The following is a 57,671-nucleotide window of genomic DNA, read 5'->3' as shown; positions in this document are numbered from 1 at the left end:
CGAGGGCGCCACCGATTTCGTCATGAAGCCGTGGCATAACGAACGGCTGGTCACCCTGCTGCACGACACGCTGGACCGCCTGCGGCGCGAAGCCGGACCAACCGAGCCGAAAACCGAAGACGGCGAACCGGTCCTGATCGCGGTCTCCGGCCCGACACGCGCCGCCATCGCACTCGCCGACCGCATCGCGCCCACCCGCGCGCACATGCTGCTGTCCGGCCCGCCGGGCAGCGGCAAGACCCTGCTGGCCCGCCGCATCCATGCGCGCTCGGGCGACACCGCGCCACCGGTGATACTCGACGCGGAGGGCCTGTCCGCCCTGCCCCCCGGACGCGGTACCTGGATCCTGCGCGGGATCGAATCCCTGCCGCCCCCGCTCCAGCGCGCCCTGGCCGACCGGCTGGACGGCACTGCCCCGCCCCGCATCCTGGCCCTGTCCTCCCTGGGGGCGGAGGACCTTGCCGCCCGCCTGCCGCCACGCCTATGGCTGCCCCTCGACGCGGTGCGCGTCACGCTGCCTCCCCTGGCCAGCCGGCTGGATGACATTCCCGCACTTGCCGCGCATTTTCTGCATTATTTCGCCATCCGCCACGGCCTGGCCGAACCCACGCTGGACACGGCATCCCTCGATGCCCTCCGCCTGCGCCCCTGGCCGCAGAACGTCCGCGAACTGCGCGCGGCGATGGAGCGGATGGTGGTCCTGGGCGACGCAACCGCCCCCCAGCCCGGCGACAGCGCGCACGCGCAGAACGCCCCCACGCTGGCCCAGTCCGAACAGGCGCTGATTGAGGCCGCGCTGCGCCGCCACGGGTTCAACGTCTCGCATGCGGCGCGCGACCTCGGGCTCACCCGTCCCGCCCTGTACCGCCGCATGGCACGCTACGGCCTGTAACCTGCAATGCGCGCCATCCGCAGCTTCGCAGTCTGCATCGTCCTGGTCGCGGGCGCCTGCCTGCTGGCGCCGCGCGCGCTGGCGGCGGGCCTCTATGCCACCACGACCCTGCTGGCCCTGGCCGCACTGGCGGCAACGCTGGTCCACATCGCCCTGCTGGCCGGCCTGGCCCGGCGGCCGGTGCGGGTGGAAAGCTCCATCGTCCGCCCGTCGGACCGCGAGCGGCTGCGCAACCGCGCCCTGCTGGATCATGCCCCGATCCCCCTGCTCTACCGCACGGGCGACGGTGCCTTCCACGCCGCCAACCGCGCCGCCCGGCGCCTGTTCGCCACCGAGGACCGCCTGCCCGCCGAAACGGCCGCCCTGCTGGGCACCCCGTCGCCGGAACGCCGCGTCGTACGCATTCCCACCATGCAGGACGCACCACCGCGCACCTTTGCCCTCGCCGTCGCGCAGGGCAGCGGTTCGGGCGGTGTCACGCATTTCCTGGCCCTGACCGACATCGAGGCGGAACTGAACGCCGCCGACGCCCGCACCCTGCGCGACCTGCTCCAGATCCTCGGCCACGAAATCATGAATTCGCTCACCCCGATCATTTCCCTGGCCGAAACGGCCCACGAACTGGCCGAACCCCCGCTGGACCCGGCGGCGGCGGAGATGATCCGCGAGGCCCTGGGCACCATCCTGCGCCGCACGCGCGGGCTCGACCGCTTCGTGCAGGGCTATCGCGATCTCGCACGCCTGCCGCCGCCCGACCCACGCCCGACCAACCTGCACGACCTGCTGCGCGGACTGGCCGCGTTGTTCGGTGCCCGCTGGGGCCACCGCGTCCATCTGGAAACCACCATGCCGCCCCGCCGCGTCATCGTACGTCTCGACGTGGCGCAGATGGAGCAGGCATTGCTGAACCTTCTCAACAACGCAGCGGAAGCGGCGCTGGCCGCCACCGATCCCGCCGGCCCCACCGTCTGGCTGCAGGGCCACGCCACATCGACCGGCATGGTCATCGCCGTCCGCGACAATGGCGCCGGCATCGAAGACGCCTATCGCGACGCGGTCTTCCGCCCGTTCTTCTCGCTGAAACCCAACGGCAGCGGCATCGGCCTCAGCCTCGCCCGCCAGATCGCCCTGGCCCACGGCGGCTCCCTCACCCTGGAACCCCGCAGGCCCGACACGCCATGGCGCACCGCGTTCGTGCTCAGCCTGTAGAACCTGGCTGCGGCATCGCGGCTCGCCAGTCGTTACGATTCCGCAAAAACAAGGATTGACAGCCGAACCGGGCCGTCCGTTTCCGGACATCGCGACCGAAACCGGACACGACACCGAATTACCTTGAGAAACATAATTTTCTTCAACAAGATAAAAACGATCGAACATACCCTACACTGTTTTCCAGTGAGGAAGACAGATGATGGACAGACCCGCTCCCCCGCCCGCCATAGCACCCTCGTCCGGCCCCAGGATGCCCGGTGCCGTCATGGATCGCACCAGACCCATGCGTGACGTCGTCTCCATGCTCAACGCGATCTGACGCATCCCCGTTCAGGAAAGTGTCGAACATGCTCTCGGATTTCTGGCGCCTGGTCACACGCCATCGCCTCTACACGATCCTGAACGTGGCGGGCCTCGCGCTGGGCATCGCAACATTCCTGACCCTGTCTCTGGTCGCCCGCTACGAACTCGGCTGGGAGCGGTGGTACCCCGGTGCGGCGTCGATCTACCAGCTTCAGGCCGACCTGAAGCTCAACGGGAACGTGATGCACGCGGAATCCCTCACCCCCCTGCTGTTGCCGGGCGTTACGGCGCGCATGCCCGGTCTTGTCGCCACCCGGCTGGAAAGCGCAAAGGCCCTGGTCTCCGTGGGAAAGTCGGCTGCCGCGCGGGAAGAAATCATCAGTTTCGCCGATCCGTCCTTTTTTGATGTGTTCCGCCTGAAGTTCCGGGAAGGACAAGGAAGAGAGGCGCTTCGCGGCCCGTCGGACATCGCTCTGTCCGATGAAATGGCACGCAGATATTTTGGCGATGCATCGCCCATGGGAAAGACCCTGACTATCCGCCGCGAAGGACATGCCCGCGATTATGTCGTGACCGGCGTGCTGGCGCCGCATCCCGTCAACACGAAAATCCAGACCGGTCTCGTGGCCCCCCTGCCTGACGTCGCGGCGGAGCGCCCATGTGCGGAACAATGGGGTTATTTCTGCTCGGAAACATATGTAACTCTGCCGCACCCCGGGGATCTCGCCTCTTTCACGGCGCTGGCGCATGCTGTTTTCGCAACATCGCCGCATGCACAGCGAAACGACGGGGCGATGGGCAAGTCGATGACATTTACGCCCATTCCCCTGACGGCAACGCATTTCGGGCATGACGGCATCGCGAATGACGGATCGAGCCGTGGCGCCATGACCGCGCTTGCGATCATCGGCATTCTGGCGCTCATCGCGGCCGGCCTGAATTATATCAATCTCGCCACGGCGCAGGCGCTTGGGCGCGCGCGCGAGATCGCCATCCGCAAGGTCCTCGGGGCATCACGATACCGGCTGATCGCACGCTTTTTCGGCGAGGCACTGGCGCTGGCCTTTATCGCCGGCCTGCTCGGGCTTGCCCTGACCGAACTCGTCGTTCCGTTCGTTGTCGCGCTGTCCGGCTGGCCGATCGACGTGGATTACCGCGAGAGCCTACCGATCCTGCTGGGCGCTGTCCTGTTTCTCGGCATGGCGGCAGGCAGCTACCCGGCTTTCCTGCTCTCGTCCTTCACACCGGCGCCTGTGCTGGCGGCTTCGCGCCTCCCTGCCCAGGGTCGCTTCGGTTCGCGGCTGCGCATGGTCCTCTTCGGCATCCAGTTCGCCTTCGCGACGACGATCGGAATCTGCACGCTGGTGGTCAATGCGCAGGCCCTCCATCTGCGGAACATTCCCCGGGGGATGGAGGTCCGCGACCTGCTCCTGCTCTCGACGGACCGGCACGATGAGATCGATGATCGTACGCCGGAAATCCTGGATCGCCTCCGCGCAATGCCGGGTATGCGGGCGGCGAGTGCATCCGCCGGCTGGCTCGACGGTGCGCATGATGTTCAGAGCATCTTCCCCACAGCAAAGCCCGACGCTGCCTTCATGAGCATAACGGCTCGGATAGACGCCGATTTTTTCCAGACCTACGGCATCCCCCTCCTGGCCGGGCGTCTGCCGGACCCCAGGCGCGGTGACGATGTCGAGCGTGCCGATCGTCACCAGCCTGCCCGCAACGTCGTGCTCAATCTGGTTGCCGCCCGCAAGCTCGGCTTTTCGGATCCCGCCTCCGCGATTGGAAAGACATTCAATGCCGACGGTATCAAAACCATCATCGGCGTTGTCGTCGACGTCACGGATATGAACGGACATTTCGCGCCGTCACCGACCGCGTATGCCCTGCAAGGGGGCCATTTCAGCGGCATTGTCATCGCCATGCGCACCGCGCCCGGTGCGCTCCCGGCCGTTCTCTCGCAACTGCGTTCCGGGTGGCCGCAACTCGTGCCGGGCCTGCCGTTCGCGCCCTCGACCATGACGTCCATGATCGAAAATGCGACACGGGAGGACGTCGCGCGCGGCAAGCTCTTCACGCTCGGCGCGGGAGTCACGATCGCCATCGCCTGCCTCGGCCTGTATGGGCTGGCGGCATTCAATGCCGAGCGGCGCATGCATGAGATCGGTATCCGAAAGACCCTCGGCGCAACGGCGGGCCAGGTCCTGCGCCTGATGCTGTTCGTGTTCCTGCGCCCGGTCCTCTATGCCAGCCTCGTTGCCTGGCCGTTGGCCTGGCTGTTCATGCGCAACTGGCTCTCCGGCTTCGAAAACCGGATCGCCCTTACGCCCCTGTATTTCATCCTGACCACGTTGCTGGCTGGGATCCTGTGCGCGCTGACAGTCCTCGGCCGCTCCCTCGCTCTTGCCCGCGCCGAGCCGGCCCGCGCCCTGCGTGCGGAGTAACAACCAGGCCCATCGCCGCTGAAGCAGGGGGAACCTCTTCATAGACGGGCCTCCGAAGGCTATGGAACAACGCATGACATGCGAAATGCGTCCCTCCAGTACGATCCGCCACGGGCACCAAGGTCCATTCATGAAGCGTCACCCGGTCCTCTACTGTCTCTCCGCCACGCTGGCAGTCGCAATCGCCTTCCCACCGGGCCATGCGCATGCCGCCGGAGAAGCAACCGGGGGCCTGGCCGCCATGGTGGACCCGCGCATCGGCACCGGCGGGCCGGGACATACCTTTCCGGGGGCGACGATGCCATTCGGCATGATCCAGCCTTCCCCCGACACCGCGACGCCGGAATTTCACCATGCCTATGACTGGGCTGGCGGTTATCAGTACAATGACCCCACCATCATGGGATTTTCGCACACGCACTTCTCCGGCGCGGGGCACTCCGACCTCGGCGACGTGCTGCTCATGCCAATCTCCGGCGATGTCAGGATGGAACCGGGCGACCCGGCAAAACCGCAGAGCGGCTATCGCTCTCGTTTCAGCCACACGACCGAGGTCGAGCACCCCGGATATTACGCGGTAACGCTGGATGATTACGCAGTCCGCGCCGAACTCACGGCCGGCCCGCGCGTGGGCTGGCACCGCTACACCTTCCCCGCCGACAAGCCCGCCCATGTGCTGCTGGATCTCCGGCCCAGCATCTACGATTATCCCGGCAAGGTCCTGTGGACGCGGCTGCGGGTGCGCGAGGACGGCACGGTAACGGGCTGCCGCACCACACGCGGCTGGGCACCGGGGCGCACTCTCTGCTTTGCGATGCGCTTCTCCCGCCCGACGACCACCCGCATGCTCTACAACCGGGAAACCAAAGTCGCCTATCGCGGCTTTCGCGGACCGGGCAACGCACCGACGGACCAGAATGTGCAAAATGGCCGCGAAGTGGAAGCGGTCTTCGATTTCAGCAAGCTGAACGGCCCGCTGGAAGTGAAGGTCACGATCTCCCCCGTCAGCGAGACGAACGCCATCGCCAATCTCGATGCCGAAGGCCAGGGCTGGGATTTCGACGCCCGCCACGCCGATGCCACCGCCGCATGGAACCGCGCCCTGTCGGTCATCGACGCCTCCGGTACACCGGACCAGCGGACGCAGTTCTACACCGCGCTATATCACGCCATGCTCGCCCCGACCCTGAGCATGGATGCCAATGGGGAATATCGTGGCCCGGATCAGGAGATTCACAAGGCAGAGGGCTTCGGCTTCTACTCCACCTGGTCCACCTGGGATGTCTATCGCGCCCAACAGCCGCTGATGGCCTTGCTGCGCCCGGACATGAGCACGCAGTTCGTGCGTTCGCTGATCGCGGCCCAGCAGGCCAGCCCGGTGGGGGTCCTGCCGGTCTGGTCATACCAGGGGCTGGAGACATGGTGCATGACCGGCTACCATGCCGTGCCGATCATCGCCGACGCCTATCTCGCGGGCGTGCGCGGCTTCGACGCGGAGGCCGCGCTGAACGCGATGGTCGCCTCCGCCCGATCCCCCGTCTATGGCGACCTGACGGATTACATCAGGCTTGGCTACGTCCCGATCGACAAGGAAGCCGAAGCCGGCTCCAAGACGCTGGAATACGCCTATGACGACTGGTCCCTCGCCCGGATGGCGCGCGCGATGGGCAAGACGCATATTGCCGAAGAATTCGAAAAACGCGCCGGCAACTGGCGCAACGAATGGGACCCGAAGACCGGCTTCCTCCGCGCACGCCTGAGCACCGGTGCATTCCACATGCCCTTCGACCCCACGGCCGCGGCCTATGGCAGTGATTATACCGAGGGCAATGCATGGCAGTATCTGTGGTTCGTGCCGCAGGACGTTCCCGGCCTGATCGCGACCATCGGAGGCAACGCGACATTCATCTCCAGACTGGACGAGTTGTTCGATACGAAGGTCGATCCCGCGCAGTTCAAGAATGTCGAGGATATCAGTGGCCTGATCGGCTGGTACGCCCACGGCAACGAGCCCAGCCACCATATCGCCTATCTCTACGACTATGCCGGCGCACCATGGAAGACGCAGCAGCGTCTGCGCCAGATCATGGAGAGCCAGTACAACGCCCACCCCGACGGCCTGGCAGGCAATGACGATCTGGGCCAGACATCGGCGTGGTACCTGTTCACCGCCCTCGGCTTCTATCCCGTCGCCCCGGGCAGCAACGAATACACGATCGGCCGGCCGTTCGTATCAAAAGCGGTCATCCACCTGCCCAACGGCCGGACCTTCACCATGGTGGCCGATCATCTGGACGCGGAGCATCCCTACGTTGCGTCCGTCACCCTCAACGGCAGGCCGCAGGACCTCCTGCATCTGCACCATCGCGATATCCTCAACGGCGGCGAACTGCATTTCGTCATGCAGGCCGAACCGAACCGGCACTAACGCCGTACAGATCGGCAATCGCCTGTGCCGACAACATCTCGGCGGCCGGCCCATCCGCGACGATCCGGCCCTCACGCATCAGGATCGCGCGGCTGAAAATCCGCGCGGCCCGCAGCGGATCATGCGTCGTGGCCAGAATACCATAGCCCTCGGCCGCCAGCCGGCGCAGCAGATCGGACAGGCGCAGTTGCTGCCCGAAATCCAGGCCCGTCTCCGGCTCGTCCAGCACCAGCAGGCGCGCACCCTGAACCAGCGCCCGCGCAATCAGAACCGCCTGCCGCTCGCCCCCGGAGAGCGCGGCATAGGACCGCTCCGCCAGATGGCCAACGGCAAGCCGCGCCAGAGCCCGCTCGGCAGCCTCACGATCCGCCGCCGGCACCACCGGCGCCAGCATCGCCCCGCCGGCCAGCCGGCCCAACGCCACCACGTCGCGCACCCGATAGGGAAAGACAACCCCATGTCCCTGCGGCACATAGGCCAGATGGGCTGCCAGGGCTCGCCGCGTCATGCCCGCTATCGGCCGCCCGTCGAGCAGCACCCGCCCCGACAGGGGCTGCAACAGCCGCAGGACCAGCCGCAGCAAGGTGGTCTTTCCTGCCCCGTTCGGTCCCAGCAGAGCGACCATTTCGCCCCCCCTGATCGCGAACGAGATCCCCTCCAGCACCCCTCGCCCACCCCGCGCAAATGACAGGCAATCGACCACCAGTTCGGTCATTCCACCCACCCACGCCGGATCAGCCGCAGCACACAGAGAAAAACACAGACCCCAAGCAGATCCGCGATCAACCCGACAGGAATCTCCTCCACCGACACACACCGCGCCAGATCATCGCAAATCAGCAGAAATATACCGCCCAAACAGGCACTAAGCGGCAGTACCCGGGCGTTGCACGGCCCCGCCAGCAACCGCGCGACATGCGGCATGATCAACCCGATCCAGCCGATCATCCCCACCACGGAAACCGTCACCGCCGACAACACGGTCGCAACCGCGATCACCCCATAACGCAGCACACCGACCGGCACACCAAGGGTCCGCGCCTCATCATCGCCCATGGCCAATGCATCCAGCATGCGCCCGCAAAGCGTAAGCCCGACGATACCGATCGCAACCGGAATCGCCATCATGCCCACATCGGTTTCCGTCACCTGCGTCAGGCTCCCCAGGAGCCAAAAAACGATATCGGGCAATTGTTTATCGGGATCAGCCACATATTTCAGCAGCGACAGAAGCGCCGTAAACAGGGCCGTACTGACCAGTCCACCAAACACCAGCATCAGCATCGACACCGCATCAAACAGCCGCGCCACCCCCACCGCCGCCACAACGGCAACAGCGCCCCCCCCGAACGAGAGAAGATGCATGCCCAGAGACGAAGCCCCGGCCACGATCCCCAGCGCGGCACCAAACCCGGCACCCGCCAGCACCCCCAGCAATCCGGGCGACACCAGCGGATTACGGAACACGGCCTGAAAACCCGCCCCCGAAACCGACAGGGCGGCCCCCACAACCACCGCACCGGCAACCCGCGGCAAGCGCGTCGCCAGCAGGATGGAATGCAGCAAGGCCCTCCGCGCCTCCGGCATCGCGCCATCACGCCCCAGCAGCACGGCCATCAGTTCACCCAACGGCACCCGATACCGGCCCAGCCCCAATGACACCACGACCAGCGTCAGCAATCCCCCCAACGCCACCATCCACAGCGCACGCTCGCGCCATGCATTCATGGTGCGCTATCAGGCCCTTTGGCCGCCAGGATGCGCGCGGCATCGGAGGCAGGCAGGTCATATCCAAAAAAATCGTGGTAAAACCGGATCGTTTCCGACGCCATGTCGAGCTTCGCAAAGCGATCCGGATACAAAATCTGCGCTGTCCACAAAAGCTGGAGCGGAAATTCGACCCCATACCGGTCCCACGGGAACACACCTGCCGGATTACGATAGACCCGCCCCCCGCGCACGGCACGCAGCCCCGTCCACTGGGCGGCGGAAAGATCGAACCCGCCGGCATCGCCCCCCAGGATAATGATATCGGGATCCCAGGCCGCAATCTGTTCGACGGAAACCGGATGCATGTTGCCCGAAATATCGGCCGCGTTCCGCCCGCCCGCCCGCGTGATCCACTCGTCGATAATCGTGTGTGTGCCGTCGATCTTCAACGGAACCAGCGACTGGATATGCAACACACGCGGCCGGCGGGATTGCGGTATGTCGGCCACGGCCGCCGCCGCCCGGTCCCGCGTCGCATCAAGCATCTTCACATAGCGTCCGGCAACCTCATGCGCGCGAGGATCGCCCAGCACCTCCGCCGTCAGCGCCACCGCCTGTCGCAACGACGCCTCGTCGGTAAATCCCGCCTGCACCACCGGCAGCCCGATCCGCCGCATCGGCTCCAAAGCCGGTGAACCGCTGGAGACGAACGCGACATCCACCCCGGCATGGCGCAGCGTCTCCACGTTCGGCACTACCCCGACCACGCCGGCTGCACGATGCAACTCCGGCGCCACGCGATACATCCACGGCCGCGTCGTAGGCAGATCGTTGGTCACAGCGATCCGCGCGGCGGCACCCAACATGATGGTCACGGCATTGTGCGCGAACCACAGATCTGCGATCCGGGCCGGACGATCCGGGACGGTCACGCTCTGCCCCGCCATGTCCACTACCGTCCGTCCCTGCCCGAGCGCGGGCCAGACAAGGCACGAAGCCGCAGCAAGAAGCCACAGGGTAGCGCGTGGATCGTATCGTCTCATTCCCGGCCCTCTATCCGACAGCGAACTATATCCCGTCAGATAGATCCGTCACCCCCACGTTCACCGGCGGTCATCTGGTGCCTGAACTTTAAACAATCTTTTCATGAACGCGGACGGTCGTCCTGTATCACCCTTGCCCTGCTGGAGGACGAGCCACGATGACCTCAATCCGCACGGCCCTGATTGCCGCCTTACTCTCCGCCACGGCAATCCCACCATCGGCGATAGCCCAGACCGTGGCCCCCGGTCACCGCGACATCCTGCTGCAGACCGATCATTCTTGGAACAGCGTGCCTTATACGCATTATCCCACGACGCAGCCGGAACTGACGATAATCCGCCTGACGGTTCCCGCCCGCTCTACCCTACAGTGGCACAAGCACCCGTTCCCGAACGCGGTATATGTTCTGCAAGGCGCACTGACCATCTCCGACCGCGAAAGCGGAAATCGGTCGACGACATCCGTCATGGACAAGCCGGCGCGATACGCAGGCGGTCCTGCTGATCACCATGCCGGCACTCCAGACGCTCCCCCTCGGTGCCCGTAAAGGGCCAATTACCAGAATATTGAGCACCTGACCCGGCGCGATGGGTAGTGAGCACAAAAGAAAGCGTAGGAAACACGCGCCGGATTGCCACCTGCACATATGTCCAGACGCAAACTCAGGGTCGCTGGATCAGTTCGATCTTATACCCGTCGGGGTCTTCAACAAAAGCAATGATGGTAGTGCCGAATTTCACGGGCCCGGCCTCACGGGTGACTTTACCGCCACCAGCCCGCACAGCCTCAACCATCGTCGCAACATCGGGCACGCCAACCGCAAAATGACCGAATCCGGTGCCGACTTCGTATCCGTCGTCCTTACCCCAGTTATAGGTCAGTTCAATTTCCGCCTGGCCGGCATCGTTATCGGCATAACCGATGAATACCAGGGTATATTTGCCCTCAGGCACGTCACGTCGGCGCAGTTCATGCATACCTAGCAGCTTATAGAAAGCAAGGCTGGCATCGAGATTGTGGACACGCACCATCGTGTGCAGATAGGTAGCCATCGTCATTCTCCTGTTCGGGCGGCCGGCATGCCCGCCGCTCCGTCACCGATCCCCATCAGAAACAGGCCGGCTTCATCGGCGGCGGCGATGCAGGCCGCTGGATCGGTTATCAGAGTCGCACCCGCCTGAAAGGCGATGCCGCGCAGCCCCACCTCTGCCGCACGCCGGACGGTATCCGATCCAATCGTCGGCAGATCGGCGCGGCGATCCTGCCCGGGTTTGAGCATCTTGACCAGAACACCGCCCGGCCGACCCGATTGCCGGCATTCCCCGGCCCGCAACAGCATCCGATCGGTACCTTCAATCGCCTCGACAGCCAGCACCAAACCATCCTGCACCACGCAGCCCTGTCCGATGTCCAGCCGCCCAATCGCCTCGACTACATCCTGCCCGCGACGGATGTCGGCCAAAGCCCCTGAATCGGGCTTGATTCGCCCCAACACGCCGGAGCATCCAACCGAACCCGAGAGGAACTCATGGGCTCCATGAATAACAAAGCCTTCTTCGGCCAGCACGCGCACGATCGCCGCAAGCAATCCATCATCGCCCGAGAACAGTGCCCGTCCGATTCGCGCCATGATCCGTGCACCCGCCGCATCAGGGCGCAGATCGGAAAAAGACGGCCGAAGCACCGGCCCGATCAGGACCAGATCCCGGCACCCTTCCGCTCGCAGACAAGACAGGATCTCACCGGCGGCCGCTAGCCTGATATAACGATGCGGCCAGGGATCGATCACGCGCGGTTCAGCAAAATCCTGAAACCCGACGATGAAGACGCGATGCCCCAGCCTTTCCACGGCCCGTGCTACCTGCCCTGGCAGCGGGCCACCACCAGCCAGAATGCCTACGCAGTCTCCGGCCAATCGAGGGCCGTCACCGGCGACCATGCCGATGCCCTATCTGCGCCCTAAACCCCGTCCGACTCGATCGATGCCGCGCCACCGCCGGCAACCCGCACCAATCCGCGATGGCTGGGGGCTTCGATGAAGGCCAGGATCTCCGCCACCTTCGGCTCATCGCCATATTCCGCCCGCACTGCAGCCAGACGCCGGCTGAAAGCCGTCGATTCATCTTCCATCGTGCGGGGATAAAGCGCACGGAACGCACGGCGCAGGCGATGCATCTCTTCGGCCTGCACGCCGTTGCGTTTCAGCCAGATCCAATGCAGCCCAACCAGCCGGGCCCTGTTTCCCAGTACACTGCCATAGGGAATGACATCGGCCTCGACACCGCACACGCCACCAACTAGTGCCGCATGACCGATACGCACGAACTGATGCAGCGCCGCCGCCCCCATAATGCGCGCATGGTCGCCTATCGTGACATGCCCCCCCATGACGACATTGTTCACGATGATCACGCTGTTCCCCAGCGTGCAGTCATGCGCAACGTGAGAGTTGGCCATGATCAGGCAATCATTACCCACGCGCGTCACACCGCTGCCGGTCGCCGTACCACGATGGATAGTCACATGCTCGCGGATCACGGTCCGTGCTCCGATGACACAGCGCGTCGGTTCCCCCCGGTATTTCAGGTCCTGAGGCGCCATCCCGATCGTGGTGAATGGATAACAGACAACCCCTGGGCCAATCCGCGTATGGCCATCGACGATCACATTGGCGATCAGATGCACGCCATCCTCTATCACAGCGTCGGGACCAATCGAACACCATGGACCAATCCGGACCCCCTGCCCGATCCGGGCCCCGTCCGCGACGATCGAGGAGGGATGAATCTCGGCGGCCCGGCTTACGGAGTCCATTTGTGCCAAATCGGTCAATATGCTCTCCCACGGCGAGGCTCAGCCCGGAACCGTCTACATGCCAGCGCCCCGGATCGGCCAGCGTTCATCTTTGGCGCGGCGATATCTCGTCAAGCGCCGTGTACCAGCGAACCGGATATCGCATTCCACGCTGGGAGGGAACTATTGCCCGGCAACGGAACGTTTCAATCTGGCCTAGGGGCGGCTTCAGCCCATAATCATCGCGCTGAATGTCGCCTCTGCCACCGATACGCCGTCCACACGCGCAACGCCCTTGAATTTCCAGACATTGGCACGACTACGTTCCTTTTCGACATGGATCCGCAACTGATCGCCAGGTTCCACCGGGCGGCGGAACTTGGCTCCGTCGATGGTCATGAAATAGACCAGCTTGCCTTCAAAGGCCGCCCCTAGAGTCAATACGACAAGGGTTGCCGCAGTCTGCGCCATCGCCTCGATTATCAGCACACCGGGCATCACGGGCCGGGACGGGAAATGCCCCTGGAAATGCGGTTCACTGGCGGTGACATTCTTGATGCCCACAGCGGAAGAACCCAGCACAATATCGACCATCCGGTCGATCAGCAGGAATGGATAGCGATGAGGAATCGCCTCCATGATCCGCATCACGTCAATCGACTCAATACTGGTCGGGCTATCGCCCACCGCGGGAACCTCTACTTCTTTATTCACGTCGTCCGACCATTTTTGCTCAGGATGGCAGGTCCACCCGCCTTTTCATACGAGCACCTACCTATCCCGGTTGAATTCCGGGGGCCTGCTGTCTTAGGCCTCTCCTCCTCCCTCGCGCGGTGCCTTTTTCGCCAAGCGCCGCAACACTGCTACATTCCGAAAGAACTCCCGGAATGGCATCGCGGGGCTGCCGATAACGTCAGCCCCTGCTTCCACGTCCGACATCACTCCACATTGCGCACCGATCCGGGCTTTGGTGCCAATACGAATGTGGCCGATCAAACCGGCCTGGGCAGCAACGGTAACGAAATCGCCGAGTTCCGTAGATCCTGATATCCCAGCTTGGGAAACCACGATACAGCAGCGCCCCAAGCGGGCATTATGACCAATCTGCACTAGATTGTCGAGGCGCGAGCCCGCTCCGATAACGGTGTCCTGGGACGATCCGCGGTCTATCGTGGAGTTCGCCCCAACTTCGACACCATCCTCCAGGATCACACGCCCCAATTGTGGAACGGTCTCGAAACCGTCAGGACCCACCGCAAAGCCGAATCCTTCCTGACCAATCCGTACTCCTGCCAGCAATGTCACCCGATCACCCAGAAACGCGTGTGATACACAGGTATGGGCGCCGACTCTGCAGCGTGCGCCAATCCGCACCCCCTCACCGATCACCGCGTGCGAATCGATGCGGGTGCCCGCCCCAATGGATGCTCGCGCTCCGATTACCACGAAAGGACCAATCTGCGCCGACGGATCGACGGCGGCCTCCGTTCCAACCAACGCAGTTGGATGAATGCCCGGTACCACCGCTGGCACCGGATGAAATAGGCTGGCCACCCGTGCCCATGCCAGATAAGGCGCCTGGCAGACCAGCCCGACCGTACCCTTGGGCAACCGGTCGACAAAAGCTTGGCCCAGAAGCACCACACCGGCACGGGTCTGCTCCAGCAACGGCGCATAGCGGCGATTATCCAGGAAGCTGACGTCCTGCGGACCGGCTGATTGCAGCGGCGCTATGCCTACATACACCCTGTCGGAATCGATGCCCTCGTGCCCCACAATCCGGGCACCGGCACATTCCGCGAGCTTCTGAAGCGAAAACGGACCGCTCCGCTCGAAGAAGCGCTCGTCACCCGGCAGGGCGGCGTCGACCTGCCCTTCCATTCCCAGTCGCGCCTTCTCAGTGATGAGTCGCCGCGGGCGCAGCCGCAGCAGGAGCAGCAGCTTCAGGCGACGCTACCGGGGCGGGTGCCTCTTGCTGCTGACGTTCGACATCGGCGGTAGTAGGCATCGTGCCGGACTTCGCCAACACTTCGGGATCGACATTCGCCGCCGGGATGAATACCGTCGGCAACACTTTATTCAGTTGATCGGCAACCTGCTGGGTGATGTCCAGCCCATCTTGGCTCAAGGCCACCTGTTCGCGATGCAGGATCAAGTTCATTCCTCGGCTACTCGCAACCTGACGGATAATCTGAACCAGTTCACGCTCAATCTGTCCCAACGAGACCTGGGCCGCTTCCTGAACGATGCGATTGCGGTTGCGGAAATCGCGCTGCGCGCTGATTACACGCTCCTGCAAATGGCGCTCGCGCTGCTGAATCTGGTCGGAGGCCATGTTCTTCGCCTGGGCCTGCAACTTCTGCTGCTCGTCCCGCCAGCCGGCCTGCTCCTTCTGCGCGTCGCGCGCCAGTTCATCACGCCGGCCACCGAGCACGCGCTCAGCCTGCTGCGCAGCACTGGAGAGACGCATCACGTCGGACACGCTAATCACGCCAATCACTGGCACCGGCGGCGCGACGCCACGCGGAATGTCGGGCGACGGCGGCACGGGCGGCAGCGGCAACACTGGCGGTGTCTGGGACTGAGCCTCATCGCCATCGGCAGGGGCTGCGGGCATCGGAACCGGCGCGGTACGTGCCGGACCACGGGGGGCCGACGCAGCCGGGCCGGGCTGAGCGGTCTTGGGAACGAACCAGCCGGCATTTCCACCGGAGGGCGCGGCAGCCCCCTGCGCCCATGCTGGAGCGCAGGCAGCGCCGGCGCATGACAGCACAAAAGCCGCGACCAGAGCAGATACGCCACGTGAACGAAGCATTGTCACCTCAGAATTGCTGGCCGAAGCCGAAGCGGAACAATTGGGTCCGGTCGTGTTTCTGCTTCAGGACCGGAATACCAAGGTCGATATTGATCAGGCCGAATGGACTTTTCCACGCAAAACCTACACCAGTACTGACGCGGGGTGTCAGCGTGTCACCATAAACCGGCGTATAGCGGGGCATGTCTTGCGGATAGGCCGTATAGCGATTCCGCACCCGCAGACCGTCCAGCCCACCCATATCGACGAAATAACGGCCACGAATCCCCATATCCGCCCCGAAAGGCATTGGGAAATTAAGGGTGGCCGAGGCGGTATATAGGAAGCGGCCGCCGATGAAATCCTCCTGCGAGTGCATCGCATAGGACTGGCCATTCCACGTATAAGCCGGGATGCCCATGCTACGCGGCCCGGCGCCGCCGTCCAGGAAGCCGCGCAGCGTATTGCCGCCCAGATAGAAGTTATCGATGATATCGCTACGGCCGCCACCCCAATTGGCAATCTCACCTGCACCGGCCGTCAGTGCCAGTGTCCAGTCATGGTTACCCGTGAGGTCATCCATCGGAATGTAGTAGCCGAGATCGACCTTGCCACGCACATAGCGTTCGTTGCCGCCCAAACCGGCGAAATCACCACCCAATCTTACGACGTAACCGCTATGTGGCTGCATGCGATTGTCCCGAGTGTCGTACGTGATGGTCGTGCTGAGCTGTGACAGCAGCGACCATCCGGTTTGGTCGAGAACATACCAGGATGCATCGCTGTAGGCGTTGTCGACGTGACGATCCGTCAGCGTGTAGCTCCAAGACTGTGACAGACGGTTGGTATAGGCATAACCCATTCTCAGCGTGATGCCGTAACGCCCTTCTGAATAGTTCTGATAGGTCTGGTAATTGTTCTCGATGACAAACAGATCGACGCCGGCAACCAAGTTTCGGTTCAGGAAATACGGATCGCTGACCGACACGTCCGCCTGCCGCTGGTAATAGGCCATCGTACCGGAAATGCCGGCATCGACGCCCGACCCAAGCAGATTATGCTGCTTCAGGCCAATATTACCCAGAATGCCGACGTCGGTCGAATAGCCACCGCCTAGCGAAAATTCACCGGTCGGCTTCTCGACGACATTAACCGCCACGTTCGTCCGGTCAGGGGCCGAGCCCGGAGTCTGGTCAACCGAAACGGTACTGAAGAACCCCAGATCCTGCAGGATCGCCTTCGTATATTTCCGCTCGGTCGGAGTATACGGGTCGCCTTCCGACATCGGGATCTGGCGACGGATCACCGAATCCTGCGTAATCGTGTTGCCGTTGATATCAATCCGCTCGACATAGGCGCGCGGACCTTCGCTCACATCGAACAGCAGGTCGACGACACGCTTTTCAGGATTGCGTGCGATTTCCGGCCGCACCATAGCGAACGGATAGCCCTGTCCCTGCAGGATTTCCTGCATGTCGGTCGCATTATGCTGCACCGCACTGCCGTCGTACCACTGGTTCGCAAACAGTTCGATATATTTACGCATCGATGCCGCGCTGACATGCTTCAGCGACGAGCGGATATTCACCTTGCCTAACCGGTAACGCGGCCCTTCATCCACCGTGAAGGTCACATAGAAGGATTTGCGATCCGGCGAGAGTTCGCCCGTCTGGTTGCGCACCTGGAAATCGACGAACCCATTACGCAGATAGAATCGACGCAATAGTTCCGAATCATAGCGGATACGCTCGGGATTATACTCATCGGACGAGGCGAAGAACCGGTACCAGGCCGTTTCCTTCGAGGATATAACCTGGGCCAGCCGGGCCTCGCTGAACGCCTTGTTGCCGACGAACGAAATCTTGTGGATCAGGGTCTGCTGGGCTTCGTTGATCTGGAAGACCACATCGACCCGATTATGAGCCAGCCGGATGATCTGTGGTGTTACCGTGGCGGCATAGCGGGCCTTGCTGGCGTAAACCTCCAGGATCTTCTTGCGATCCGCTGCCGTGATCTGAGTCGAAAACACCGCGCGTGGACGCAACGCGATCACCTTGCGCAGATCCTCGTCCTTCGCGGCATGGTTACCCTCGAAGGCAATGCGATTGACGATCGGATTCTCGGCCAGACGCACCTGAAGCACGTCGCCCGCGCGATGCAGCGTCACGTCCCGGAACAGGCCCGTGGCATACAAGGTCTTCAGCGAACGATCGAGTTGGTCCTGATTGAACGGGTCGCCGGGCTGCACCACCATATAGGACAGAACGGTGCTAGTCTCGATCCGGTCATTGCCGGTGACTTGTATGGCTTCGATAACACCGCCGGATCGAGCCGCATGCGCCGCCGGAGCATGATCTGCCGCAACACCACGCCGAGCCTCGGCGGTCCCGGCGAGAAACAACGGCACGAGGCAAACCGACGCAAGAAGCGTTGAACGTTTAGTCGGCAAATTCGGCTTCCCCCAAACCAGACGCTCCGCGAACCAAGAACCGCACCACACGAACAGAGTCGTAGTGAGCGAGATCGATCATATCCGCTTGGCGGACGTATCCGAAATCCCCCCCCTCGCGCAAGCACCCGCATGCTCGGATATGCGAGTACGTCAACCGTTCAAGGACGCAACCCAGCGAAACAGGCCGAAATGCGACAGGTCATTAAATGTAGAAAAGAGAAACAGTCCCGCGATCACGGCGAACCCTGCCTGGAAACTGATATCACGCACGCGGCGCGAAACCGGACGCCCGAGCAGCGCTTCCAGACCGTAGAACACCAGCCTCCCGCCATCCAGTACGGGAATCGGAAACAGGTTGATCAACCCCAGATTGACTGAGAGCAGCGCCATGAACGACACGAGGCTGGCTGCCCCGTACTGCGCAACCTGCCCCGACATCTGAGCGATGCGCAGTGGGCCACCCAGATCCTTAGCGCTGTGCTGCCCGGTCAGCATCTGCCATAACCCGTCCAGCGTCTGGATCGTGAGACGCCACGTTTCCTGCACGGCTGCGCCCACTGCCGCCAAGGGCGACATCGGCTTGCCGACTGCCGCGGTAAACATCACCCCAAGCTGCCCTGTCCTGCCACCACTCTTGTCCGTCACGGTTCCCACGATCACCGGAAGCGTCACCACCTGATCGCCACGTCGAACGCCCAATTCGGTATGCGCGCCTGGTTCCGCGATAACGCGAGCCTGGATATCCGCCACATCCGAGACCGCTCGATCCCCGATCCTGACGATTACGTCATCCGGTTTCACTCCGGCCGCTTCGGCCGCGCTGCCTGGTACGACCTGGCCCACGACATTGCGGATCTCCGGCCGGCCAGCAAACATAAAAAGGCCAGCAAACAGTACGATAGCAAGCAGAAAATTAAATACTGGCCCAGCAGCGATTACGATCGCTCGCGAGAGCACCGGCTTATCATGGAAGGTGCGCCCCGGCAGCCAGGCCGCCATCTGTTCGGGCGTTGCCTCATCAGGCCCTTCGAACCCGTGTGGCTTGACGTATCCGCCCAGCGGAACCGGGCATAGCCGCCATTCCGTACCAACCCGGTCGTGCCAGCGTAGCAGGGGTCGCCCGAAGCCTATCGAGAAGACTTCGACATGCACCCCCCGCCAGCGAGCAGCCAAATAGTGGCCCAATTCGTGAATAAAGACCAACACACCCAGTACCAGGGCGAAGGCAAGAAGGGTCCGAAGCAACTCGGGCATAATGACGGGTCAGCTCCTCATAACGATATTGCCGATCCCATGTCCGGGGCGAGACCCCGGCATGGGTCATGCAGCGAGGGATGTCGTACGCAGATGGGCGGCACGACGGGCTTCCTCGTCCCAATGCAGCACCTCTTCAAGCGAATCAGCATTCTGGCGCCCGAGAGCCAACATCACCCCCTCCACCACCCGTGCGATGTCGAGAAACCCGATAGAGCCGCTTAGGAACGCCTCGACCGCGATCTCATTCGCCGCCGACAGGATAGTGGGGACGGCACCGCCGGCACGCAAGGATTCACGCGCCAAACGCAGGGCCGGAAAGCGCACCTCGTCCGGTTCCTCAAAATCCATTCGCCCCAGCGCCGCCAAGTCCAGCCGGGGCGAACTGGTCGCCATGCGCGCCGGCCAGGCGAGAGTGTGGGCGATGGGAATGCGCATGTCGGCCGAACCCATCTGCGCCACGATGCTACCGTCGGTGTACTGGACCAGTCCATGCACCACCGATTGTGGATGAACAACAACACCGATCCGGTCCTCGGTCAGCGCGAACAGGCGCGCGGCCTCGATTACTTCCAAGCCCTTGTTGAACATGGTGGCCGAATCAATCGTGATCTTGGCGCCCATTGTCCATGTCGGATGCTTCAGCGCGGCTTCCAGCGTGGCCTTTTCCATTTCGGCGAGCGTGGCCCGGCGAAATGGACCGCCCGAGGCGGTCAGCACGATCTTCTCCACCTCAGCGACCTGACGATCGGCCATCGACTGAAAGATCGCATTATGCTCGGAATCGACCGGCAGCAACGTGGCCCCAGCCTGTTCGACGGCGCGAAGCATGACATCACCCGCGCAGACGAGGGCTTCCTTGTTCGCCAGAGCGACAAAGCCACCATTCCGGACCGCCGCCAGGGTGGGCTCCAGCCCGATCGCCCCGGTAATAGCGGCCATGGTCCAATCTACCGGCCGCGCGGCGGCCTCGATCACCGCCTGGCGTCCGCCCGAGGCCGTAATGCCCGTGCCGTCCAGCAGCGCGCGCAGTTCCGGCAAGCAAGCCTCATCGGCGATGACAGCCTGCTCGGCCCGCAGCACCCGCGCCTGCTCGGCCAAGCGCTGGACATTGCGCCCGCCGACCAGCACCACGGTGCGAAAACGCTCTGGTGCCTGCATCAGCAGATCGACCGTGGAGCATCCGATACTGCCGGTACTGCCCAGAACGGTGACTGACTTCATGCCTCTTTCTTCCCTGCCGTTCGGCGTCGACACGCCATCATCTCAATTCGATCGTGCGTCCGCCACGCGCCAAGTGTGGCAACGCATCCGTGTGGGCCCCAAACAGGGCGGAAACTAGACCGGCGGGCGTCACATACCAAAACGCGCCATCTCCCGCCGCGCCCAGAGACAATAGGGCCGCCAACGGCGCCGCAACCAGGAGCCCGTCAAAACGATCCAGCAATCCGCCATGCCCCGGAATGATCGCACCAGAATCCTTTACCCCGCGCGCCCGTTTCAACGCGCTTTCCGCCAGATCACCAATTTGGGCAGCCACGGCCATCAGGCCACCGAATGCTATTCCACGCCCCCAGCTATCCGGACCGGAGACGAGCACGCAGACCACGCTACCGGCCACCATAGCGCAGCCCAGTCCTCCCAGCGAACCCGACCATGTCTTGGCCGGTGAGATCGCGGGCGCCAGCTTGGGGCCGCCGATCAGACGGCCAATCAGATAAGCCCCGCTGTCGCTGACGGCGACACAGGTGATGACGAACAGTACGACACCGGCACCCGGCACTGTCATCAGCCGTAGCCATAGCAACGCCAGCCCGGCACAGCCGATCACCACCTGACCGCTCCACAGCGCTGGCCCGAATACGAACGCACCGCCGATCACCAGAAAAGCATCAAACCAATGTCCACCCAGCGCCGCCGCCATGGTAGCAACCGACCAGGCGACATAGAGCATGCCACGCCAGGATCGGGCGCGTAAGCCGAACAGGCGTCCCCATTCTATTGCCATGCCCGCGCTGGCCAGCAGGACCAGCGCCGCATAGGCAGCCCCCCCCGCCCATATGCATAGCACGGCCACGGGAACCAGCACGGCGGCTGAGATCAGACGGGCGCGCAGGTCCTTCCAGTTTCTGCCTCTGCGCGGAACAGCAGATGGCTCAGAGTGTGGGTCGGGCACCGAATCGCCTTTCACGCCGGGCGAACATGTCCAGCGCCGCGTCGAAATGCTGTTCGTTGAAATCCGGCCACAGTGTGTCGAGAAACACTAACTCGGCATAGGCTGACTGCCAGAGCAGAAAGTTGGACAACCGGCATTCGCCGCTGGTCCGAATGATCAGGTCGGGATCGGGAAGATCGGCCGTGAGCAGGAAACGGCCGAACAGCGCTTCATCGAGTTGTGCCGGATCCAGCGCGCCATCACGCACCGCCAGCGCCACCTGCTTCGCTGCCTGCATGATATCCGCCCGCCCACCATAGGACAGCGCCAGCACGAGCGTGAGCCGACAATTTGCAGCCGTTACGTCCTCCGCCCGCTTGGCTTCGGCCCTTACATCATCATCAAAGCGCGATAGATCCCCGATGATGCGGATCCGCACGCCCTCACGCGACAATTCGGCCACCTTGTGGCGCAGGTAATAGCGGAGAAGTGACGTCAGATCCGCGACTTCGTCGGGGGTACGGCGCCAGTTCTCGGAGGAGAACGCATATAATGTCAGATAACCGACCCCACGCCTGATCGCAGCCTGCACACAGCGCCGCACCGCTTCCGCACCCGCACTGTGCCCGGCGGCGCGGGGCAGCCCGCGAGCCATGGCCCAGCGCCCATTGCCATCCATGATCAATGCGACATGCGCCGGCGGAGCTGGAACAGCGCTGCCATTGCCCCGGCCCACTACATCGAGAGGGGTTTTGGGGGGTGTCTGCGCGTCAGTTGTCCCGGCTGCCGGGCCGGGTACGGAGCCCACGGTCACAGCGAAGTCAGACTTGCTTGATCTCGCGTTCCTTCTCCGCGAGCATGTCGTCGATCCGTTTTACATATTGGTCGGTCAGCTTCTGGATCGCCTCCGACCAGACTTTTACGTCGTCCTGGCTGATTTCGCTCTTCTTTTCGAACGTCTTCGTCTGGTCCATGCCGTCGCGCCGCACGCCGCGTACCGCGATCTTCGCGTTTTCGGAATATTTGCCGGCCGTGCGCGCCAGGTCGTTGCGGCGCTCTTCGGTCAATTGCGGAATCGGTACCCGCACCGTCTGGCCGTCGGCCGCCGGGTTCAGCCCCAACCCGCTATCGCGAATCGCACGTTCCACGGCACCGACCAGCGAGCGGTCCCACACCTGCACCGTCAGCATCCGGGCCTCCGGCACCGCGATCGACCCGACCTGCGTCAGGGGCACTTCACCACCATAGGCCTCCACGCGCACCGGTTCGATCAGGGCGGGGCTGGCCCGTCCCGACCGCAATCCCGCGAAATCGCGGCGCAGGCTTTCCAGCGCGCCGTCCATCCGGCGGACAAGGTCATCCAGCAGTGTCTTCTGATCAGCAGCCACAGTGGCCCTCCACACTCAAGCAGGGCGGCCGCCAGAGCGGCCACCCGTCATATACATATCATACCCGCCACAGGAACGCCCGGGCCGCCCTGACTGTCAGGACGCCTCGACGATCTTGGTATATAGCCCCTCGCCCCGCATCACCTGGGGAAACGCCCCCGGTGCGTGGATATTGAACACAAGGATCGGCAGCCGGTTCTCGCGCGCCAGGCTGATGGCGGCGGCATCCATCACATGCAGGTCGCGCGCCAGAACATCGAGATAGGTCAGCGTCTCGAAACGGGTGGCGTCGGGCACCTTGCGCGGATCGGCCGAATAGACGCCATCGACCTGCGTGCCCTTCAGCAGCGCATCGCAATCCATTTCGGCGGCACGCAGCGCGGCCGCCGTATCGGTGGTAAAGAACGGATTGCCCGTCCCCGCCGCGAAAATGACGACCCGGCCCTTCTCCATGTGACGGACCGCCCGCCGGCGGATATAGGGCTCGGCTACCGACGACATATGGATGGCCGACATCACGCGCGTCGGCACGCCATGGCGCTCCAGGGCATTCTGCACCATCAGGGCATTGATGACAGTCGCAAGCATGCCGGCATAATCGCCCTGCGCCCGGTCCATGCCGCGCGCGGCCGCAGCAACACCACGGAAGATGTTGCCGCCACCGATCACCAGACAGACCTCGACCCCGGTCTGGGCTACGGTCGCCACATCTGCGGCGATGGTGTCCACCATTTCTGGGTCGATGCCGTACGAGCCGTCGCCCATCAGGGCTTCGCCCGAAATTTTCAGCAGGACACGGCGGTAACCCTGAACATCTTGTGCTTCACGATCCGTCACGAGGTCCCCCGATTGCTCATACCATGGCTCCTCACGGGGGATACCCCCCGGCCCGGGCCACACTCACGCCGACCCTCTTATCCGCCCTTAGGACCGGTCACAAGCACGCTCGTCATTCCAAAATCATTCCCCCGTTCAGGAGGCGTCGTCCAATCCAAGCGCGCGCAGGCGGGCCTTCTCCTCATCCCAGCCGGCGCGCTCCTTAACATTCAGAAACAGATGGCATGTCCGGCCCAGCAGACGCGACAGATCCTTACGCGCCTTCTCGCCGATCGCGCGGATCCGGCTGCCTTTTTCGCCGATCAGGATCGCCTTGTGTCCCGCTCGCGCCACATAGATCGTCACCTCGATCCGCACCGAGCCATCGGGCTGCTCGCGGAAGCTCTCGGTCTCGGCGGTGGCGGCGTAGGGCACTTCTTCGTGTGTCTGGAGAAAGATCTGTTCGCGCACCAGTTCGGCCGCCAGCAGGCGATCGGGCAGGTCGGTGAGGTCATCCTCGGGATACAGGTACGGCCCCTCGGGCAGCGCGGCAGCCAGCGCATCCAGCAGGTCGTCCACCCCGTCACCACTCCGCGCGCTGACCATGTAGACGTGCTCCACGTCCAGCAGGCCGGACAGTTCGGCCGTCAGCGGCAGCAGCGCCTGGCGGTCCACCAGGTCGGTCTTGTTCAGCACCAGCCAGACGCGGCGCCGGGTCTTGGCCAGCTGCTCGATAATGGGGCGCACCGTGTCACACAGGCCGCGACGCGCGTCGATCAGCAGCAGCGTGATGTCGGCATCCTCGGCACCGGTCCAGGCGGCCGCCACCATCGCGCGGTCCAGCCGGCGGCGGGGCTTGAAGATACCCGGCGTATCCACCAGCAGGATCTGGCTGGCGCCGCGCATCAGGATGCCCAGCACGCGGAAGCGGGTCGTCTGCGCCTTAGGGCTGACGATGGACAGTTTTGCCCCCGCCATCCGGTTCAGCAATGTCGATTTCCCGGCATTCGGCGCACCGACGATGGCGACAAAGCCGCAGCGGGTGGTCATGTCGTGTACCCTTTCCGGCGAGGCTGTTCCCTCGCCACAATAATCCGTCATCCGATCCGCCGCAGCAGGTCTGCCGCCGCGGCACTTTCGGCCGCACGCTTGCTGCCTGCCTCCCCCTCGCCCGACTGGCCGCCGGCCGTTACCGCGATGACGAAGCGGGGGGCGTGCGACGGTCCGTCGACCAGGACCGTCCGATAGGACGGCAGCGGCTGGCCACGGGCCAGTACCCATTCCTGCAAGGCGGTCTTCGGGTCCTTGGGCGGGCGGGCCTGGGCGATGATCGCGTCGTTCCAGGCCGAGCGCACGAAGCGACGCGCGGGTTCCAGGCCGCCATCCAGATACATCGCGCCCAGAATCGCCTCGACCGCATCGGCCAGCACATTGGCGACCTGCCGCACGCCGGCGCGGGCTTCGTGCTCGGCCACGTCCAGCGCCTGTGTCAGGTCCATCGTGCCGGCGATGGCCGCCAGGATCGGGCGCGAGACCAGATGCGCGTGGCGTGGCCCCAGCGCGCCTTCCTGCTCGTCGGGAAAGCGCTCCAGCAGCCATTCGGCCATCAGCAGGCCCAGAACGCGGTCACCGATGAATTCCAGCCGTTCGTTCGAGCCGGCGCCGCGGCGGGAGGCCGGCTGGCGGCCGCGGCGGCCTGATCCGGCGCTGCGCTGGTGGGCGGCGGAACGGTGGGTCAGGGCTTCGCGCAGCAGGTCGGTGCGGCGGAAATGATAGCCCAGCCGGGCCTCGACCGCTGCGACGTCGCCACCGGGCGCGACATCGTCCACGGTGCCTTCGGCACTCATTTCACGCCCATGAACAGGCGGTTCCAGCGGATTTCGGCCGGCCACATCCAGAATTCCCACACCGGATAGCGCGTATCGAGCGACAGGAAGATCCATTTGGCCTGGCCGATCAGGTTCTCCATCGGCACGAAGCCGAGGTCCTCCGGGTCGTCGCCCATGAAGCGGCTATCGGCGCTGTCGTCGCGGTTATCGCCCATCGCGAAGAAATAGCCCTGGGGCACGACATAGACGGGGGTGTCGTTCTGGAAGCCCTCGCTGGTCAGCTTCAGGATGTCGTGCCGGACCGTCGGCGCGCCGGCGCTGCCCGGCAGATCTTCTTGAAAACGCTGGCCTTCCATGCGGGTGCGGTGCTCGTCCACCGCCACGTAATCGCCCTTCGACACCCGGGGCACCAGCACGTCGTTGAGATAGAGTTCGCCCCCGCGCACCTGCACCCGGTCGCCGGGCAGGCCGACGATGCGCTTGATGTAGTCGATCGACGTGTCCTTGGTGAAGCGGAAGACCGCGACATCGCCGCGATGGGGCGTGCGCTCGAAGATGCGCCCGCTGAAGAGTTCGGGCGAGCGCGGCAGCGAGAAATGGGAATAGCCGTAGCTGTATTTCGCGACCCAGAGATAATCGCCGACCTGCAAGGTCGGGATCATCGATCCGGAGGGAATGTTGAACGGCTCGAACAGGACGGTGCGCACCCCGATCGCCAGCGCGCCGGCGATGAGGATGGTGCGGACCATGTCCCAGGCGCCGCGCAAGGCCGGAAGAACGCCCCCTGACGAGAGGGGTGATGTATGGGTCTTGTGCGGGTCATCCATAGGGGTGATGTCTGAATCCGGAAGGTGATGCGGGGGGCCGCTTGTGGGGCCAGCGGATGAAGCCGGGGGGACCATCCCCTGTCAACCGGCGCGCGACCTTATTAGCCTGATCCTAGACCACTGGACCAGCGTCGATCATCACCTGCGCGAACGCATAGGGATATTCGTCGGTCATGGTCAGCAGAATGCGGGCCGTGGCGCCTGGCGGCAGCAGCGCGTCCAGCCTTGCCCGCGCGCCGCCGGTCAGCACCATGACGGGCTGGCCGGTCGGCAGGTTGTCCACCCCCAGGTCGCGGTGGAACACGCCGTGGGAGAACCCCGTGCCCAATGCCTTGGCGCAGGCTTCCTTCGCCGCCCATCGCTTGGCGTAGGCGCCCAGACGTGCCTGCCCGCTGCGCCGGTCGGCGCGCCGCCGCTCGGCTTCGGTGAACACCCGGTCCAGGAATCTTTCGCCGTGGCGGTCCAGCGCGCGTTCGATGCGGCGGATGTCGCACAGGTCGGAGCCGATGCCGAGCAGGCTCATCCCTTCGCGCGCTCCACCTGGACCACGCCGCTGGCGGCCCGCATCGCCGCGATCAGCGACGACAGGTGGCGCAGGTCGCGCACCTCGATATCCGCCAGGATCTCCATGAAATCGAGCTGGCGGTTGACGATGCGCAGATTGACGATGGTGCCGTCATGCTTGGAGGCGACATTGGTCAGGGTGGCGAGGATCGAGGGCTCGTTGGCGGCGACAATGCTGAGCCGCCCGATATGCGGCTCGCCGGTGCCACGGCCGATCACGTCGTAATCCCAGTCCACATCCATGAAGCGCTCGGGCGTGGCGGCGAAGCTTTCCAGCGTCTGGCAGCCGGCGGTGTGGATGGTGATGCCCTTGCCGGTGGCGACGATGCCCACGATGCGGTCGCCCGGCAGGGGATGGCAGCAGCCGGCGAAATGAACCGCGATGCCGGGGCCGATGCCGGCCAGCGCCATGCCGCCGCCCGTCCTGGCCTTTCCGGTGCGCGCGGGCGCGCGCATGGGGATACCGGGCACCATGCGCGGCGCGCGCGGCGTCTGGCGCAGTTCGGGATAGGCGGCATGCACCACGTCGCGCGGGCCGATATTGCCGTTGCCGACCGCGACGTAGAGGTCTTCGACCGACGCCTGCTTCAGGTCGGCGAGGATGCTCTCCAGCACCTTTTCCGACCCGTCCACGCCCTCCTGCCGGAAGGCCTTGGCCAGCGCGGCGCGACCGCCATCGACATGGGCTTCGCGCTGCTGGGCCGCCACATGGCGGCGGATGCGCGCCCGCGCCTTGCCGGTGACGACGAATCGTTCCCACGACGGTGACGGCGTGCCGCCGCGTGCCGTCATGATCTCGACCTGGTCGCCGTTCTGCAATTCGTGGCGCAGCGGCATCAGGCGCCCGTTGATGCGCGCGCCCACGCAGGTGTCGCCGACCTGGCTGTGCACCGCGTAGGCGAAATCGACCGGCGTGGCGCCTCTGGGCAGCGAAATGAGCTGCCCCTTGGGCGAGAAACAGAAGACCTGATCCTGGTAGAGTTCGAGCTTGGTGTTTTCCAGGAACTCGTCCGGGGCCGCCGAATCCTCCAGGATGTCCAGCAGGTCCTGCACCCAGCGCAGGCCGGTGACGACCTGTGCGGCACCGCCGGCGCCGGGCAACTGCTTGTACATCCAGTGCGACGCCACGCCGTTTTCGGCGATGTCGTGCATCTCGGCGGTGCGGATCTGCACCTCGATCTTCTGGTTGCGCGGATAGCGCAGCGTCACGCCCGTATGCAGGCTCTGATAGCCGTTGGCCTTGGGCGTGGAGATATAATCCTTGAACCGGCCGACAATGACCGGGAACGCCGCATGGACCGCGCCCAGCGCCACATAGCAGGCCTCGCGGGTCGGCACGATGATGCGGAAGGCCATGATGTCGGAAAGCTGCTCGAAGGCGACATTGCGCTTCTGCATCTTCTCCCAGATCGAGAAGGGCGATTTCTCGCGCCCCGAGACCTCGACCTCGCCCAGCCCGGCGTCACGGCACAGGCGGACCAGTTCGCGACGCACCTCTTCGATGACATCCGCGCCCTGGCCGCGCAGGTAGTTGAGCCGCGCGCGGATGGTCGTGTTGGCTTCCGGCTCCAGTTCGGCGAAGGAGAGATTCTGGAGTTCGGTCTTGACCTTGTCCATGCCGATGCGCCCGGCCAGGGGCGCATAGATTTCCATGGTCTCGCGGGCGATGCGCTGGCGCCGGTCCAGCCGCTGCACGTAATGCAGCGTGCGCATGTTGTGCAGCCGGTCCGCCAGCTTGACGATCAGCACCCGGATGTCCTTGGACATCGCGAGCACCAGCTTGCGGAAATTCTCGGCCTGCTTGGTGCGGTCCGACTGAAGCTCCAGCCGGGTCAGCTTGGTGACGCCGTCCACGAGGTCGGCGATGGCCGGGCCGAATTCGGCACGCAGCCGATCGTGCGTGACGCCCGTATCCTCGATCGTGTCGTGCAGCAGGGCGGTCGCGATCGAGGCCGGATCGAGATGGAAGCCGGCGAGGATGCTGGCGACGGCCAGCGGATGGGTGATGTAGGGATCGCCGTTATCGCGCACCTGCCCGGCATGGGCCTCCTGCGCGACGGCGAAGGCGCGGCGGATCAGGTCGAGATCGGCATCCGGGGCATAGGCGCGGACACGCCGCAGCAAGCCCTCGCAGGAAATGACGCGGGCGGGAGGCGGTTCCGGCGCCGCATCCCCACCCTCGCCTTCAGGCATGGTCGAAGCAGCGGAAACCAGCCCCCGGCCATCGCCGGACGCGGGCAAGGCCGGCACCTGGGCAGTGCCCTGTACTACCGAGTCGGTAGGGCCGGCCGCATCCGCTGCCATGGGCTTATCGCCGCGAACGGCCGCCCAGCTCGGCCTCGATCGCGGCCTCCAGCTCTTCGGCCGACATGCCGGCGCCGTGGGCGGCCTCTTCCTCGGCCGAGACGTCCTGGAGACCGAAGATGTTCTGCTCGGTCGGGATCAGGTCCATCACTTCCTCATCCGCCGGCTCGGGCTCGGGCGCGCGGGCCAGCGAGCGGACGAGGTCGGTGCGGATCTGTTCGAGTTCGATCGTCTGGTCGGCGATTTCACGCAGCGCGACGACCGGGTTCTTGTCGTTGTCGCGGTCGATCGTCAGCTCCTCGCCACGCGACAGGCCGCGCGCGCGCTGCGCCGCCAACAGAACCAGTTCGAAGCGATTGGGAACCCGTTCAACGCAATCTTCGACGGTGACGCGAGCCATGAGGCAAGCCTCCGGTATTTACATTATTAAAAAAAGCGATTTTATCCACAGTGCCGCGCAAACGCAAGGGTGGGTTTGGTGGGGTGCCCGTCACGCGCCGTCCAGCCGGCGAATTTGCTGCGCCGGCAAGGCTGCAATCGCCGCCCCGACACCATGGCCCGTGCGGGGATTGCGCCAGCCCGGCGCCACGTCGCGCAGCGGGAGCAGGACGAACGCCCGGTCCTCCGCCCTGGGATGCGGCAGGATGGGGTCGGGCGCGTCACGCACGCAAGGGCCCATCGCCACGATATCGAGATCCAGCGGCCGCGCGGCGTTGGCGACCGTCCGCCGCCGCCCCGCCTCGGCCTCGATCGCCTGCAAGGCGGCCAGCAGCGCGGCGGGGTCGATCTCGCCGGCCACGTTCACCACGCCGTTTACATAAGGCGGCTGGCCCGAGGGGGGAACCGGCGCGCTTTCGTACCACGCCGACACCGCCACCACCCGCAGGCCGGGAATGGCACCGATGCGCCCGACCGCCCAGCGGCAGGTCTCGAGCGGCGTGCTGCCCCCTTCACGCGGCAGATTGGCCCCGATGGCGATCAGGATCATGGCGCCGGCCTTGCCGCCGTTACGGCCGAAACTTTCCGAAACATAGTATATCCAATTGATTTTTTAATGTTTTTTCTCAGAGACGTTATATGTTTTTCGTTTCGACCGTATCAATTTGTCCGTGACGGCTCTAACCTGACATTTGTTGGGCATATTGTTAGGCGCGGTATTCCATCCGCGCAGCATTTCAAGCTCAGGCCATATTATGAGGATTCAGAGCCCATGTTTTTTCAACCCGACGAACGTGCTTGTCTTTTTATCGACGGCTCAAGTCTCTACTCGGCCTCGCGTCATCTGGGGTTCGATGTCGATTACCGCAACCTGCTGACCTTCTTCCGCTCAAAATGCCATATCATCCGTGCCTATTATTATTCGGCGATCCTGGAAAGCGAGGAATATTCTCCCCTCAAGCCGCTGACCGACTGGCTGGTCTATAACGGCTACTCGCTCGTCACCAAGACGGCGCGGGAATTCGTCGACCAGAACGGGCGGCGGCGCGTGAAGGGCAGCATGGATATCGAACTGGCCGTCGACATGATGGAGATGGCCCCCAGGATGGACCATGCCATCCTGTTCAGCGGCGACGCCGATTTCCGCCGCCTGCTGGAAAGCGTGCAGCGCCAGGGCGTGCGGACCTCCGTCGTCTCGTCCGTGCGCACCTCGCCGCCGCTGATCGGCGACGATTTGCGGCGGCAGGCCGACCAGTTCATCGACCTGGCGGATATCGCCTCGCACTTCACCCGGCGGCAGGGCGAGGCGCGGGTGGCGCGCCAGCAGCAGGCCCCCGTCCGCCACCCCGCCGACCAGTTCAGCGAACTCGACCACGACGACGAAGACTGACCTCCGGCACTGCCGGGCAGGACGCCGCGCGCCCTGCCCGGCCGAGGCGTGTGAGCCTCAGCTTTCGAGTTGCAGGCTCCGCGTCGTGCGCTCGTGCACCTGGGCGCAGAGTTCGGGCCGGTCGGCCAGCGGGCCGCCATAGGACGGGATCATTTCCTTCAGCTTCGCGTCCCAGCGCGGCAGTTCGCTGGCGAAGCATTTGCGGATCACGGTCAGCATGATCGACACGGCGGTCGAGGCGCCCGGCGAGGCGCCCAGCAGTGCCGCGACCGTGCCGTTGGCCCCGGTGACGACTTCGGTGCCGAATTGCAGCACGCCGCCCTTCTTGGCGTCCTTCTTGATCACCTGCACGCGCTGGCCGGCGGTGATCAGTTCCCAATCCTTCGCCTGGGCGTTGGGCACGAAGTCGCGCAGGGCCTTCAGGCGCGTCTCGTTGGATTGCAGCACTTGCTGCACCAGGTAACGGGTGAGCGGCATGTTGTCGCGCGCCACCGCCAGCATGGCACCGAGATTGTCCATGCGGATGGATTTCGGCAGGTCCCACAGCGAGCCCTGCTTGAGGAACTTGGTCGAGAAGCCGGCATAGGGGCCGAACAGCAGCCCCTCCTTGCCGTCGATCACGCGGGTATCGAGATGCGGCACCGACATCGGCGGCGCGCCGACCGACGCCTTGCCGTAGACCTTGGCATGGTGGCGGGCGACGATGTCCGGATTGGTGCAGCGCAGGAACTGGCCGCTGACCGGGAAGCCGCCGACGCCCTTCGATTCGGGAATGCCGGTCTTCTGCAACAGCGGCAGCGCGCCGCCGCCGGCGCCGATGAAGACGAAGCGCGCGCCGACCGATTCGGTGGTGTTCGCCGCGAGGTCGCGCACCGCGATCCGCCAGGAGCCGGAGGCGTCCTGCTTCAGGTCCTCGACCTCATGCGACAGCTTGAGGTCGAAACCCGGCTGGCCGGAAAGGAAATTGACCAGCAGATGCGTCAGCGCGCCGAAATTGACGTCGGTGCCCGAGGCGATCCAGGTCGCGGCCAGCTTGGTGCCGGCGGTGCGGCCTTCCATCACCAGCGGCATCCACTGCGCAAGCTGCGCCGGGTCGGTGGAGAAGCGCATGCCGCTGAACAGCGGATGATCCTTCAGGGCCTCGTAGCGGCGGCGCAGGTAGTCGCAGTTCTCGTCGCCCCAGACGAAGCTCATGTGCGGGATGGGGTTGAGGAAGGCGCGGGGCGAGGCGATGACGCCCGATTCGACCAGGTAGGCCCAGAACTGGCGCGAAAGCTGGAACGCCTCGTTGACGCCGACCGCCTTGGAAATGTCGATCGTGCCGTCGACGCGCGAGGGCGTGTAGTTGAGCTCGCACAGCGCGGAATGGCCCGTGCCGGCATTGTTCCAGGCGTTGGAGCTTTCCTTCGCCACGTCGTCCAGCCGTCCGAACATCCCGATCGACCAGTCCGGCTGCAGGAGCTTGAGCAGCGCGCCGAGCGTCGCGCTCATGACCCCTCCGCCGATCAGGACGACGTCATAGGCGGATTCGGTTCGGGTCGTATTCGAGGTCATGACATTCTCCGGAACGAGGCGCGCAGGCCGAAGCCTGTGAATACGGTCTGGGCCGCCGGTCCCATCACGGCGGACCGAAGGCGGGAAAGAGTGGTCGTCCAAGGACCGGACGAACCTGAACCGGGTGGCATGCGGGCCGTATCGTCGCGGACAGTCCGCCCATCGCACATACGGGGCCGCAGAGCCATAACCCGATCCGGTCCTCCGGAACGCCCCAACCTCTTGCCATCTGAACCGGCATTCCGAGACATCATCTCTGCGCGAGCCGATCCTGACCCGCGCCATCCGGCGCGGCAAGCGGGGGGAGAAGACGGTTTCCGCCTCTTCCTTCCTGTTACTTCGATTTTCTGGACTTCTCCGGTGGAATCGGGGGTCTTTCCATTCCGGCAGCGCATGACTGTCAGGCTTTTCCCGCATCGGGGCAAGGGAACCATCCGCCGGAATCCCGATGTCCCTATCAGGCCGGCGGCGGCTTCACCTGCCGGGGCATGGCCCGCCAGACGCGGAAGGCGAGCAGGCCGGCCACGACCCCGCCATAAAGCAGCGTTTCTGCCCTTATCACCTTGAAAGACAGGATGAAATGGATGGCGGCGCAGAGCGCGGCCGCATAGGCCAGGCGATGCAGCGCTTTCCAGCGCCTGCCCAAGCGGCGGATCGACCAGCCGTTCGACGTCGCGGCCAGCGCGGCCAGGATGGTGAAGGCGACCATGCCCAGGATGATGAAAGGCCGCTTGGTCACGTCGGCCAGCAGGGTGGGCAGGTCGAATCCCTGATCCAGCGCCACATAGGCCGACAGATGAAACAGCGCGTACCAGAAGGCCAGCAGCCCCAGCGCCCGCCGGTAGCGGAGGAGATTGACCCCGGCGAGCGCGCGCAGCGGCGTGATGCACAGCGAGAGGATCAGGAACCGCAGGGCCCACAGGCCCAGCGTGCGCTCGAACGTATTGACCGGATCGGCGCCCAGCCGGTCGGTCGCCCCCAGGACGAACGACACCACCGCCGGCACCAGCCCGACACCATACAGGCCCAGCCGGATCAGGCCGGCCGACCTTGCCTGCCATGCCGCCATCAGAAATCGCGCCGCAGGTCCATGCCGGCATACAGGCCGGCCACCTGTTCGCCATAGCCGTTGAACGGCAGGGTGGGCTGGCGGGCGGCGCCGAAAAACCCGCCGCCGGCACCGATCGGCCGCTCGCTGGCCTGGCTCCAGCGCGGATGGTCCACGGCCGGATTGACGTTGGCGTAGAAGCCGTATTCGTCGGACGCGCGGACATTCCACGACGTGCGGGGCTGCCGGTCGGTCAGGCGGATGCGCACGATCGACTTGATGCCCTTGAACCCGTATTTCCACGGCACGACCAGCCGTACCGGCGCGCCGTTCTGGTTGGGTAGCGTCTGGCCGTAGAGCCCGACCGCCAGGAGCGTGAGCGGGTGCATGGCCTCGTCCAGCCGCAGCCCTTCGACATAGGGCCAGTCCAGCACCGGCAGCATGCCACCCTGCCCCGGCATTTCCGATGGGCGGACCACCGATTCGAAGGCGACATATTTCGCGCTGCCCAGCGGCTCGACCTCGGCCAGCAGGTCGCGCAGCGCGAATCCGATCCAGGGAATGACCATCGACCAGGCCTCGACGCAGCGCATGCGGTAGATCCGCTCTTCCAGGGGCCGGGCCAGCAGGGCGTCGATGTCGTAGGTGCGGGGTCTGGCCACCATGCCGTCGACCCGCACCGTCCATGGGCGCGGCTGGAAGGCGCCGGATCGTTCGGCCGGGTCGGTCTTCTCCAGCCCGAATTCGTAGAAATTATTGTAGTGCGTCACGTCGCGCAGGGGCGTGGGTTTCAGCCCCGTGCCCGACAGGGCGCCCGGCCGTGCCGCCAGTTCCGCCGCCCGCGCACCGCGCGGCGGCATGATCAGTCCCGTCAGGCCGGCACCGGCGGCGGCGGCCAGCATGTCGCGCCGTGACAGCCACAGAGGGTGTGGTGTGATCGCGGAGGGCGGCGGCGCGGAGTAGCGAAAGACACGCATGCGGGGCCTTCTTTCCTGGGTCCCGGCCCCACGCCGAGCAGGGGGCGTGACACCGCCGGGATCGTCCGGCACCTTGCCGGAAACGGGACGGCAATGAAAAGGACCAGGACCATGACCGATTCCTCTGATCACGGCACGGCAGGGACTGTCGGCTTTATCGGCTTCGGCGCCATGGCCAGCCGCATGGGCCGCAACCTCGAAGCCTCCGGCTACCAGATCGTAGCCTATACCCCATCCGGCAAGGGTGGCGACGGTACGACCCGCTTCCTGCCCTCGCCCCGCGCGCTGGCCGAGGCCTCGGGCGGGACTGTCATTCTGTGCGTGCCCGACGACGAGGCGCTGGCGGAGGCGGCCTATGGCCCCGACGGCGCGCTGGCGGGCATGGCGGCGGGTACGCTGCTGATCAATACCAGCTCGGTATCGCCCGAGGCGTCGCTGGCGCTGGCGGAAGCGGCCGGCGAACGCGGGATCGCAGCACTCGATGCCCCGGTTTCGGGCAGCACGCCGGAGGCCGAGGCCGGTGCGCTGGTGATCCTGGTCGGCGGCGAGGCCGAGGTGGTGGCGCGGGCGCAGCCGATCTTCGACATTATCGGCAAGACGACGATCCATGCCGGGCCGGCCGGCTGTGGCTCGAAGCTGAAGCTGGTGATCAACGGTATCATGGGCGCGGGGCTGGCGGCGGTGGCCGAGGGCTTCTGCTACGGCGTGGCCGCCGGGCTGGAGCGGGACATGCTGTTCGAGGCGCTCGATTCGGTCGCGGTGATCTCGCCCCATCACAAGCGCAAGCTGAAGGCGGCCAGGGCGGGCGATTTCCGGCCGCAATTCCCCACCCGCCTGATGCAGAAGGACATGCGGCTGCTGCTGGACGCCGCCGCCCGCGTCGCGGCCCCGGTGCCGACCATGGCCGCCACCACCCAGCTTCTGTCGCTGACGCGGCGGCAGCATGCGAACGACGATTATTCCGCCCTGTTCGCGGTGCTGGAAAGCATGGTGGCCAATACGCCGTAAGGCGGGCCTAGAGTATTTCCACCGAACACAGGTTCGGTGGAAATATTCTAGTTTATTGTTTTTACGAGCATCTTCACCTGTTCGAACGCACACGTTCAAACAGGATCTGCTCTAACCAAAAGCCATCGCGGCCATGACCGCCAGCCGGTCGCCCAGGCCGCGTGGCGCGGGGTCGGCCCCACGGGCCAGGTCGCGCCGTGCCAGTACCCCCGGCAGCGAAGCTGCCCGGGCCGGGCGCGGCAGGCGCCGGCGGCCGGCCTCGGCCAGGAACGCCTGCCCTTCGCGGCGCAGGTCGGCACGCAACGAGTCCAGGATATCCGGCGACAGGGTTGCGCCGTCGCGAATCGCGTCGCCCGACAGGCCGGATTCGGCCAGCGCGGAATCCGGCACCGGGCATCGCCCGCTGGCCAGCACCATTTCCAGATGCCGCACCAGGCCGCCCGCGCCGTAGGCGGCGCCGTGCGATTCGACGGCTTTCAGCAGGTCGGGGTCGGCCACGCCGGCCGCCTGGGCGATGGCGACCTGCACGCCGCCGGCACCGCCGCGCATGGCCGCGCGCCAGGCGGGCCAGTCCGCCAGGCCGTCCAGTTCGGCCTCGCGGGCATCGAGGATGCCCAGGAGGGTTTCGGGCTTTACCCGGCCCTCGGCGATCAGGGCGCGGATCGGGTCGGCGATCTCGTGCGGGTGGGGGGCGCCCTCGATGATCTCGCGCCACCATTGCAGGCGAATCAGCCCCGCCATCGGCCCCGCGACGGCGCGGGACTGCATGCCGCCCAGGGCGCGAACGGTTTCGTGATTGAAGGCGAGCAGGGTGAAGGCGGCCTCGCGCGCCGCCGGCGGCAGGAACAGCGCGCACAGGAAGCGATCGGGGTCGGCGCGCCGGGCAATCGGGGCGCCGGGGGAAACTCCGGCGGCGGCGGCGCGTCTTTCCGGGGGGGCCGTCATGGCAGTGCGTGTCATGACAATGGCTTGCCGCGCGCGACGGCGTGGCGCAAGAGTCTCGGCCGGCGGGTCGGCCGTCCCTGTTCCGTCACTTGACGCCCCTTCCCCGCCCTCATAGCTCTGACGGGCGGCGTTTTCGCCGCTGCAATTCCAAGGAGAACGTCCATGGCTTTCGAATTGCCCACTCTTCCGTACCAGACCAACGCGCTGGCGGCGCGCGGCATGTGCCAGGAAACGCTGGAGCTGCATCACGGCAAGCACCACCAGGCTTATGTCACCGCGCTGAACGGCTTCGTCGAAGCCAAGCCCGAGCTTCAGGGCAAGTCGCTGGAAGAAATCATCCTGGCGGTCAAGGGTGATGCGGCCCTGGCGCCGGTGTTCAACAATGCCGGCCAGCATTGGAACCATATCCTGTTCTGGCAGAACCTGTCGCCGACCGGCGGTGCGATCCCCGACGCGCTGGCGGCCAAGATCGCCGAGGATTTCGGCAGCGTCGACACGTTCAAGACCGATTTCAAGGCGGCTGCGACCTCGCAGTTCGGGTCGGGCTGGGCGTGGCTGGTGCTGGGCCCCGACGGCAAGCTGAAGATCACCAAGAGCGCCAACGGCTCCAACCCGCTGGCCGAAGGCCAGGGCAAGGTGCTGCTGGGCCTCGATGTGTGGGAGCATTCCTACTATCTCGACTTCCGCAACCGTCGCCCCGACTATGTGACCAACTATCTGGACAAGCTGGCGAACTACGAGTTTGCCGAGGCGCAGCTCAAGGCCGCCTGAGCGACCGACGGCACCACGTGTCCTGGAACGCCCGGCCCCTTGGGGCCGGGTTTTTCATGTACGCCCGCCGGGGAGCGGCCCGGTGCGCCCGATGTCGCGCAGCCTTGTGCCGGCCGTCAGTTCGCGTTCGATCCGCTCCAGCGTCAGGCCCTTCGTCTCGGGCACGAACAGCACGACCAGCAGCACGGACAGCGCGTTCACCCCCGCATAGAGCCAGAAGGTCGCGGACAGGCCCAGCCGGTCCATCAGCGACAGGAACGACACGCCCACGATCATGTTGGCGACCCAGTTGGCGGCCGTGGAACAGCCGACGCCGAATTCCCTGCCCTGGAGCGGCTGGATTTCCGCGCACAGCACCCAGATGACCGGGCCGGCCGAAAAGGCGAAGCCGGACACGAAACAGATCATTCCGCCGATGGCCAGCGCCTGGGCCGTCGTCTCGCGCACCTCGGCGGAGGGCGAATAGCCCAGCAGCGCCATGCCGATGCTCATTACGACCAGGCCCGAGATCAGCAGCGGGCGGCGGCCCCAGCGATCGACCAGCCCGATCGCCACGAAGGTGGCGGCCACGTTCACCGCCCCCACGCTGACGGTGCCCCACAGCCGCGCATGGTCGATGAAGCCGGCCAGCCCGAGGATGCGCGGGGCGTAATACATGACCACGTTCATGCCGGTGAATTGCTGGACGAGCTGCAACGTCACCCCCAGCGCCACCGAGCGGCGGAAATTCCGGTCCGCGCGCAGCAGGGCCCAGCCCGAGGTGCGGACATGCAGGCGGGCGTCGATCTCGCGCAGTTCGCGCGCCACGCTCTGGCCCTGGCCGCGCAGATCCTGCAACGCGCGCCGCGCGGCCTCGCGCTTGCCGCGCATCATCAGCCAGCGCGGGCTGGCCGGCAGGAAGGCGACGCCGATCATGAAGACGATGCCGGGAAACGCCACGATGCCCAGCATCCAGCGCCAGGTATCGAAATAGGAGAACAGCGCGTTGGAGACGAAGGCCGCCATGATGCCGAGGGTGATCATGAGCTGATAGATCGCGACCATGGCGCCCCGGTGCCGGGGATCGGCGATCTCGGCGATATAGAGCGGTGCCGTGAAGGTCGAGATGCCGACCGCCAGCCCCATGATCACCCGTCCCGCGATCAGCGTGCCGACCGATCCGGCCACGGCGCAGAACAGCGACCCCGCCACGAACAGGGCCGCGCCGATCAGCAGCGTGTGCTTGCGCCCCCAGCCGAAGGAGAGCCGGGCCGCGACGGGCACGCCCAGCGCCGCGCCCAGCATCATGGCCGCGACGATCCATTCCTGCGTGAGGCGGCCGGCGTGGAATTCGCGCGCGACCGGGCCGAGGGCGCCGGAGATGACGCCGATATCGAGGCCGAACATCAGGCCGGCCACCGCCGCCAGGCCCGAGGCCACGCCGGCCTGGCCCCGCACGGAGGCGGACCTGGAGCGCTCGGCCCCCCGTCCGATCCCCTGCCCGACCCCCCGTTCGGCTCCGGTTGCGTCGATCTCTCCGTACAGCGTCATACCCCTTCTCCCCGGAGAAGGGTTAACGGCCGGCGACGCGGGCGGTTCGCCGGCCGCCCGGGGAGGGAGCGGTTCAGCCGGCCTTGGGGGCGACGTCGTTGGCGGGCTTGGCGGTGCTGGTGACCACCGAGGTCAGGGTCTCGCGCACCACCGTCACGCGGACGTTGGGGGCGATTTCGACCTCGATCTCGTTCGAATCGTCGCGGACCTTCTGCACCACGCCGATGATGCCGCCGGCCGTGAGCACCCGGTCGCCGCGACGGATCGCCGCGAGCTGGGCGCGCAACTGCTTCTGCTTCTGCTGCTGCGGGCGGATCAGGAGGAAATAGAAGATCGCGAACATCGCGACATAGGGCAGGATCGACATCAGCCCGCCGGCGCTCAGGAGCCCTCCCTCGCCTCCGGCACTCTGGGCATATGCCGGGGTTACCAGGAAATCTGAAATTGCGGTCATGTCGTGCTTCCGGCCGTCATTTAGTGGGTTGCGGGCTGAGGCAGTGGACCATAGTTTTCGTCCGTTTCCCGTCAAGGCGTCGGTTTGCCCTCCGCCGCGCTCCGGGTCCGATCGCGCCTTTCCAGCCACAGGACCGATGATGGAGTCTCACCCTCTCCTGCCGTTTCTCGACCGTATCGCCCAGGCGCTGGAGCGGCTGTCGCCGCCGCCGCCGAGCCTGGCCGGGCTGGATGCGGCCGATGCCTTCGTCTGGCACCCCGCGCGGGGGCGCCTGGACCCGGTGGCCCATGTGGCGCATGTCGAGATCGGCCTGCTGCGCGGCGTCGAGATCCAAAGCCGGCTGGTGCTGGACAATACGCTGCATTTCGCGCGCGGGTTGCCGGCCAACAACGTCATGCTGTGGGGCGCGCGCGGCATGGGCAAGTCCTCGCTGGTCAAGGCCGCCCATGCGCAGGCCAACCTGACGGCGGAGGGTGTGCCGGCGGCGCCCGGCCGGGGCCGGCTGGTGCTGATCGAGATCCAGCGCGAGGACCTTGCCACCCTGCCCGACCTGCTGGCCCTGCTGCGCACCAGTTCGCGACGCTTCGTCGTGTTCTGCGACGATCTGTCGTTCGAGAGCGAGGATGCCGACTACAAGGCCCTGAAATCGGTGCTGGATGGCGGGATCTCGGGCCGGCCGGAGAACGTGCTGTTCTACGCGACCTCCAACCGGCGGCACCTGATGCCGCGCGACATGATCGACAACGAGCGCTCGACCGCCATCAACCCCTCCGAGGCGGTGGAGGAGAAGGTCTCGCTGTCCGACCGGTTCGGGCTGTGGATCGGCTTTCATAACTGCGCGCAGAATACCTTCATAGACATGGTGCGGGCCTATGCGGCGGCCCGGAAGCTGGCGATCGGGGACGAGGAACTGGCGCGGCGCGCCAATGCCTGGTCGGTTGCCCGCGGCGGGCGCTCGGGGCGCGTCGCCTGGCAGTTCATCGAGGACCTGACCGCCGAACTCGCCGCCGCCCCGCCCGTTGTGGAATCGACACGTCCTTGATCAGAATCAAGGCCCGTGACCGGCTCGATGCCTGATATCATGAGGGCTTCCAGCCTGACCGGCCGGGAGAGAAACCGGGCCCTTACCGTTGCCGGGCATTGATATGCATTATCAATTGCGCGGCGGGATGAGATGCCTCTTTAATACGTGCGGCGACTGTCATGACGTTGCGCGATCCACCGGACAGCCGCAGGCGACCGAGCACATAGAGAGACGATGAACCAGATTTTTTCGACGGACAGCATGCCCCGCCCCGCCCTGACCCTTGGGGAGGATCTGCGTCGCATTCGCTGTGATCCCGATTTCTGGTACCCCGTGGCCTGGTCGCATGAACTCAAGGCCGGCAAGACCATCGGCACCCGTTATGCCGGCCTGCCGATCGCCCTTGTCCGCCCTGTCGAAGGCGACGTCTTCGCCCTTGAAGATCGTTGCGCCCATCGGCAGGTACCGCTGAGCAAGGGCACGGTGAAGGGCCAGGCGGTGCAATGCTGCTACCATGGCTGGGCCTATGGCCGGTCGGGCCGCTGCATCGACGTGCCCTATCTGGGCAAGGGCAAGCTGCCCAACGGCGTGAAGACCTATCCGTGCCGCGAGCAGGACGGGCTGATCTTCATCTTCCCCGGCGACCCGGAGAAGGCCGGGAGCGTGCCGATGCCCCGGCTGTCGCAGGTCGCCAACCCCGCATACAAGACCCGCCGCTTCGGCCGGCATGTGAAATGCCACTACAGCTTCATGCATGAGAACCTGATGGATATGAACCATCAGTTCATGCACATGAAGCAGATGGGCCAGATGAAGCCTCGCTTCCTGGGCCAGGAGCGTGCCCCCGGCATGATCGAGGCGCGCTATACCTTTGCCCGCACCGGCGGCAAGCAGCCGATCGGCGAGGCGCTCGTCTTCGGGCAGAAGCGCGACAACAGCGCGAAATTCGCCCATCGCGACGTCATGACCATCCGCACCGAATATCCGTACCAGACGCTGAAGATCGAGCCGACCGGCGGTGAAGCGGTGATGGATCTGTGGATCGCCTACGTGCCGCAGGACGAGGAGCAGCTGACCAACCGGGTCTTCGGGCTGCTGTCGATCAAGCGCCCCAAGCTGCCGGGCGTGCTGGACATGGCGTGGCCGTTCCTGGTCGCGTTTACCGAGCGGATCTTCCGCGAGGACCGCGAGATCGTGGAACTGGAACAGAATGCGTGGAACGAGCTGGGCGGCGACCATAACCAGGAAGTGTTCCCGGTGATCCGCGACCTGCGCCTGCTTCTGGCCGAATGCGGCATTCGCGCGCCCGAAGCCGGCTGAGGGTTTCGCCAGGTCCATGATCGACGAACGGACGGATACCACCCTGCAGGCCGGCCCCTTCCGGCTGCGGGCCCTTCTGTCGTCGGACGCGGGCGCGATGCACCGGCTGGTCAATGACTGGAGCGTGATCCGGATGCTCAGCCGGGTGCCGTTTCCCTACCCGCGCGGACTGACGGATGAATGGATCGCCTCCACCGCCGACCTGGCCCGGCGGGGGGCGGCCTATCATTTCGCCATTACCCATCCCGAATCGGACACGCCCGATTCGCTGATCGGCTGCATCGGGTTGCAGGTCGACCGTACCCGTCGCTCGGCTACCGTGGGATATTGGGTCGGCCGGCCCTACTGGAACCGCAAGGTCGCCACCAGCGCGGTGGGGCGGATCGCGCGCTGGGCGTTGGCCAGCATGCCGGTGGACCGCGTCGCGGCTGCCGTCGCACACGACAATCCGGCCTCGATCGCCGTGCTGCGGCGGCTGGGGTTTCGCGAGACCGGGACCGGGCACCAGGAATTCGTCTCGCGCGGCGGGGAACATCCGGTGCTGCTGTTCGAGGTGAACCGGGGGGATCTGGCGATGGAGGCATCGTCCGAAGGCTCGGCCGCGCAGGCCGGGGAACGGAAGCGTGTGGTGCTGGTGGCCGCCGTCGCGCTGATCGATACCGATGGCCGCATCCTCCTGGCGCGCCGGCCCGAAGGCAAGCCGATGGCCGGGCTGTGGGAATTTCCCGGCGGCAAGGTCGAGGCCGGGGAAACGCCGGAGGCGGCGCTGATCCGCGAACTGGACGAGGAGCTTGGGCTGGATGTCAGCCGGTCGTGCCTCGCGCCCTATACGTTCGTGTCGCACGATTACGGGCATTTTCATCTGCTGATGCCCGTCTATGTCTGCCGGCGCTGGAAGAATGTTCCGCGCCCGCGTGAGGGGCAGACGCTGGCGTGGGTTCGGGGGGACGATCTTTCGACCTATCCGATGCCGGAAGCGGATCTGCCGTTGGTGCCTCTGTTGCGCGACCTCGTGTGAGAGACGGCTGGCAAAGCCGCTCTGCTGGCGATCCGACGCGCGTTTCCTGCGCGTCGGTGCTCACGGCCATCAAGGCCGCTCCGCTCCGATGCTCGGAAACACACGACGGCCGCGCCGCTTCGCGGCACTCTCGCTCGGCAGACCGGCTTTTCCAGCCGTCTCATCGGCGCAGCGACTGTCGAATCGATTCTCTACAATCCTCTACAGCGCGAATGGCGCGTCGAGCGTGAAGGTTGCCTGTTTCTGGCCGGCGATGCTGGTGCCGAAGGCGAACAGGCTGCCGCTGAGGGGCTGGTCCACGAGCTGGCGGGCCGACAGGCCCTTGCGCGCGGTGGTGACGAAGACGGTGCGGTAGTCGGCGCCGCCGAACGCCACCTTGGTGACGTTGCGCGCCGGCATGGGAATCGGTTCGACCTTCGTGCCGTCCGGGGCCAGGCGTTCGATCCGCCCGCCATCCCATACGCCGATCCAGAGGAAGCCCGCGCTGTCGACCGCGATGCCGTCGGGGTAGCCGTCCTGCAGCGTGGCGAAGACCCGGCGGTTCGACAGGGTGCCCTCGGGCGCCACGTCGAAGGCGTAGACGGTCCGGGCGGGTGAGTGATTGTGGTAGAGCGTGTGCCCGTCGGGCGACAGGGCCGGGCCGTTGCTGACCACGTAACCGGTATCCTCGCACCGGATCGACAGGGCGCCCCGGTCCTGGCGGACGGAATAGAGCGAACCGGTCGGGGCGGTCTCGGCATCGTGCATGGTGCCGAACCACAGGCGGCCGAACCGGTCCACATACCCGTCATTGATCCGGTTGCCGGGCTGGTCGGGCTCGACCGGGAGATCGAGGCCGAATCGGCCGGTGGCGGGGGAAAACCGGTGCAGCCCGTCGCGCAGGCCGCACAGGAAGGTGCCGTCGGTGAGCGGCACCAGGAAACCCGGCCGGTCGGGGGCGGGCCAGGAGGTTCTCTCGCCGCTTTCCGGCCGGTAGCGGTGGATCGCCTTTCCGACGATATCGACGAAATACAGGGCCTGTTCGGCTTCCGACCAGACGGGGCCCTCGCCCAGCATGGCTGGAAGATCCCACACGCAGCGCGGCACGCCGCACATCGGTCCTTCCCTCATCGCCCATTCCTCCTGTCTGGCCGGAAGCGGATTCCGGGCTCATAATGATGGTCCATGCCATTGGACGGGGACCCGCCATCATGAACCCGACAGCCTGCATCCTGGTCATCGGCAACGAGATTCTTTCGGGCCGGACGCAGGACGTCAACGTGCAATATCTCGCACGACGCCTGTCCGAACTGGGGATCACCCTCTCCGAAGTGCGGATCATCCCCGATCGGCGCGAGGTGATCGTGACCACGCTGTGCGATGTGCGGGCGCGCTTCGAGCATGTCTTCACCACCGGCGGCATCGGGCCGACCCATGACGACATCACCGCGCCCTGCGTCGCCGAGGCGTTCGGCGTGCCGTGGGTCATCCACCCGGAAACCTTCCGGGTGCTGGAGGCGCATTTCCGGCCGGGGGAATTCAATGCCGCCCGCCAGCGCATGGCCACCCTGCCGCAGGGGGCGACCCCGATCACCAACAGCGTCTCGATCGCGCCGGGTTTCAGCATCGGCAATGTCCATGTGCTGGCGGGCGTGCCGCGCATCATGCAGGCGATGTTCGAGGCGCTGGCCCCCAGCCTGCGTCACGGCACGCCCGTGACCTCGCGAAGCTGGTACGCGCTGGAACTGTTCGAGGGCACGCTGGCCGCCGGCCTGTCGGCGATCCAGGACCGTTATCCGGACCTCGATATCGGCTCCTATCCGTTCAAGCGGCCGGACGGACGGCGGGGCGTGGCCCTGGTCTGCAAGGGGCTGGACCGCGACGCCGTGCTGGCGGCGGCGCAGGCGACGCACGACCTGATCGCGCAGTTGGGCTTTACCCCGCTGGAAGGCGAACCCCCGCCCTGAGCCTGACGGAACATGCGGGCTGGCGGCGATCCGACGCGCGTTTCCGACCAGGCTTTGAAAGGCTGGATTTCTTAACCGCCTTCGGCATCCGGTAAGGCGCCGGGAACGTGCATCTCCGGCAGATGGAGCGTGACCTGGTGGCCCAGATTGGCGGAATGGGCGCCGAGTGACACCCCGTACTCGCCGGCAGGCACCACCCATTCCAGCGTTGCCGGATTCCAGTGGCCCAGCATCCGCGCGTCGATCCCGACCGCCAGCCGCGCGGCCTGTCCGGGCGTAAGCTGCACGCCCCGCCAGCCGATCAGGCGCTTGGGAGCCCCGCCGGCCCCTTCGGGGAGATCGAGATAGATCTGCGGCACGTCGCGGCCGGCCATGGTGCCGCGATTGGACACGCTGAAACCCACCAGCAGCCGTGAGCCGTCCCGCGTCACCTTCAGGTCGCCATAGGCGAAGCGCGCGCGGGCCGAGAGCCCGTATCCGAACGGGAACAGCGGCGCGACATGCGCCCGGTCGAAGGCCTTGTAAGCCGCCATATGCGCCTGGGGCGGCGACGCGCCGCCGGTAAAGGTGACGGGCAGGCGCCCGGAGAAATCGCGCTGGCCGGTCAGCAGGGCCGCCAGCGCATCGCCGCCGCCATCGCGCCACGACCAGGCCTGCACCACGCCATCGACCTGATCCAGCCAGGGCATGGGGCGGGCGGGATCGTCCGACAGCAGGACGACGACCACATGACCGCCCGTGTCGGCCACCGCGCTGATCAGCCGGTCGTCCTCGGGGCCGGCGGAAAAGAGGACGGTATGGCTGGCCTGGGCGATATAGGACGGCAGCGGCCCGTCCGCCGGCATATCGGCGGCCCGGCGCGCGACCTGCCCGGCCCGGTTCAGGGCGTCGGCCATGACATCCGCCGCCTCCCGTGCCGCCCCGGCGCCCAGGACGAGGATGGGATCGGCGGTGGTGCCGGCCAGCGGGAGGATCGCGTTTTCATTCCGCAGCAGCACCGTGCCTTCGGTGACCACCTCTTCCGCCAGCGGGTCCTGATAGAGCGCGGGCGCGCGCAGCGCGCCGAACGGGGGGGGATTCTCGGTTACCCCGGCCTCGTCCATGGAGTGCATGACATGGGCGGCCATGTGATCGAGCCGGGCGGGCGGCACGAAGCCCCCCTTCATCACCGCCTGCCGCAGCGTGGCGCCGAACAGCGCCGTATCGGCAGTGCCGGGCTCGCCTTCCACGTCGATGCCGGCTTCCAGCGCCGACAGCAGCATGGGGCGACGGGCCGCCGTGCCGTCCGGCGTCGGGTGGTCCGCCAGCAGGGCGATCATGCCGCCATAATGCCATCCGTCGCGCAGCGTCCGTTCCATGCCGTCCAGCCCGCCGCATGGCCGCGCGCCGACGACCGTGACATGGCAGAGCATGCCCGCGCCCCTTGCCTGCTCCAGGGCGACATGGAGCGCCAGCATGCGGTCCTGGGACACCCCATCGGCGCCGGGCCGGCCACGGCCGCCGAACAGCGGCAGCACATGGCCCGCGATCAGCCCGGAGGCGACCGCGCCCATCATCCGGCCGGCGAGCAGCGGGTCTTCGCCGTCATAGGCCCGGTCGGCCGGCAGGGGGCCGACCCCGCCGACCGACGTGATCGCCCGGCCGCCGGCCCGGATCGCGCGGGCTCGGGCCTGCCCCGCCCGCCGGGCCAGGTCGCGGTCCCAGGTCGCCATCAGCGCCAGTGGCGAGCGCTGCGCCGCGCCGTCATCCAGCAGGGCCATGCGCAGGGCCGGCAGGCCGGCGCGCGGCACGCCGGGCAGCGTGACGATCGACACGCCCTCGACCGGGCCGGCCACGACATCCGCCCGCACCAGGGTGAGTTTTTCCGTCTGGGTCAGGCGGGCGGCCAGGGGCGCTGCCCGCGCCGGCCGGTCGGCCGCGACGGCGGGGGGCGCGGACAGGGCCAGGGCCGCCAGCAGGGCCATGCCCCGCCACGGCCCGCCGGCCCGCCCTGCCCCCCCGCCCGCGATGCCTGCCACGCCGCCCCCTCCGATCTTTCGTCCCGTCGCGCGGCGACTCCCCGCGCGGCCCGGCCTGATTGGGTCTTTTCAAACCGGCCGGAACCGTGAAGGCAAGGCTCTGGATGTCCTTGCTGGTCCTCGGTTCCTGCCGAGGTGTGGGTTGCCCGCGCATGCGACCGGGAGAAAATCGCCACCCGGCTTGGCGCGGATGGCGCGCCGGGATATGAAGACGGCAGTGAAACCGGCTGAACCGTGGTCCGACCGCCGGCCCCGGACGGGCAGGAACCGCCACGGCCGCCGATCCATCAGCGGGGCCAGACCCGAGGGGACCACAGGGGCAACATGACCGTTCGACCGCCATCCGCCATTCGCCGCCTTTCGCCATCGGCCCGCCTGCTGGGCGTGCTGGCCATTGCCCCGATTCTGGGCCTGACCGCCTGTTCCTCGTCGCGCCGCGCGGACGCGGGGCTGGCGATGCCGCAGAATCATCTGATCACCCAGGATCGCTCCGCCAATGGCGGCGACGACCAGATCGGCAAGAGCGGCGTGAACGCCTATCTGTGGCGCGGCGCGATCGACACGCTGTCGTTCATGCCCTTCGCCTCGGCCGATGCCATCGGCGGCGTGATCCTGACTGACTGGTACACCCCGCCGGCCACCAAGAACGAGCGATTCAAGATCACGGCCTATGTGCTGTCGCGCAACCTGCGGTCGGACGCGCTGCGTGTCTCCGTCTTCCGCCAGGCGCTGACCGATGGGCAGTGGGTCGATACCCCGGTCGCCCCGAACACGGTATCGGACATCACGACGCGAATCCTGACCCGGGCGCGGCAGCTTCGCGCCGATAATGGCGGCGGCAAGTAAGCCCCTTCCCCCGGTGCTTTCGCGCCGGGGACGATGCCGGGCCGCTGCCCGGCATCCTTCTGCTTCGTATCGGCCGTGCGTGACAGACCGTGACGCTCCGGCCCATGCTCCTGGACCCTGACATGACTGAAATGACCCCCGCTTCCTACGATTTCCGCACGGCCGAACCGCGCTGGCAGGCCGAGTGGGAGCGGGCGGGCGCCTTCGACGTGCCCGACGTGCCGCCGGCCGATCGCCCGAAATATTACGTGCTGGAGATGTTCCCGTATCCGTCGGGGCAGCTTCACATGGGGCATGTGCGCAACTACACGCTGGGCGACGTGGTCGCGCGCTTCAAGCGGGCCAAGGGGTTTTCGGTGCTGCATCCGATGGGCTGGGATGCCTTCGGCCTGCCGGCGGAAAACGCGGCGCGGGAACGCGGCGTGCATCCGCAGACCTGGACGCTGGACAATATCGCGGCCATGCGCGGCACGCTGAAGCGGCTGGGCTTCTCGTTCAACTGGGACCGCGAGATCGCGACCTGCCTGCCCGAATATTACGGCAAGCAGCAGAAGCTGTTCCTCGACATGCTTCAGGGCGATCTGGTCGAGCGGCGCGAAAGCTGGGTGAACTGGGACCCGGTGGACCATACCGTACTGGCGAACGAGCAGGTGGTGGACGGGCGCGGCTGGCGTTCCGGCGCGCTGATCGAGAAGAAGAAGCTCTCGCAGTGGTTCCTGCGCATTACCAAATTCGCGCCCGACCTGCTGGAGGGGCTGTCGCATCTGCCGCGCTGGCCGGAGCGGGTCCGACTCATGCAGGAACGCTGGATCGGGCGCTCGGTCGGCGCGCGCGTGCGCTTCGGGCTGCATAGCCCGCCGCGGGGGTTCGATACCGATCTGGATTCGGTCGAGGTCTATACCACCCGGCCCGATACGCTGTTCGGCATGGCGTTCCTGGCCGTCGCACCCGACCATCCGCTGGCCGCGAAGGTCGCGCGGGACAATGCGGACGCCGCCGCCTTCATCGCCGAATGCCGCCGCCTGGGCACGTCGGAGGAAGCGATCGAGAAGGCCGAGAAGCGCGGGTTCGATACCGGCCTGCGCGTGTCGCATCCCTTCATGCCCGACCAGAGCTTTCCGGTCTGGATCGCCAATTTCGTGCTGATGGATTACGGCACCGGCGCCATCTTCGGCTGTCCGTGCGGCGACCAGCGCGACCTGGATTTCGCCAACGCCTATCACCTGCCCTTCCGCCCCGTTGTCCTGCCGGCGGGCGAGGATGAAGCGGCCTTCGCCGTCACCGCCAAGGCGTGGGACGGTGACGGTACGATGATCAATTCCGGCTTCCTGGACGGGCTGGACACCAAGGCCGCGCGGGCCGAGGCCATCAGCCGCCTGGAAGGGCTGGGCGTCGGCCGGGGCGTCGAGAACTGGCGGCTGCGCGACTGGGGCATTTCGCGCCAGCGCTACTGGGGCTGCCCGATTCCGGTCATCCATTGCGCCGCCTGCGGCCCGGTGCCGGTGCCTGACGACCAGTTGCCCGTGACCCTGCCCGAGGACGTGACGTTCGACCGGCCGGGCAATCCGCTGGACCATCATCCGACCTGGAAGCATGTCGCCTGCCCGCGCTGCGGCGCCGACGCCACGCGCGAGACCGACACGTTCGACACCTTCGTGGACAGTTCGTGGTATTTCGCCCGCTTCACCGCCCCGCATGCGGCGGCGCCGACCGTGCGCCCGGCGGCCGATGGCTGGCTGCCGGTCGACCAGTATATCGGCGGGATCGAGCATGCGATCCTGCATCTGCTCTATGCCCGCTTCTTTACCCGCGCGATGCGGGAGACGGGGCATCTGGGGCTGGACGAGCCGTTCGACGGCCTGTTCACCCAGGGCATGGTCAATCACGAGAGCTATCGCGATACCGATGGGCTGTGGCTGTATCCCGAGGAAGTGGAACGGCACGGTGACGGCGCGGTGCATCGTGAGACCGGTGCGCCGGTGACGATCGGCCGTGTCGAGAAGATGTCCAAATCCAAGCGCAATACGGTGGCGCCGGTGGCGATCATCGAGCGGTTCGGTGCCGATACCGCGCGCTGGTTCGTGCTGTCGGACAGCCCGCCGGAACGCGACATGGAGTGGACCGAGGCCGGCGTGGCCGGTGCGGCGCGCTTCCTGCAACGGCTCTATCGGGTGGTGCGGACGGTGGCGGAGAGCGTTCCGGCCGCGGCTGCCCCCGAGGCTGCGCCGTCTGACGCCGCCGACACGCTGCGCCGCGCGACCCATCGCACCATCGCCGCCGTGAGCGATGCGCTGGAAGGCTTTGCGATCAATGTGGCGGTGGCCCGTCTGCATGAGCTGACCTCCGCGCTGGCGGATGCCGAGCGTGCCGGGGCCGATGCCGGCATGGCTTTTGCCCGGCGCGAGGCCGCGCTGAGCCTGTGCCTGCTGGCCGGGCCGATGGTGCCGCATCAGGCGGAAGAGATGCTGGCCCTGCTGGAGCCCGGGCAGGCGCCGGCCGTCGACCGCCCGTGGCCGGTGGCCGAGCCGGAATTGCTGGTGGCGCGCGAGCTGACGATCGCGGTCCAGATCATGGGCAAGCTGCGCGGCACCGTGGCCGCGCCGCCCGATGCGCCGGCCGAGACGGTGATCGCCCTGGCGGAAAACGAGCCCAATGTCGCGCGGCTGCTGGAGGGCAAGCGCATCGTCAAGCGCATCCATGTGCCCAATCGCATCGTCAATTTCGTGATCGCGGGCTGATCGGATGCCGCATCTGCCCCGGTCCGACGCGCCCCGTTCGTCTCGCCCGCTTCGCCGGGTGGTGCTGATGGCCATGGTGACGATGCTGGGTGGGTGCGGCTTCCAGCCCCTGTACGGAACACCGGCCGGCAGTGCGCCCGCGGGCGGGACGATCCCCGACCAGTTGCGCCAGGTCTATGTGGCCAGCATTCCCGAACGGTACGGGCAGGAATTGCGGCTGTTCCTGCAACAGAATCTGGCCGGAGCCGAGCAGGAAGACCCGACCGGCTATACGCTGCGCGTCAATTCCTATGTGATGAACGAAGCGATCGACATCCATTCGGACAATACGACCGGCCGCACCCGCGCCACCGCCCACGCCCACTGGATGCTCTATACCGTAGCACCCACCCCGATGCTGGTGACCCAGGGCGATACGCAGGTGATGGATGGCGAAAACGAGACGTTCGAGCAGTATTTCGCCCAGAACCTGAACCAGACCGCGCTGGCGCGCCGGGTGGCGCAGGCCGTCGCCGACCGCATTACCCAGCAGCTTGCGATCTGGTTCAAGACCCGTGCCGCACCCGCGCAGCGGACGGTGATGCCGCAGGCGACCTATGTCGACCCGAACGTGATGCCCAATGCCAGCACCGAGATCCCGCGCCAGTCGGTCGGTGAAGACGGCCTGCCGGGCATGGCCATCGGCCGGTCCTCCCCCGATCCTTCCGGCACGGCGGGCAGCGAGCCGGGCAACGGAACAGTCAACAACCAGTGAAGATCGACGCGCGCTCGGTTGCCCGGGTCCTGCGTGAGCCCGGCGCGCTCAGGGCCATTCTGCTGCATGGCGAGGATACCGGGCTGATCCGCGAGCGGGCCCGCCAGGCCGCAACCGCCATCGCGCCACAACTGGACGACCCCTTCCGCGTCGCGGTGCTGGACCGGGATGCGGCGGAGCGGCTGGAAGAGGAAATCTTCTCTCTTTCCCTCAGCGGCGGGCGGCGCGTCGTCTGGGTGCGTGACGGGGGCGACAGCCTGACGGCGCCGTTGAAGGCCAGCCTGGCCCGCGAGTCCGATACGCTGGTCATCATCGAGGCCCCCGGCCTTGCCAGCCGCTCGCGCCTGCGCGCGCTGGCCGAGGCCCAGGCCAGTTGCGCGGCCATCGGCTGCTATCCCGAGGAAGGGCGGGCGCTTGAAGGCACGATTCGCCAGAGCCTCGGGGAAGAGGAGATCCGCATCGACGCCGATGCGCTGGCGTGGTTCGCGGGGTTGCTGGGTCCCGATCGGGCCGCGATGCGGGGCGAGGTTGAAAAACTGGCGCTCTATGCCGGGCGGGGCGGGCATCTGACGCTGGACGATGTGCGGACCTGCATCGGCGATGCCGCCGGTGTGTCGCTGGAAGATGCGGCCTATGCCGCCACCGCCGGCGATCGGGCCGGCGCCGATACCGCGATCGAGCGGGCGCTGGCCGAAGGTACCAGCCCGATTGCCGTCGCGCGGGCCCTGCTCTCGCACCTGCACCGGCTGCGGCGCGCGCGAATCGCGATGGATTCGGGGCAGAGCCGGGCGGACGCGATGCGCGGAATGCGGCCGCCCGTGTTCTTCAAGCGGACCGAATCCTTCGGCCAGGCGCTGTCGCTGTGGAGCGCCGAGCGGTTGATGGATGCCGCCGAGCAGACCCAGGCGCTTGAGAAGGACTGCAAGCAGACCGGGTCGCCCGACCTCGCATTGTGCCGCCGCCATATCGCGCGCCTGGCGGCGACCGCGACGATGCTGCGTCGCGAGCGGTGAGCCGCCTTCCGGCCGTCGGGGGCGCTTGCCCGAAGCCCTGTGCTCGGCTAGAAGCAGAGCGTGTGTCCGCGTAGCTCAGCAGGATAGAGCACAGGATTCCTGGTTTTCAAATTGGGCGTCATGGCGGGAAACCTCATGACGGATCCGCTCAAATTCGGGGAACGCTCTGACACCGTGTGTCGTGCCGATCCCGAGCCAAGCCCGGCCTCGCCGGGAAGGTGTAGAGACTGGACGGGCGGCACCTGTCGGCCTTCGGGCCCAGGGTGAAGGGACAGTCCAGACCACGAACGCCATTTCCGGATGGCGGCGGTGAAAGCCGAAGTGGTATGAATCCTGGGGCCGTGGGTTCGAATCCCGCCGCGGACACCATATTGCGCCGGGATGCGTTTTCACGCTCCCTCGCCCGATTTCGCGGCATGCCTGCGCGCGGGACACTGAGTATGTCCTCCCCGCACCTGTTATGGAGCGGATCGTTTCGGTCCTCCGCTGCCGGAAGACATAAAAAGAACACAGACAGAGAGAATTTACGCTTGGAGAGCCCTGTGGATGGCCGATCGGCGGGTCTGTGCGTTTGTACGGGCGCGGCCGAAGGAGAGAAGCGCGGTGATCGCCTGAATGCCGGCCATGCGATGCCCGATTGTCGCAAAGCGACGCAGGTTGCCCGTCGTCAGGAATGGGCGGCGTGCTGGCACAACCGTTCAGGCTCGGCGTCCTGACACGCGCCGTTCCTGTCGGGCAGGCATTGCGGATGCCGATTCAACAGGCGATAATTTGCCTGAAATTTAGGCAAAATACGAAAGCCAGGAGGCGCCGGAAATCTGAAGTTCGTATTCCGCCATATGCTTACAGCAGAAAGCCGCCGTCCATTCCGGCTTTGATGCCTTGTTTGCGGGCGAGGGAAGCACATGAAACGCGCCGAACTCTTTTTTCAACGCCGATATGGCTTTTCCCTCCGACCCGACCGCGTTACATCGTAGTCCGATCATCGCATTGGGGCACATATCTCTTCATGCATAACAGTTCGACGTCCGAGCCCAAGGCCACTACTCGGGATGAGCCCATCGCCATCATCGGCGCATCCTGCCGCCTTCCCGGGGCGCCGGACGTTACCAGCCTGTGGCAGTTGCTGGACGAGGAACGCGAAAGCGTGCGGCCGATCCCGGAGAATCGCTTTCCGTTGCGGGATTTCTGGCACCCCCGTCGTGGCGAGACCGGCAAGTTCTATGCCACCCGGGCCTCGACCCTGGACGAGATCGAACTGTTCGATGCCGCCTTTTTCGGTATTTCAGCCCGCGAGGCCCGGCAGATGGACCCGCAGCAGCGGCTGCTGCTGGAACTGGCGTGGGAAGCCCTGGAAGACGCGGGCACGACGGCGGAGCGCATCGCATCGGCCGGTGTGTATATCGGCGCGTCGGGTCTGGAATATGCCAACCTGCGCCTGACCGACCCCTCGTCGGGCAATGCCTATTTCATGCCCGGCAACACGCTGAGCATCTTCTCCAACCGCGTGTCGTACGCGCTGGGCCTGCACGGGCCGAGCATGACCATCGATACCGCCTGCTCGTCGTCGCTGTTCGCCCTGCACGAGGCGTGCGAGGACCTGCGCGCGGGCCGGACGGGCGTGGCGCTGGTCGGCGGTGTGAGCATGCTGCTGACGCCCTACCCTTTCATCGGCTTCTGTGCCGCGAGCATGCTGTCCCCGACCGGGCGCTGCCACGCCTTCAGTGCCGATGCCGATGGCTATGTCCGTGGCGAGGGCGGCGTCATGCTGCTGCTCAAGCCGCTGTCGGCGGCGCGGCGGGATGGCGACGATGTTCGCGCGGTGATCATGGCCAGCGGGATCAATGCCGACGGCCGGACGCCCGGCCTGACCTTTCCCAGTGCCCAGGCCCAGACCGACCTGCTGCGCGAGGTTTATGATCGGGCCGGAGTCTCGCCGGATCAGGTCGCGTTCGTCGAGGCCCATGGCACCGGCACCCCGGCGGGAGACCCGGTCGAGACGACGGCGCTGGGCCATGCCCTGGGCCAGTTGCGCGCCACGCCGCTGCCGATCGGCTCGGTCAAGACCAATCTCGGCCATCTGGAACCGGCATCGGGCCTGGTCAGCATGCTGAAGGCCATGCTCGCCCTGCAGAATCGGCGCCTGCCCGCCTCGCTGCATTGCGCGAACCCGAACCCGGCCATTCCCTTTGCCGAACTCAACCTGGACGTCGTTACCGAGGCCCGGTCGCTTGAAGATGGCCCGCTGATTGCCGGGGTCAATAATTTCGGATTCGGCGGCGCCAATGCCCATGTGGTCCTGGCCAGCGCGCCGGCTGAATCCGTCGAGGCGCCGGCCGTCGCGACGGCATCGGACGATGCGGTGCCGCTGCTGCTGTCCGCGCGCTCCGAGGCCGGTCTGGCCAGCCTTGCCCGGGTCTGGTCGACGCGGAGCTGGACCGATTCCGAATTGCGCGGTCTGGCGACGCGACGTGCTCACCTGCCCCATCGCCTGGGTGTTCCCGGCGGGGATGCGGCGGAGATGCGCGCGGCGCTAGCCGGCTGGGTCGAGACCCGCACCCACGCCGATGTCGTCACCGGGCAGGCGCTCGCGCACGCGCGCACCGTCTTTGTCTTTTCCGGCAATGGCAGCCAGTTTTCGGGCATGGGGAAGGATCTACTGGAGATCAGCCCCGTTTTCGCCGCCGGGGTGGCGGAGGCGGATGCGGCGCTGCGGCCGCATCTCGGCTGGTCGGTCCTCGAGGCCATGCGTTCGGGCGACTGGTCGGCCGACCCGGCCGATGTTGCGCAGCCGATGCTGTTTGCGTTCCAGATCGGCGTTTTGCGCGGGCTGGAGCAGCAGGGGCTGAAGGCCGATATCGTCGTCGGCCATAGTGTCGGGGAAATCGCGGCCGGGGTGCATGCCGGCATGCTGGAGATGGATGAGGCCGCGCGCATCGTTGCCCTGCGCAGCCGCCATCAGGCGACGGCGCCCGGCGGCGGCATGGTCGCGATCCATGGCGATGCCGAAGAGGCACGGCGGCTTCTGGCCGAGGCCGGGCCGACGCTGGAAATCGCGGCCTTCAACGCGCCCAATGCCCTAGCGGTGGCCGGCGAGGCCGAGGCGCTGGACCGGCTGGAAGCCGCGAAAGGCAGTTCCTCGCTGCTGATCCACCGCCTGAAGGTGGGGTATGCCTATCACAGCAGCCATATGGACCGGATTGCCGAGGCGCTGGTCCGTGATCTGGGCGCGATCGCCGCGCGCCAGCCCGACCGGCTGATGATCTCGACCGTGACCAGCCAGCCCTTCACGGTGCTGCCCGATGCCGATTACTGGTGGCGGAACGTCCGCGCCCCGGTGCTGTTCGCGGAATCGGTGCGCCGGGCGGCGGAAGAAGGTGGGTCGGTCTTTATCGAGATCAGTCCTCGTCCGGTTCTCCAGCATTATCTGCGCGACATCCTGCGGGGCGGCGATACGCAATCGCGCGTCATGCCGGCCGTGCCGGCCAAGATCAGCACCGATCCGTTCCCCCGCACCGCGCTGGCATGCTTTGCGGCGGGCTGTGACATTCTGTCGGCGGCGCATTTCGCGGGGCCTGCCCATGTGCGGGGCCTGCCCGGCGTGCAGTGGCAGCGCGAGCGGCATTGGTATGAGCCGACCGAAGAAGCGCTGGCGGTGCTGTGGAACCAGCAGGGCACGCATCCCCTGCTGGGCGACCACGGCAAGACGGATGCCAGCGAGTGGACCGCGCATCTGGATGGCGCGGTGCAGCCCTGGCTGGCCGACCACAAGGTGGGCGAGACGATCGTGCTGGCTGCCGCCTGCCTGATCGAATTCGCCTTTACCGCCGCGCGGGCGACATGGCCCGATGCCGAGATTCTGGAACTGCGCGATTTCCAGATCCTGCGCCCTGTGATCATCGAACAGACGCAGTTGCGCGAGATCCGGGTGCGGCTGGCGGCGGATGGCGCCGTGACCATCGACAGCCGGCCCCGGCTGTCGCACGCGGTCTGGACGCGCCATGCCACCGCCCGTGCCGGCCTGTCGCCGGTCGCGCCGGCTGCCCTGCCGGCGGACGTGACCGATACCGACATGACGGGTGACGCGCTCTATGCCACCGCGCGGGCCGCCGGGCTGGCCTATGGACCGGCCTTCCGCCGTGTCGGCGCGATTTCCATGGCCGCCGGGCGGGTGGAGGCGACCCTGACGGGCGCGGCGCCGCTCGATGGGCTGACGCTGGACCCGACAGCGCTGGATGGCACCTTCCAGGCGCTGGTCGGGCTGGCCGTCAATCATGCTGATGCGAGCGAAGCACCGTTGCCGCGCAAGTTCGGCATCATCCGGCTGGACCTGACGGCTGGGCCCGCCGCACGGGGGCAGGCGGCCGTCACGACGTCCGGCCCGCGCGAGACCGAGGCCGACATCGTGATGCTGGATGCCACCGGCCGGGCCGTGCTGTCGGCAACCGGCTGCTGGTTCACCCGCATGCCGGGCGAACGGCCGGTGCCGGTTGCCGAGCGCAGTTTCCACGAGATCTGGCTGCCGTCGGCCGTGGCGTCGGTGCCGCTGTCCGACGAGCGGTTCCTGGCCCTGCGCCCGGCCATGGAAACGCCTGTCGGTGACGCGGACGACAAGGATGCCGGCCTGCTGGCCCATACGATCCTGGCCGGACAGTCTGCGACGACCGGTGATGCGCCTGACGCGGCCCGGCTGTGGCAGACGCTTTTCCTCGACCTGCCGCAATGGCTGCCGGCGGCGTTGCTGCTGGCCTGGATCGAGGAACGGAAGAACGCGCCGGTCGCCGCCGACGATGCGTTCCCCGATGTGGCGTTCCGGCAGTTGCTGTCCGGCCGCAGCGTGGAACTGGCGGCCGAGCAGATTGCGACCACCATCGCCGCCTATGCGCGGGACTGGCCGCAGGACCGTCCGTTGCGCGTGCTGGAACTGCATGCCGACCGCGCCGCCCTGACGCGCCAGCTCGTCCCGCGCCTGGCGGACCTGCCGGGCCGGCTGGATTACACGATCCTGGAGCCGAACCGTGAGCGGCAGGCGCGGCTGCGGCCGACCGTGCTGGCGCATCTGCCCGGCATCGTCATGGCCGAGACCGTGCCGGCGGGGGCGTATGACGTGCTGGTTGCCTACGCGCCCGGCCTGCACGGCCAGGTGCCGGCGGCGACGCTGGCCCATGCCGATCGTCTGGCGCCGGGTGGCCTGATCCTGGTGGTGGAAGCGGCCGAGGATGCGGGCTGGGCTACGTTGCGCGACCTGTCGCCCGAGCCGCTGCTGACGATCGGCGCGTGGCGCGACCTGCCGCACCGCCTGCGCGCGGTGGCGGAAAGTGTGCCTGCCCAGGCGCCCTTCCCGCTCGCCTTGCTGGCGGCGGTCGCGATCGACGCGGAAGAAGCCGAGGCTGAGGCGGAGACCGTGTCGGCGCCGCCGGTGCTTCGTCTGTCGCATGCTCCCGCGCGGGAGGATGAGAGCGAGACCGCGTGGACCGCGCGGGCGATGCTGGCTTTGGCCCGCGATGCGCGGGCGGCGGCCGAGGCCGGTGCGTGCCTGGCGATCGTGACCCGCGATGCGGCGACCACGCCGCATGAGGCCGCGCGCGTGGCCCTGGGCCGGACGATCGCCAACGAGTTCCCTGCCCTGCGCTGCCGCCGGATCGACCTGTCGGCCACGCTGTC

47 protein-coding genes (2 of these 47 cut by a window edge) are annotated in these 57,671 nt (G+C 66.3%); 16 read left to right on the top strand and 31 right to left on the bottom strand.

Annotation, left to right across the window (positions count from 1 at the left end; translation table 11 throughout):
• From ACMAUO_RS00975 to ACMAUO_RS00960, 4 genes are all read left to right on the top strand, one after another.
• Positions 1-892, top strand: the 3' portion of a protein-coding gene (locus ACMAUO_RS00975; RefSeq protein ID WP_420355142.1) for a sigma-54-dependent transcriptional regulator. 311 nt of this gene lie to the left of the window's left edge; 892 of the gene's 1,203 nt are visible here — the last part of the coding sequence; the start codon falls outside the window, past its left edge; it ends in the stop codon at positions 890-892.
• A 6-nt stretch (positions 893-898) separates the two neighbouring features.
• Positions 899-2,101, top strand: coding sequence for a sensor histidine kinase (locus tag ACMAUO_RS00970; RefSeq protein WP_420355141.1), 1,203 nt, complete (start codon positions 899-901; stop codon positions 2,099-2,101).
• 350 nt (positions 2,102-2,451) lie between these two features.
• A complete protein-coding gene (locus ACMAUO_RS00965; protein WP_420355140.1) occupies positions 2,452-4,857 on the top strand; it encodes an ABC transporter permease in 2,406 nt (801 codons plus the stop codon).
• Positions 4,858-4,987: 130 nt separating this feature from the next.
• On the top strand, positions 4,988-7,285 hold the full coding sequence (locus ACMAUO_RS00960; protein ID WP_420355139.1) for a GH92 family glycosyl hydrolase: 2,298 nt from the start codon (positions 4,988-4,990) through the stop codon (positions 7,283-7,285).
• Here the strand turns inward: ACMAUO_RS00960 and ACMAUO_RS00955 are convergent.
• From ACMAUO_RS00955 to folK, 23 genes are all read right to left on the bottom strand, one after another.
• Positions 7,257-8,000: an ABC transporter ATP-binding protein gene (locus ACMAUO_RS00955; RefSeq protein ID WP_420355138.1), complete on the bottom strand. Its 744-nt coding sequence runs from the start codon at positions 7,998-8,000 to the stop codon at positions 7,257-7,259. The two genes, ACMAUO_RS00960 and ACMAUO_RS00955, sit on opposite strands and share 29 nt — an antisense overlap.
• Entirely contained in the window at positions 7,997-9,013 is a 1,017-nt protein-coding gene (locus tag ACMAUO_RS00950) for a FecCD family ABC transporter permease (RefSeq protein ID WP_420355137.1), read from the bottom strand. Before ACMAUO_RS00950 ends, ACMAUO_RS00955 begins: the two co-directional genes overlap by 4 nt.
• Entirely contained in the window at positions 9,010-10,038 is a 1,029-nt protein-coding gene (locus tag ACMAUO_RS00945; RefSeq protein ID WP_420355136.1) for an ABC transporter substrate-binding protein, read from the bottom strand. Before ACMAUO_RS00945 ends, ACMAUO_RS00950 begins: the two co-directional genes overlap by 4 nt.
• A 663-nt stretch (positions 10,039-10,701) precedes the next feature.
• Positions 10,702-11,091, bottom strand: a complete 390-nt coding sequence (gloA, locus tag ACMAUO_RS00940; protein ID WP_420355135.1) for a lactoylglutathione lyase — start codon at positions 11,089-11,091, stop codon at positions 10,702-10,704.
• Between the two features lie 2 nt (positions 11,092-11,093).
• Entirely contained in the window at positions 11,094-11,978 is an 885-nt protein-coding gene (locus ACMAUO_RS00935; protein ID WP_420355134.1) for an LpxI family protein, read from the bottom strand.
• Between the two features lie 20 nt (positions 11,979-11,998).
• Positions 11,999-12,853 carry an acyl-ACP--UDP-N-acetylglucosamine O-acyltransferase gene (gene lpxA, locus ACMAUO_RS00930; protein WP_420355133.1) on the bottom strand — a complete coding sequence of 285 codons (855 nt, stop codon included), beginning with the start codon at positions 12,851-12,853 and terminating at the stop codon, positions 11,999-12,001.
• 207 nt (positions 12,854-13,060) lie between these two features.
• A complete protein-coding gene (gene fabZ / locus ACMAUO_RS00925) occupies positions 13,061-13,546 on the bottom strand; it encodes a 3-hydroxyacyl-ACP dehydratase FabZ (RefSeq protein WP_420355132.1) in 486 nt (161 codons plus the stop codon).
• Positions 13,547-13,639: 93 nt separating this feature from the next.
• Complete coding sequence (gene lpxD, locus ACMAUO_RS00920; RefSeq protein ID WP_420355131.1) at positions 13,640-14,713, bottom strand: UDP-3-O-(3-hydroxymyristoyl)glucosamine N-acyltransferase; 1,074 nt, start codon at positions 14,711-14,713, stop codon at positions 13,640-13,642.
• Between the two features lie 16 nt (positions 14,714-14,729).
• On the bottom strand, positions 14,730-15,647 hold the full coding sequence (locus tag ACMAUO_RS00915) for an OmpH/Skp family outer membrane protein (protein WP_420355130.1): 918 nt from the start codon (positions 15,645-15,647) through the stop codon (positions 14,730-14,732).
• A gap of 7 nt (positions 15,648-15,654) precedes the next feature.
• A complete protein-coding gene (gene bamA / locus ACMAUO_RS00910; protein ID WP_500862069.1) occupies positions 15,655-18,033 on the bottom strand; it encodes an outer membrane protein assembly factor BamA in 2,379 nt (792 codons plus the stop codon).
• Between the two features lie 195 nt (positions 18,034-18,228).
• Positions 18,229-19,332: an RIP metalloprotease RseP gene (gene rseP / locus ACMAUO_RS00905; RefSeq protein WP_420355128.1), complete on the bottom strand. Its 1,104-nt coding sequence runs from the start codon at positions 19,330-19,332 to the stop codon at positions 18,229-18,231.
• A gap of 66 nt (positions 19,333-19,398) precedes the next feature.
• Positions 19,399-20,556: a 1-deoxy-D-xylulose-5-phosphate reductoisomerase gene (gene dxr / locus ACMAUO_RS00900; RefSeq protein WP_420355126.1), complete on the bottom strand. Its 1,158-nt coding sequence runs from the start codon at positions 20,554-20,556 to the stop codon at positions 19,399-19,401.
• 37 nt (positions 20,557-20,593) lie between these two features.
• Positions 20,594-21,508: a phosphatidate cytidylyltransferase gene (locus ACMAUO_RS00895; protein ID WP_420355125.1), complete on the bottom strand. Its 915-nt coding sequence runs from the start codon at positions 21,506-21,508 to the stop codon at positions 20,594-20,596.
• Positions 21,489-22,166, bottom strand: a complete 678-nt coding sequence (gene uppS, locus ACMAUO_RS00890; protein WP_420357160.1) for a polyprenyl diphosphate synthase — start codon at positions 22,164-22,166, stop codon at positions 21,489-21,491. The genes ACMAUO_RS00895 and uppS overlap by 20 nt, the downstream gene beginning before the upstream one ends.
• Positions 22,167-22,308: 142 nt before the next feature.
• The gene (gene frr, locus ACMAUO_RS00885) at positions 22,309-22,875 is read right to left on the bottom strand and encodes a ribosome recycling factor (RefSeq protein WP_114727753.1); all 567 of its coding nucleotides are present in this window, start codon (positions 22,873-22,875) and stop codon (positions 22,309-22,311) included.
• A gap of 96 nt (positions 22,876-22,971) precedes the next feature.
• Complete coding sequence (gene pyrH, locus ACMAUO_RS00880) at positions 22,972-23,712, bottom strand: UMP kinase (protein WP_114727754.1); 741 nt, start codon at positions 23,710-23,712, stop codon at positions 22,972-22,974.
• Between the two features lie 135 nt (positions 23,713-23,847).
• On the bottom strand, positions 23,848-24,741 hold the full coding sequence (era, locus tag ACMAUO_RS00875) for a GTPase Era (protein WP_420355124.1): 894 nt from the start codon (positions 24,739-24,741) through the stop codon (positions 23,848-23,850).
• Positions 24,742-24,788: 47 nt separating this feature from the next.
• Positions 24,789-25,538 carry a ribonuclease III gene (rnc, locus tag ACMAUO_RS00870; protein WP_420355123.1) on the bottom strand — a complete coding sequence of 250 codons (750 nt, stop codon included), beginning with the start codon at positions 25,536-25,538 and terminating at the stop codon, positions 24,789-24,791.
• Positions 25,535-26,269 carry a signal peptidase I gene (lepB, locus tag ACMAUO_RS00865; RefSeq protein ID WP_420355122.1) on the bottom strand — a complete coding sequence of 245 codons (735 nt, stop codon included), beginning with the start codon at positions 26,267-26,269 and terminating at the stop codon, positions 25,535-25,537. The genes rnc and lepB overlap by 4 nt, the downstream gene beginning before the upstream one ends.
• A 190-nt stretch (positions 26,270-26,459) precedes the next feature.
• Positions 26,460-26,870 (bottom strand): holo-ACP synthase, encoded by a 411-nt coding sequence (acpS, locus tag ACMAUO_RS00860; RefSeq protein WP_420355121.1) that lies wholly within the window; start codon positions 26,868-26,870, stop codon positions 26,460-26,462.
• Positions 26,867-29,104, bottom strand: coding sequence for a RelA/SpoT family protein (locus tag ACMAUO_RS00855; RefSeq protein ID WP_420357159.1), 2,238 nt, complete (start codon positions 29,102-29,104; stop codon positions 26,867-26,869). Before ACMAUO_RS00855 ends, acpS begins: the two co-directional genes overlap by 4 nt.
• Before the next feature lie 115 nt (positions 29,105-29,219).
• Positions 29,220-29,615, bottom strand: a complete 396-nt coding sequence (gene rpoZ, locus ACMAUO_RS00850) for a DNA-directed RNA polymerase subunit omega (protein ID WP_420355120.1) — start codon at positions 29,613-29,615, stop codon at positions 29,220-29,222.
• Positions 29,616-29,705: 90 nt separating this feature from the next.
• Complete coding sequence (folK, locus tag ACMAUO_RS00845; protein ID WP_420355119.1) at positions 29,706-30,203, bottom strand: 2-amino-4-hydroxy-6-hydroxymethyldihydropteridine diphosphokinase; 498 nt, start codon at positions 30,201-30,203, stop codon at positions 29,706-29,708.
• Positions 30,204-30,425: 222 nt separating this feature from the next.
• Between folK and ACMAUO_RS00840 the strand changes: the two genes are divergently transcribed.
• Positions 30,426-31,043, top strand: a complete 618-nt coding sequence (locus ACMAUO_RS00840) for a LabA-like NYN domain-containing protein (protein ID WP_420355118.1) — start codon at positions 30,426-30,428, stop codon at positions 31,041-31,043.
• A gap of 57 nt (positions 31,044-31,100) precedes the next feature.
• Here ACMAUO_RS00840 and ACMAUO_RS00835 read toward each other — a convergent pair whose 3' ends face one another.
• From ACMAUO_RS00835 to msrP, 3 genes are all read right to left on the bottom strand, one after another.
• Positions 31,101-32,597, bottom strand: coding sequence for a malate:quinone oxidoreductase (locus ACMAUO_RS00835; RefSeq protein ID WP_420355117.1), 1,497 nt, complete (start codon positions 32,595-32,597; stop codon positions 31,101-31,103).
• 457 nt (positions 32,598-33,054) lie between these two features.
• Positions 33,055-33,666, bottom strand: a complete 612-nt coding sequence (gene msrQ, locus ACMAUO_RS00830) for a protein-methionine-sulfoxide reductase heme-binding subunit MsrQ (protein ID WP_420355116.1) — start codon at positions 33,664-33,666, stop codon at positions 33,055-33,057.
• Positions 33,666-34,622, bottom strand: a complete 957-nt coding sequence (gene msrP, locus ACMAUO_RS00825) for a protein-methionine-sulfoxide reductase catalytic subunit MsrP (RefSeq protein ID WP_420355115.1) — start codon at positions 34,620-34,622, stop codon at positions 33,666-33,668. The genes msrQ and msrP overlap by 1 nt, the downstream gene beginning before the upstream one ends.
• Positions 34,623-34,733: 111 nt before the next feature.
• Here msrP and ACMAUO_RS00820 point away from each other — a divergent pair, with 111 nt between their 5' ends.
• Positions 34,734-35,630, top strand: coding sequence for an NAD(P)-dependent oxidoreductase (locus ACMAUO_RS00820; RefSeq protein ID WP_420355114.1), 897 nt, complete (start codon positions 34,734-34,736; stop codon positions 35,628-35,630).
• A 111-nt stretch (positions 35,631-35,741) separates the two neighbouring features.
• Here ACMAUO_RS00820 and ACMAUO_RS00815 read toward each other — a convergent pair whose 3' ends face one another.
• Complete coding sequence (locus tag ACMAUO_RS00815) at positions 35,742-36,575, bottom strand: squalene/phytoene synthase family protein (protein WP_420355113.1); 834 nt, start codon at positions 36,573-36,575, stop codon at positions 35,742-35,744.
• 162 nt (positions 36,576-36,737) lie between these two features.
• Between ACMAUO_RS00815 and ACMAUO_RS00810 the strand changes: the two genes are divergently transcribed.
• A complete protein-coding gene (locus tag ACMAUO_RS00810; RefSeq protein WP_420355112.1) occupies positions 36,738-37,346 on the top strand; it encodes a superoxide dismutase in 609 nt (202 codons plus the stop codon).
• Between the two features lie 54 nt (positions 37,347-37,400).
• On the opposite strand, the gene ACMAUO_RS00805 is transcribed toward ACMAUO_RS00810, so the two are convergent.
• Positions 37,401-38,876, bottom strand: a complete 1,476-nt coding sequence (locus tag ACMAUO_RS00805) for a sugar porter family MFS transporter (RefSeq protein WP_420355111.1) — start codon at positions 38,874-38,876, stop codon at positions 37,401-37,403.
• Between the two features lie 73 nt (positions 38,877-38,949).
• Positions 38,950-39,330, bottom strand: a complete 381-nt coding sequence (gene yajC, locus ACMAUO_RS00800; protein WP_420355110.1) for a preprotein translocase subunit YajC — start codon at positions 39,328-39,330, stop codon at positions 38,950-38,952.
• 139 nt (positions 39,331-39,469) lie between these two features.
• Here yajC and ACMAUO_RS00795 point away from each other — a divergent pair, with 139 nt between their 5' ends.
• From ACMAUO_RS00795 to ACMAUO_RS00785, 3 genes are all read left to right on the top strand, one after another.
• The gene (locus ACMAUO_RS00795; RefSeq protein WP_420355109.1) at positions 39,470-40,372 is read left to right on the top strand and encodes an ATP-binding protein; all 903 of its coding nucleotides are present in this window, start codon (positions 39,470-39,472) and stop codon (positions 40,370-40,372) included.
• A gap of 216 nt (positions 40,373-40,588) precedes the next feature.
• Positions 40,589-41,674, top strand: coding sequence for a Rieske 2Fe-2S domain-containing protein (locus ACMAUO_RS00790; protein WP_420355108.1), 1,086 nt, complete (start codon positions 40,589-40,591; stop codon positions 41,672-41,674).
• A gap of 16 nt (positions 41,675-41,690) precedes the next feature.
• Complete coding sequence (locus tag ACMAUO_RS00785) at positions 41,691-42,692, top strand: bifunctional GNAT family N-acetyltransferase/(deoxy)nucleoside triphosphate pyrophosphohydrolase (RefSeq protein ID WP_420355107.1); 1,002 nt, start codon at positions 41,691-41,693, stop codon at positions 42,690-42,692.
• 201 nt (positions 42,693-42,893) lie between these two features.
• On the opposite strand, the gene ACMAUO_RS00780 is transcribed toward ACMAUO_RS00785, so the two are convergent.
• A complete protein-coding gene (locus ACMAUO_RS00780; RefSeq protein ID WP_420355106.1) occupies positions 42,894-43,802 on the bottom strand; it encodes an SMP-30/gluconolactonase/LRE family protein in 909 nt (302 codons plus the stop codon).
• Positions 43,803-43,882: 80 nt separating this feature from the next.
• Between ACMAUO_RS00780 and ACMAUO_RS00775 the strand changes: the two genes are divergently transcribed.
• Complete coding sequence (locus ACMAUO_RS00775) at positions 43,883-44,638, top strand: competence/damage-inducible protein A (RefSeq protein WP_420355105.1); 756 nt, start codon at positions 43,883-43,885, stop codon at positions 44,636-44,638.
• A gap of 71 nt (positions 44,639-44,709) precedes the next feature.
• On the opposite strand, the gene ACMAUO_RS00770 is transcribed toward ACMAUO_RS00775, so the two are convergent.
• Positions 44,710-46,656: a glycoside hydrolase family 3 C-terminal domain-containing protein gene (locus ACMAUO_RS00770; protein ID WP_420355104.1), complete on the bottom strand. Its 1,947-nt coding sequence runs from the start codon at positions 46,654-46,656 to the stop codon at positions 44,710-44,712.
• A gap of 324 nt (positions 46,657-46,980) precedes the next feature.
• Here ACMAUO_RS00770 and ACMAUO_RS00765 point away from each other — a divergent pair, with 324 nt between their 5' ends.
• The 5 genes from ACMAUO_RS00765 to ACMAUO_RS00745 all read left to right on the top strand — a co-directional run.
• A complete protein-coding gene (locus tag ACMAUO_RS00765) occupies positions 46,981-47,502 on the top strand; it encodes a DUF3576 domain-containing protein (RefSeq protein WP_420355103.1) in 522 nt (173 codons plus the stop codon).
• Positions 47,503-47,624: 122 nt separating this feature from the next.
• Positions 47,625-50,240, top strand: coding sequence for a leucine--tRNA ligase (leuS, locus tag ACMAUO_RS00760; RefSeq protein ID WP_420355102.1), 2,616 nt, complete (start codon positions 47,625-47,627; stop codon positions 50,238-50,240).
• Between the two features lie 4 nt (positions 50,241-50,244).
• On the top strand, positions 50,245-50,994 hold the full coding sequence (locus tag ACMAUO_RS00755; protein ID WP_420355101.1) for a hypothetical protein: 750 nt from the start codon (positions 50,245-50,247) through the stop codon (positions 50,992-50,994).
• Positions 50,991-52,007: a DNA polymerase III subunit delta gene (gene holA / locus ACMAUO_RS00750; protein WP_420355100.1), complete on the top strand. Its 1,017-nt coding sequence runs from the start codon at positions 50,991-50,993 to the stop codon at positions 52,005-52,007. The genes ACMAUO_RS00755 and holA overlap by 4 nt, the downstream gene beginning before the upstream one ends.
• A 1,009-nt stretch (positions 52,008-53,016) precedes the next feature.
• Positions 53,017-57,671: the 5' portion of a type I polyketide synthase gene (locus ACMAUO_RS00745; RefSeq protein WP_420355099.1), read on the top strand. 2,374 nt of this gene lie beyond the right edge of the window; 4,655 of the gene's 7,029 nt are visible here — the first part of the coding sequence; it begins with the start codon at positions 53,017-53,019; the stop codon falls past the right edge of the window.

This window comes from Gluconacetobacter brunescens (genome assembly GCF_048695475.1).
Taxonomy (GTDB): Bacteria; Pseudomonadota; Alphaproteobacteria; order Acetobacterales; family Acetobacteraceae; genus Gluconacetobacter.
Note: the sequence above shows the minus strand (reverse complement) of the source record. Positions and strands in the feature narration are given on the sequence as shown.

Bases quoted from the DNA above. Each gene is read 5' to 3' on its own strand.
- acpS (WP_420355121.1), bottom strand. From the start codon at position 26,870: ATGAGCCTGCTCGGCATCGGCTCCGACCTGTGCGACATCCGCCGCATC.
- ACMAUO_RS00835 (WP_420355117.1), bottom strand. From the start codon at position 32,597: ATGACCTCGAATACGACCCGAACCGAATCCGCCTATGACGTCGTCCTG.
- ACMAUO_RS00960 (WP_420355139.1), top strand. From the start codon at position 4,988: ATGAAGCGTCACCCGGTCCTCTACTGTCTCTCCGCCACGCTGGCAGTC.
- ACMAUO_RS00955 (WP_420355138.1), bottom strand. From the start codon at position 8,000: ATGACCGAACTGGTGGTCGATTGCCTGTCATTTGCGCGGGGTGGGCGA.
- msrQ (WP_420355116.1), bottom strand. From the start codon at position 33,666: ATGGCGGCATGGCAGGCAAGGTCGGCCGGCCTGATCCGGCTGGGCCTG.
- ACMAUO_RS00795 (WP_420355109.1), top strand. From the start codon at position 39,470: ATGGAGTCTCACCCTCTCCTGCCGTTTCTCGACCGTATCGCCCAGGCG.
- ACMAUO_RS00965 (WP_420355140.1), top strand. From the start codon at position 2,452: ATGCTCTCGGATTTCTGGCGCCTGGTCACACGCCATCGCCTCTACACG.
- rseP (WP_420355128.1), bottom strand. From the start codon at position 19,332: ATGCCCGAGTTGCTTCGGACCCTTCTTGCCTTCGCCCTGGTACTGGGT.
- ACMAUO_RS00950 (WP_420355137.1), bottom strand. From the start codon at position 9,013: ATGAATGCATGGCGCGAGCGTGCGCTGTGGATGGTGGCGTTGGGGGGA.
- ACMAUO_RS00755 (WP_420355101.1), top strand. From the start codon at position 50,245: ATGCCGCATCTGCCCCGGTCCGACGCGCCCCGTTCGTCTCGCCCGCTT.
- ACMAUO_RS00820 (WP_420355114.1), top strand. From the start codon at position 34,734: ATGACCGATTCCTCTGATCACGGCACGGCAGGGACTGTCGGCTTTATC.
- gloA (WP_420355135.1), bottom strand. From the start codon at position 11,091: ATGGCTACCTATCTGCACACGATGGTGCGTGTCCACAATCTCGATGCC.
- ACMAUO_RS00805 (WP_420355111.1), bottom strand. From the start codon at position 38,876: ATGACGCTGTACGGAGAGATCGACGCAACCGGAGCCGAACGGGGGGTC.
- msrP (WP_420355115.1), bottom strand. From the start codon at position 34,622: ATGCGTGTCTTTCGCTACTCCGCGCCGCCGCCCTCCGCGATCACACCA.
- rnc (WP_420355123.1), bottom strand. From the start codon at position 25,538: ATGAGTGCCGAAGGCACCGTGGACGATGTCGCGCCCGGTGGCGACGTC.
- yajC (WP_420355110.1), bottom strand. From the start codon at position 39,330: ATGACCGCAATTTCAGATTTCCTGGTAACCCCGGCATATGCCCAGAGT.
- folK (WP_420355119.1), bottom strand. From the start codon at position 30,203: ATGATCCTGATCGCCATCGGGGCCAATCTGCCGCGTGAAGGGGGCAGC.
- ACMAUO_RS00780 (WP_420355106.1), bottom strand. From the start codon at position 43,802: ATGAGGGAAGGACCGATGTGCGGCGTGCCGCGCTGCGTGTGGGATCTT.
- ACMAUO_RS00815 (WP_420355113.1), bottom strand. From the start codon at position 36,575: ATGACGGCCCCCCCGGAAAGACGCGCCGCCGCCGCCGGAGTTTCCCCC.
- uppS (WP_420357160.1), bottom strand. From the start codon at position 22,166: ATGGATGGCAATGGGCGCTGGGCCATGGCTCGCGGGCTGCCCCGCGCC.
- lpxD (WP_420355131.1), bottom strand. From the start codon at position 14,713: ATGGAAGGGCAGGTCGACGCCGCCCTGCCGGGTGACGAGCGCTTCTTC.
- lpxA (WP_420355133.1), bottom strand. From the start codon at position 12,853: ATGGACTCCGTAAGCCGGGCCGCCGAGATTCATCCCTCCTCGATCGTC.
- ACMAUO_RS00765 (WP_420355103.1), top strand. From the start codon at position 46,981: ATGACCGTTCGACCGCCATCCGCCATTCGCCGCCTTTCGCCATCGGCC.
- ACMAUO_RS00935 (WP_420355134.1), bottom strand. From the start codon at position 11,978: ATGGTCGCCGGTGACGGCCCTCGATTGGCCGGAGACTGCGTAGGCATT.
- ACMAUO_RS00855 (WP_420357159.1), bottom strand. From the start codon at position 29,104: ATGCCTGAAGGCGAGGGTGGGGATGCGGCGCCGGAACCGCCTCCCGCC.
- ACMAUO_RS00810 (WP_420355112.1), top strand. From the start codon at position 36,738: ATGGCTTTCGAATTGCCCACTCTTCCGTACCAGACCAACGCGCTGGCG.
- leuS (WP_420355102.1), top strand. From the start codon at position 47,625: ATGACTGAAATGACCCCCGCTTCCTACGATTTCCGCACGGCCGAACCG.
- rpoZ (WP_420355120.1), bottom strand. From the start codon at position 29,615: ATGGCTCGCGTCACCGTCGAAGATTGCGTTGAACGGGTTCCCAATCGC.
- lepB (WP_420355122.1), bottom strand. From the start codon at position 26,269: ATGGTCCGCACCATCCTCATCGCCGGCGCGCTGGCGATCGGGGTGCGC.
- ACMAUO_RS00915 (WP_420355130.1), bottom strand. From the start codon at position 15,647: ATGCTTCGTTCACGTGGCGTATCTGCTCTGGTCGCGGCTTTTGTGCTG.
- ACMAUO_RS00970 (WP_420355141.1), top strand. From the start codon at position 899: ATGCGCGCCATCCGCAGCTTCGCAGTCTGCATCGTCCTGGTCGCGGGC.
- ACMAUO_RS00785 (WP_420355107.1), top strand. From the start codon at position 41,691: ATGATCGACGAACGGACGGATACCACCCTGCAGGCCGGCCCCTTCCGG.
- era (WP_420355124.1), bottom strand. From the start codon at position 24,741: ATGACCACCCGCTGCGGCTTTGTCGCCATCGTCGGTGCGCCGAATGCC.
- ACMAUO_RS00790 (WP_420355108.1), top strand. From the start codon at position 40,589: ATGAACCAGATTTTTTCGACGGACAGCATGCCCCGCCCCGCCCTGACC.
- dxr (WP_420355126.1), bottom strand. From the start codon at position 20,556: ATGAAGTCAGTCACCGTTCTGGGCAGTACCGGCAGTATCGGATGCTCC.
- ACMAUO_RS00840 (WP_420355118.1), top strand. From the start codon at position 30,426: ATGTTTTTTCAACCCGACGAACGTGCTTGTCTTTTTATCGACGGCTCA.
- ACMAUO_RS00945 (WP_420355136.1), bottom strand. From the start codon at position 10,038: ATGAGACGATACGATCCACGCGCTACCCTGTGGCTTCTTGCTGCGGCT.
- ACMAUO_RS00775 (WP_420355105.1), top strand. From the start codon at position 43,883: ATGAACCCGACAGCCTGCATCCTGGTCATCGGCAACGAGATTCTTTCG.